The sequence below is a fragment of the Cellulomonas sp. KRMCY2 genome (assembly GCF_000526515.1).
Classification (GTDB): Bacteria; Actinomycetota; Actinomycetes; order Actinomycetales; family Cellulomonadaceae; genus Actinotalea.
In genome coordinates this window covers 1-54310 of record NZ_JAGF01000001.1, presented here as the reverse complement: position 1 = coordinate 54310, position 54310 = coordinate 1, and the positions used below count along the sequence as shown (strand labels likewise).

Below are 54310 nucleotides of genomic sequence, written 5' to 3'. Positions count from 1 at the left end.
GCCAGAGGTACTCGGCGGCTCCCATGCCACCGATCTGCCGGTCCATCGTCTTCTCGAACAGGATCGCGCCGAGGATCCGCTCGCCGGTGAAGACCGGGCTGGTGATGATGCGGGTGCGCATCTCGTGGACGAGGTCGAACATCCCTGCCTCGTCGGCCCACGCGGACTCGTCGATGCCGTACAGCCGAAGGGCCTTCGGCGTGCTGCCGCCGCTCTGGTCGAGGGCGGCGATGAACCCCTGCGCCGTCGCCATCTTCTGGAGCTGTTCGCCGTTCATCGAGCCCCTCCGTCCTTCTCGAGGCGCTCGACCCATCGACGGTGCTGGCCGACCTCGCGGGTGCGGGGTTGTGGGACGACGCCCTGGTTCCAGTGTCCTCCGATCGCGGTGCGTCGTGGGTCGGTCTGCGACCCGACGGTGGGCGCTCCGGAGTCGTGACTGCGGGGCGTCGCCCCGCGGCGCCGAACGGGCCGGGCGATCTGCGTGGCTCGGGTCGTCGGTCGGGTGGATCATGGGTGAGACGCTGCTGACCAGGAGGCTGAGATGGGATCGCATCACGAGCGCGACACGGAACGGCACGGGTTCCGGGACCTGATTCGTCTCGTGGCGATCGGGCTGTTCGTCGCCGCCGTCGTCAAGGAGCTGCGCACCCCGCCGGCGGAGCGGGACTGGAACGGCGTTGTCGCCGGGTTCGTGCCCTACGACCTGCGGGTCCCGACGATCGCGCGGTTCAGGGAGCGGGTGTGGGCTCCGCAGAGCGAGAAGCTGATCAACCCTCGGGTGTTCGGCGTCGGCTGGACCGTCAACGTCGGCAGGGTGGTCGCCCTCGTCCAGCAGAAGGTCGCCGCGCGCTGAGGGCGCGGCGCGAAGAGCTTCGGCGGGGAGGAGCTTCTAGGCGCGACTGACGACCGCACCCTCGCTCGGCAGGCCGGACTCCCTGACCTGGCCATCCCTCGCGCCACGGGGCCACTCGCGGAAGTGCCGAAATGCCATCGGGACGCCTCGGGCGACGGACAGGTCCGCGCTGTCCATGACCTGCACATGCACGTGCGGCTGGGTCGAGTTGCCGGAGTTGCCGCAGTCCGCGACCCGCTGCCCCGTCCTCACGCCCTCGCCGACGGCGACGGCGAGGGAGCCGGCTCGCAGATGTACCAGGGCGACGAACGCGCCGGAGTCGCGCAGCGCGATGATCAGATAGTTGCCGGCGATCGCCCCCACTCCTTGCCGGAGCCGCGCCGCCTGACCGAACGCATAGGGCACCAGGCTCAGCTGTGACCGCCTCGCCGCGTGATCGATCTCGCCGTCGTGCACGTCGACGACGATGCCGTCGGCCGGTGCCAGGATCGGCCGGCCGAAGGCGAAGAACCGCTCTGCCGGCTCGGTGGCGAGGACGGTCCGCCAGTCACGGCGGTCCGCGGTCCGGCGACGATGGTCCACACCGACGAAGTCGATGGCATACCGCTCGCCCAGCAGATCGGTCCCGTGACTCGGGACCCGGCGGGCCGGGCTGTTCCTCGCCAACCACAGGCCCGCGAACGGCAGGGAGAGCACGATCGCCTGGACTGGCGAGCTCCGCGCCGGCAGCATCTCGGTCATCCAGGCAGCATAGGTCGGGAGCGATCGCGGCGGCCGAGGTCAGCTCAGACGTCGACGGTCAGACGGATGGTCACGGTGTCGCCGACCGCGATCCGCTCGGCGGTGCGAACCGCGTCCTTCAGCGGCACGACGTACCGGCCGTCCTTGGGGAACAGCGCGGTCGTCCACGTGGTCGACCCGATCCGGACCTCGACCGGGATCATGCCCCACCCGTACGTCACGCTGTCGGACGTCGCCTTGAGCTCGGCGCTCTCGTCCTCCGGGACGGTGACGAAGTGGAACGGCGACGGTCCCCGCCACGTCCACACCTCGCCGGCGAACTCCAGCTGCACCCGGCCAGCATAGGGAGCGAGGTCCCGCGGCCGCACGAGTCGTACCTGCGGGCGGCGCGCGCGCGCAGCAGCGCGGAGTCCTACGCCAAGCAGGCGCGGTCCTACTTCGGTCTGGCGACCGAACCGTCGGCGGCGGAGCTCGCCGACGTCGCCGAGTACTACCCGGTGTTCCGGATCGAGTACCGGGCGTAGGGCGGGCACCCCGCGCCGCCCGCCGGGGAACCTGGTTCGATGGCAGCGTGATCACCCGCTCGGGGGCTCACATCGGCTGCGGCCCGCGCCGAAGAACAAGGTGGCGCGACCGTGCGGTCATGGCCCAGGCGACGGCGCCGGGTCTCACCGCGTCAGATGGTCGGCCAGGCGGAGGAGGCGTATCGGGTGCAGGGGCGTACGGACCCACCTCAGCCGCGCTCTGGCCTGGTCGCGCCCTCGGAGTACGGCCCGTTCGACCCCTTGTCCGACGTGGCGCACGGCTACTACATCGACGGGTTCGCCGAGCGCGCCGTCGAAGCGTGCCGTCGGTGGGTCCGCCTGACCCAGGCGGCCGCCGATGTGGTCACGACGCGGTACTTCTTCTACATCGAGGCGATCGCCCTGCAGGAGCTGGGACGTGACCGCGAGGCGATCGAGGTGGCCGAGACGCTCCTGCGGGACATCGACGACGCGCTCGAGCCGGTCTGGCGAGCGAAGGCCCTGGCCGTGATCGCTGAGGCGAGTGCCCGGATGGGGCAGCACGGCCGGGCGATGGCGGCGATGGCGGAGGCGGACTGGCTCATCCGCGCCATCCCGGCGGGCAGCTACGGGCACCTGTCGGCGAGCATGGCGGTGGCGTTGGCGCTGCGCTCGGTGAACCTGCTCGAGGAGGCCGACTCGGCGCTCTCAGGCATTCGGGTCGTCGAGAGCCCGTCGGTGGAGGTCCTGGTCGCCCAGGAGCTGGCACTCCTCAGCGCCTTCTGGGCGGCGAGCCTGGTCCTGATCGGCCGGCAGGCGGAGGCGGCCGTGCGGTTCGCGCTCAGTGCGGCCCGAGCCCGCCGCATGGTGCGCCTGGCTCGCGAGCTCGGCAACGAGCAGATGGTGGCACGCGGGGAGGTGATCGAGGCCTACGCGATGATGCACCTGTCCGATGCGGGCCTGGCCGCGGCGCGTGCCCTGGACGCCAGGCACCGGTTCGACCCTCGACCGGAGCTCGTCGAGACGCATCTGCTCCACCTGATCTTGGCCAGAGCCGCGGCCGACGCCTCCCAGTTCGCCGTCGCACAGGAGCATCTGCACGAGCTGATCGCCGGCGCGGAGGCGGCCGGCCGGGAGATGTGGGCAGCGACGGGTCGGTGGGCCCTCGCCGACCTTCACGAGGCCCAGGTGGGACCTCATCCTGCGGTCGGTCTCATGCGGTCGGTGGCCAGCGCGGCGCTGGCGCGGGTGTGGTCCGAGCGCGAGGGGCGCTTCGCTGCGCTGCAGGACCGGCACCAGCTGCGCGAGCTCACCGCCGAGACCCACCGGATGGGACGTGCCGTCCTGCAGGACCCGCTGACGGGTCTCGGGAACCGGCGCCTCCTCGCCCAGACCCTCGACCTGGGGCTGCACCACCCCTGGGCGGTCTTCGTCGACGTGGACGACTTCAAGACCATCAACGACACGTTCTCGCACGCCGTGGGTGATGAGGTGCTCCGCATGCTGGCGGACATCCTGCGGTCGCAGTCCCGTGACCATGACGTGCTGATCCGCTACGGCGGTGACGAGTTCCTCATCCTGCCTGCCGGCGACGAAGGGGTTGCCCAGGCCGTCGCCGAGCGGGTGCGCTCCGCCGTCGCGGGCTGGCCCTGGGGCAGCCTGCGCGATGGTCTGTCCGTCACCGTGTCGATCGGTGTCGGCCCCGCCCTCCACGAGAGCGATGACCCTTGGCAGGCCGCGGACGCTGCGCTGAGCGCCGCCAAGCGCGCCGGGCGCAACCGCGTCACCACGAACGGCTAGACGTGCTCGACCGGCACGCCGGTGACAGGGCGGGTGGCGGGGCGGGTTCGGGCGGGTGCTTCCCCAGCCGCGCCAGGTCGATCAGGATGGGCGGATGCGCCGGAGCGTCCGCACCCGGCGCACTCGACCCGAGCGACAGGAGTGCCGCAATGACGACCCATGCCCTCGACGTGCCAGGCGCCACGCTGACCTACGACGTCCGCGGTCCGCTGCCGACGGTAGACGACAGCCCGCCTCTCCTGCTCATCGGCCAACCGATGGACGCGAGCGGCTTCACCACGCTCGCCTCGTTCTTCCCCGACCGGACCGTGGTGACGTACGACCCCCGGGGTCTCGGACGGAGCGTCCGTAGCGACGACAGCATCGAGCACAGGCCGGAGCAGCAGGCCGAGGACCTGCACCTGCTTGTCGCCGCGCTCGGTGCCGGGCCGGTGGAGCTCTTCGGGAGCAGTGGCGGGGCCGTGACGGCGCTGGCCCTCGTGACCGCCCACCCCGAGGATGTGCGCACCGTCGTGGCGCACGAGCCGCCCGTGATCGGCGTCCTGCCCGACGCGGAGCACGCCTTCGCCGCCGAGCGTCGCGTCCAGGAGGTGTACCACCAGCGCGGGTGGGGCGCAGGGATGGCGATGTTCATCGCCCTGACGTCCTGGAAGGGCGAGTTCACCGCGGAGTTCGGCAGTGAGACCCCCGACCCCGCGATCTTCGGTCTGCCGACCCACGACGACGGGTCGCGGGACGACCCGCTGCTGTCCGGCGCGTCCGCACCCGTGACCGTCTACCGGCCGGACGTCCGGGCGCTCGCCGCTGCGTCGACCCGCGTCGTGATCGCCGCGGGCATCGAGAGCCAGGGCCTGCTCACCTGGCGCACCGCCACCGCACTCGCCGCCGGGCTGGGTCTGGAGCTGGCGGTCTTCCCGAGCCACCACGGCGGGTTCCTCGGCGAGGGGTTCGGTCAGACGGGGGAGCCGGAGGCCTTCGCCGCGCGCCTGCGCGAGGTGCTCGTCGACGCGGAGTGACGGATGCGGATCGCCAGGTGGTCGGCGAGCCGCATCCGTCACTCCGCGGTGGACTCGAGCTCCGTGCCGTCCTTGCCGGTCAGGCGAAGACCACTCCCGTCAGGGTCTGGTTGATGTGGCCGAGCCACGTCTCGCCGTAGGTGTGGAAGCCGGCGCTCGGGATGCCGCCGAGCGCATCGACGAACGGCTCGGTCTGGTCCAAGGCATCGAGCTCGAGGCGACGGAGGATGCAGTTGAAGTAGACCGCGCCGCTGGCCGTTCCCAGGCTCTCGCGGGCCGCCGAGACGGCTGCGGCCGTGTCCGCCACCAGGTCACCGCCCTGCATGAGCTCGACATCCATCCCCTCGAGGATCTGGCAGTAGAAGCGGATACCCCCGCCCTCGACGATCTGCTGCGGGCTCCGGATGAACGGAACGCCGTCGACCATGAGCCCGACCGGGTGCTCCAGGAAGGCGGACGCGTCGACTGCGGTCGTAGCAAGACCCAACGACTCGGCGTAGACGTCGAGGGCGGGCCGGCCGTCGAACTCCCAGACGGTCCGCGTCGCGACATCGGCCTTGGTGATCCGCAGCACGGTTCCCGTCGGCGTGAAGGAGCAGGTCTTGACGACCTCGAACGGCACCAGGACCTCGGCGATGACGAACGCGACACCCTGCCACGACACCTGGTCACCGACCGCTACCCAGGTGCGCTCGAAGGCGAGGTCGTCACCGGCCGAGCCACCCACGACGTTGAGCAGTGGCGCGGCATTGCCGATCTGCTCGTTGACGACCTCCTCGGCACCGTGCATGCCGTCGATCAGCACGAAGCCGACCCAGGTCTCAGGGTCGAGGTCCCGCAGCGGGGTGCCGAGCTCGGTCTCGATCGTCCTGAGCGCCTCTGACGTGCCGGCGGCCGCGTCGTTCCCGAGGTGACCGAGCGCGGCGGCGTGCCGACCGGCGATCCCGGCGGGCAGCGCGACCGCTGTCACGCCGTGCGTGCCGCTCGCGTGGTCTGTGAACTCGCCCGCGGTCGAGCAGCCGATGACGGACGCACCCTCGAACGCGGCCGTGAGCGGGCCGGCGAGATCCGTGGGTGAGTAGTCAGCGGAGGCGAAGTACAGCACGACCGATGCGGGCCGTCCGGCCAGCTCGGCGCGAAGTGTGGTGACGATCGATGCGACCGCCTCGGACGCGGGGCCGGTGCCGTGCGCCCTGCTGACGGACTGGTCGGTGCGGACGGGCACGGTCATGGGAGCTCCAACATCGGTGATCGGACGGGACGGGGAGGTGGGCGCCATCACAGCGGATAGCCCATCTCGGCGAGGGCCGTGACGACCTTGCCGATGAGCACCTGGTCGGCGTTCTGATCCGGACGGGGCGTCTTGATGCTCGCCCCGGTCCGCATCAGGACGCGGGTGCTGATCGGGCCGAGGGACGCCGTGTTGGCACCCAGCGTGATGTTCAGAGCCTCGCGCACATCATCGAGAGTGTGCAGAGTCGCTGCTGACACCCGGTCCCCTCCATCGCAGGACACATCCGGACACCTGCCCTATCGACCCCGGTCGGGCGGTCATGAGTCGTCGGTGCGGCGCTCTGCCCTGAGTTGCCGGGCATCCTCCGCGCGGGCGAGTCCGTGGCAGGGACCCGCGCGTGCATGCCCGCCGCTCGTCGGGCGCGTGCTCGACGAGCGGCGGGGCCGAGGCCCATCGACGCCGGTCAGGTCGCCCGGCGTCCCGCTCCCGCCTCCAGGGCGTCGAGGTCCCGCTCGGCGACCTGCCGGTGGTGCCACTCCTCGTTGAGGAGGATCAGCAGGCACTCGCGTACCGGAAAGCTCCTCGGCGGGGGCCAGCCGGCCCCTTCGACCGGCTCGGTGTCCCTCGCCAGGGACTCGTCGGTCAGGCTGCCGATCAGGGTGCGCACGGTCGTCAGCCGGTCCCGGCGCAACGTCAGGACCTCCTCGAGCGAGGGCCGGACCTCGCGGTCCCGCGGGAGAGGTCGACGGTGCGGAGCTCGGCACCGCTCAGGTCGACGCGCTCGAAGCGCGCGCCGTGCAGGTCGTCGCCAGTGAAGTCGGCCATGGCCGGACCCTAGCCACACCCACCGACAGGCCGCCATCGACACGGATGCGGCGCGACCTACCGGCAGCTCGATGCGGATCGACGTCGCGCGCCCGCGTACCCGGATGGTGCGGGATCATGCCGTCATGGAGCACCGTGTGGCGGGACCGGCCGGGCATGTCATCGTGCACGGGCTCGAAGGCCTGGGCCTGCGCGTCGTCGAGCATCTCGTCGCGCTCGGCCTGGACGTCGTCGCGGTGGACGACGGCGCCCGACCCGGCGCGGTCCACGCCGCGACCGCCCTGGGTGCGACAGTCGTCCAGCATCACGACGGTGCCGCCGCCGCGCTCGGCGCTGCCGGGCTGCAGGACGCGCGCGCCGTGGTCTGCCTGTCCTCGACCGACCTCGGAGCGCTGGAGACCGCGCTGCTCGCCCGTCGGTTGCGCCCCGAGGTGACGGTCGTCGCCCAGATCCGCAACCCGGCCGTCGCGCGCGCCGTGCGGGCCGACGCCGGCATCCTGGTGCTCGACGTGGCGACGATCGCGTCGCCCTCGGTCGTCGAGGCGTGCCTCGGTGACCAGGGACACGGGCTGCGGGTCGCCGACGAGGTGGTCCAGGTGCGCACGGTGGCTGCGCCACGCGACGGCCTGCTGCGGGACATGTTCGGCGAGGTGCTGGTCCCGTTGTCCGTGCAGCGACCCGACGGGACCAGCGAGCCGGTCGTCTGCCCAGGACGCGACCTGGAGGTGCGCACGGGCGACGAGGTGAGCATGCTCGGCCCCGCGACCGCGTGGGACGAGGTCCTCCGACGCCCGTCGGGCCAGCTGCCGGGCCAGCCCGGGGCCCGGCACCCGCGCGCCGGCGGAGCCGACGACGAGCGGGGCCCGACCGGGGTGCTGCGTCACTGGGGCCGGGCTGTCGCCCGGGCCACCGACAGTCGGCTGCGCCGGGCGCTCGCCACGCTCCTGGGGCTCGGCGGGCTCTCGATCGTCGTCCTGATGGTCGGCTACCGCGAACCCGACGGCACCCGCATGTCGGTGCTCGACGCCCTCTACTTCACCGCCGAGACCATCGGCACCATCGGCTACGGCGACTTCAGCTTCCGCGAGCAGCCTGCCTGGCTACGCGGCTACGCCGTGCTGCTCATGGTCGCCGGAGCAGTCCTCGCGGCCCTCGTCTACGCGTTGCTGACGAACCTGCTCGTCTCGCAGCGGCTGCAGGAGTCGCTCGGCCACGGGCAGGTCACCGACCTGCGCGGGCACGTGATCGTCGTGGGGCTGGGCTCGGTCGGGGTCCGCGTGGTCGAGTCGGTGGTCGCGGCCGGGACGCCCGTCGTCGTGGTCGAGACCGACGAGAGCAACCGGTACCTGGCCCAGGTGCGCGGGCTCGGTGCCAAGGTCGTCCTCGGTGATGCCACGCTCGCCCGCACCCTGGAGCTGGTGAACCTCGGCCGGGCCAGGGCTGTGGCCGTGCTCACCTCCGACGACCTGACGAATCTGGAGGTCGCCCTCGCGGTGCGTGACTGGCTCGGCGAGCGCACTGACGTGCCTGTCGCGCTGCGGCTGTTCGACCCACGGCTCGCAGCGACCGTGCGACAGGCGTTCGGGTTCACCCACGTGCGGTCCACCGACGAGCTGGCCGCCCCGTGGTTCGTCGGTGCCGCCCTCGGCCTGGAGGTTCTGGGCACGTTCTTCGCGGGCGACGTCCCGCTGCTGTACGCGCGCGTGCAGGTCACGGGTGGCGGAGGCCTGGACGGGGCGCGCCTCGACGCCCTGACCGGACGGAGCCGCGTGCTGTCCGTGCGGCACAGCGGCGAGCAGGCGGTGCACCGGGTCGTGCGGCGGTGGACGACGCTCGAGGCGGGCGACGAGGCGTTCGTGGTCGGCCCGCACGAGGAGCTGCTCGGCCTGCTGCGCCAGGACGCGCTGTCGTCGAGCGCGGGACGACCCGGCATCCCGTCGGGGTCCGTGGTCCCGCCGATCGCCTGAGCCGACGCGACTGGGCGAGGTCAGCGACCGGTGGCGCTGTGGGCTGGCTCGGTGTCCCGGACGAGCTGTCGGTCAGGCGCCGACGTAGGCCGCGAGGTGCTGGCCGGTGAGGGTGGAGCGCGCCGCGACGAGGTCGGCCGGTGTGCCCTCGAAGACGATCCGGCCGCCGTCGTGCCCGGCGCCGGGGCCGAGATCGATGATCCAGTCGGCGTGCGCCATGACCGCCTGGTGGTGCTCGATGACGATGACCGACTTCCCGGAGTCGACGATCCGGTCGAGCAGGCCGAGCAGCTGCTCGACGTCGGCGAGGTGCAGGCCGTTCGTCGGCTCGTCGAGGACGTAGACGCCGCCCTTCTCGCCTATCCGGGTGGCCAGCTTGAGCCGCTGCCGTTCGCCGCCGGACAACGTGGTGAGCGGCTGGCCCAGGGTCAGGTACCCGAGCCCGACGTCGGCGAGGCGCTGGAGGACTGCGTGTGCCGCGGGCGTGTGCGCCTCACCGGGACCGAAGAACTCTCTGGCCTCGATCACCGGCATCGCGAGCACCTCGCTGATGTCGCGCCCGCCGAGGTGGTACTCCAGCACCGAGGCGTCGAACCGCTTGCCCTCGCAGACCTCGCAGGTGGTCTCGAAGGTGGCCATGAAGCCGAGGTCGGTGTAGATGACCCCTGCGCCGTTGCAGACCGGGCAGGCGCCCTCGGAGTTGGCGCTGAACAGCGCGGGCTTGACGCCGTTGGCCTTCGCGAACGCCTTGCGGATCGGCTCCAGCAGGCCCGTGTAGGTCGCCGGGTTGCTCCGCCGCGAGCCGCGGATCGCCGTCTGGTCGATCGCCACCACCCCGTCGCGGCCGGCCACCGAGCCGTGGATGAGCGAGCTCTTGCCGGAGCCGGCCACCCCGGTCACCACGACCAGCACGCCGAGCGGGATGTCGACGTCGACGCCGCGCAGGTTGTGCGTGCTCGCGCCGCGGATCTCCAGCGCGCCGGCGGACCTGCGCACCGACGGCTTGAGCGAGGCGCGATCGTCCAGGTGGCGGCCGGTGAGCGTGCCGCTCCCTCGCAGCCCCTCGACGCTGCCCTCGAACACCACCCGGCCGCCCGCGGGACCGGCGCCGGGGCCGAGGTCGACCACGTGGTCGGCGATCGCGATCATCTCCGGCTTGTGCTCGACCACCAGCACGGTGTTGCCCTTGTCCCGCAGCTGACGCAGCAGCGTGTTCATCCGCTGGATGTCGTGCGGGTGCAGACCGATGGTCGGCTCGTCGAAGACGTAGGTGACGTCCGTCAGGGACGACCCGAGGTGCCGGATCATCTTCGTCCGCTGTGCCTCGCCTCCGGACAGCGTCCCCGACGGGCGGTCGAGCGAGAGGTAGCCGAGCCCGATCTCGACGAACGAGTCGAGCAGGTGTGCCAGGCCCCTGAGCAGAGGGCCGACCGTCCCCAGCGCGCCGGCCTCGCCACTGTGCGCGCGGGAGGTGTCACCAGGCTCGGCCAGGCCGCGTACCCACTCGGCCAGGTCGGTGATCTGCATCGCGCAGGCGTCGGCGATGTTGACGCCGTGGATCCTCGACGAACGGGCCGGCGCGGCGAGCCGGGTGCCCTCGCACTCCGGACACGGCTGGAACGTCACGGCCCGCTCGACGAACGCGCGGATGTGCGGCTGCATGGTGTCGACGTCCTTGGACAGCATCGACTTCTGGATCTTGGGCACGAGCCCCTCGTAGGTGAGGTTGATGCCCTCGACCTTGATCTTCCGGGCCTCGCCGTAGAGGAACTCCTGCAGCTGCTTCTTGGTGAACTGACCGATCGGCACGTCAGAGGGGACCACGGCGCCAAAGATCCGGCCGTACCACCCGTCGACGCTGTATCCCGGGACGGTGATCGCTCCCTCGGCAAGGGACTTGGTGCCGTCGTACAGCTGGCTCAGGTCGATGTCGGACACGGACCCCATGCCCTCGCACCGCGGGCACATGCCCCCGGTCACCGAGTAGGAGCGCTTCTCGGCATGCGTCGCCGCACCCTTGTCGACCTTGATCTGGCCGACCCCGGTGACGGACGGGACGTTGAACGAGTACGCCTGCGGCGAGCCGATGTGCGGCTGCCCGAGTCGGCTGAAGAGGATGCGCAGCAGGGCGTTGGCGTCGGTGGCGGTGCCGACCGTCGAGCGGACGTTGGCACCCATCCGCTCCTGGTCGACGATGATCGCCGTGGTCAGGCCCTCGAGGACCTCGACGTCGGGCCGCGCCAGGGTCGGCATGAAGCCCTGGACGAAGGCGCTGTAGGTCTCGTTGATCATCCGCTGCGACTCCGCGGCGATCGTGTCGAAGACCAACGAGCTCTTCCCCGAGCCGGAGACGCCGGTGAACACCGTCAGCCGGCGCTTCGGGATCTCGACGCTGACGTTCTTGAGGTTGTTCTCGCGCGCGCCATGCACCCGGATGAGGTCGTGGCTGTCGGCGGGCGACGTGCCGTGCCCGGCGGGCGACGTCGAGTCCGTGCTCGTGGCCATGCTCATCGTGTCTCCGTCTCTGAGGCAGCGCGGGTCATGGCCGCGAGCGAACGTTCAGTGTGGCTGCTGGATACGGACCATGTTGCCTGCCGGGTCGCGGAACGCGCAGTCGCGGACGCCGTACGGCTGGTCGGTCGGCTCCTGGGCCACCTCGGCACCGCTGGCCTCCACCGCGGCGAACGCCCCGTCGACGTCCGCGGTGGCCAGGACGACTGCTCCGTAGCTGCCCTTGGCCATCAGCTCGGCGATGGTGCGCCGCTCGTCGTCGGTGAGGCCGGGATCGGCGGCCGGCGGGTTGAGGACGATGGACGTGGTCGGCTGGCCGGGCGGGCCGACGGTGATCCAGCGCAGGTCGCCGTAGCCCACGTCGTTGCGCACCTCGAAGCCGAGGGTGTCGCGGTAGAAGGCCAGGGAGGCCTCCGGATCGGTGTGCGGGAGGAACGTGTAGTGAATGGTGAGGTTCATGTCGGTCACGGTAGGTGCCCCTGAGCAGCGAGCGCTTCTCGATTCCTGACCGGTCGGGTGACCTGCTTGACCACGCAGGACGGGAGCCCCGCCGTCGTGCGCCCCGCCTCCCGTCGGTACGTGCTGGGCGGCACACCGACCAGCTCGGTGAACCGGGTGCTGAAGGTCCCCAACGACTGACAGCCGACCGCGAAGCAGACCTCGGTGACGCTGAGGTCGCCACGACGCAGCAACGCCATCGCGCGCTCGATGCGCCGTGTCATCAGGTAGCTGTACGGCGACTCGCCGAAGGCCCGCCGGAACTCGCGGCTCAGGTGGCCGGCCGACATGTGCGCGCCGCGGGCCAGCGTCTCGATGTTCAGTGGCTGCGCATGCTCCCGATCGATCCGGTCGCGGATGCGGCGCAGCCGCGCGAGATCGCGCAGGCGCTGCGCCTCGGCCGGGCTGCTCGTCATCTGCAGGATCGTGCCATGTCGCGCCGGGGATGCCTAGCGTCGGACGACGCGATGGCCAGACCCGCTGCGTGCGCGTGGACCCCGCCGATACGGTGGAGCCTCTGCGTCACGCAGCCGGGGAGGACTCGACGATGAGCACAGCGGGTGACAGACCGCCGAAGATCCCGCCGCCGTGGGTCGTGCACACGGCCTGGCGCGTCCATCGTGCGCTCCACCGCCTCAGCGGCGGGCGCTTCTTGTGGACCACGTCGAACAAGCGGGGCTGGGGCGCGCTGCGCCTGACGACGATCGGGCGGAAGTCCGGGCAGGAGCGCAGCGTCATCCTCGGCTACCTCGAGGACGGCCCGGACCTGGTCGCGCTCGCGATGAACGGCTGGGACGAGGGGCATCCCTCGTGGTGGCTCAACCTCGAGGCTCGACCCGACGCCGTCGTCCGGCTGGCGGGACAGCACCCCCGCTCCGTGCGCGCACGTGAGGCGGTGGGGCAGGAGCGTGATCGCCTGTGGCAGAGGTGGGCTGCGGTGGACTCGGACCTCGACGGCTACGCCGCCCGCCGGTCCACCGCGACGCCCGTGGTCGTCCTCGAGCCGGCCGCGCGACCGCTATGACGGTCGTGGCGATGACACCGCCTGGGTGGGTGTCGTCGTGTCCGTGGCGGGGCCGACTCCCTTCCAGAGCAGGTGGCCGACCATCCAGAGCTCGCCGACCGTGGCGGGGACGGTGAGCGCGGAGGACGAGTCGGCGAGACCCGGCGCGAGGTAGATGACGTAGGTGCTGAGGATGTAGCCGACGCCTCCGACCATGAGCACCCAGCCGAGCGACCGCGGCAGGTAGCCGGAGCGCCAGGCCAACCACCCCATCGGGATGAGCCACAGGCCGAAGAACATGCCGCCGAGGTTCCACGAGGCGTCGGTGAGCTCGTACAGGAGCTGTGCGGTCGCGGCCTGGTCACCGGCCGGGGCGGTTCCGCCCAGCGCCACGTCGAGTGCGGTGGCCGAGAACACTGCCGCGACGAGGATGACCACGGCATTGACGAGGCCGAACGCCGCGATCGCTCCGGCCGCGAAGGCGTCGACGCGTCGGAAGAGCTTGAAGAACCACAGTGCCGCAAGCGCCTGGGTGAGCACGACCGTGAGGTCGACGGCGATGCCGAGACGGGCGAGCACCTCGTTCCCGACGAGGTTGGCGGTGGTCGCGACCGCGTCGCCGGGCACGTAGAGCTGCTGGCGGACCAGGAGGAAGCCGAGCATGCCGGAGATGGCGAGGCCGAGGTAGGCAAGGCCGGTGAGTCGTGCAGTGCTGTTCAGGGTGGTCATGACTGCTCCTTCGAGGTGTGTGCGGGCGTGCAGGGGGGAGGTCACCGCGACAGAGCGGCGGCCTGGTTCGACAGGGTGAGGTGTTGCCTCAGGGGCGCGTGCCGGGCGCCTCGTACTGGAAGACGTCACCGAGCGGGCGCCCGAAGGCCTCCGCGATCTGGAAGGCCAGCTCGAGCGAGGGGGAGTAGCGCCCGTGCTCGATGGCGATGACGGTCTGGCGGGTCACACCGATGCGCCGGGCGAGCTCTGCCTGGGTCATCTCGCCGGCGTCGGCTCGGAGGACCCGGATCCGGTTGGTGACGCTGGTGGGCTTCGGGCCCATCAGAAGCCTCGTCGGTAGAGGCGGATCTTCGTCGCGGTCTCCACGATCGCGCCGATCGTGCCGACCACGAAGAGCAGGTTGCCGATCCAGAACGTGTCGGCCTCGAGCATCGCCAGCACCAGCGCGCCGACGAAGCCCGCGCCGAGCACACCGACCAGCGCATGGTCGCCGACCAGGTCGATGTCCTTGTCGCGCGCGTCGGAGCCCGCGTCGATCTCGACCACCGGCGCGGCCGGTCGACCAGGCCGGCCGGTACGGGCCGAGGCGATCGAGCGGGCGATTGTTGCCGAGATGGTCCCGGTGATCGTGAGGACGATCGTGAGGACCACCGAGCCGAGCACCGACGCGCCGATGGTCCACAACATCGGCCCGACCCACGCGATCTCACCGGCCGGCCCGTCGGCCAGCCGCGTGAGCATGAGCGTGAGGTACACCCCGGACGTGACGACCACCGCGACGAGGTAGGCCCAGACGGAGCGCTCGCTCATCGTCATGGCGACGGGTTCGTCGTCGCCGGGAAGGACGAGATCTGTGTCGTGCATGATCGCTCCAGGGTGTTAAGGATCTTTGACACTCTGACGCTAGTGGCCCTGCGGTGGCGTGTCAAGAATCTTTGACCAGCGCGCCGTGTGGCCGGCAGCTGGCACAGCTGTCGCGGAGGCGAAGCCGTCCGCAGGTCACGGATGCGCGCCGTGGAGCCGGCACTGCCGTCAACAGCCGATGCACCGGGAGGTCGGTCAGTACACGGGCATGGTCGGGACGACGCGCTCGGCCGTGGTCGCGCCGCTGGTCGGTGTCGCGGGCGAGGGGACGGCCGTTCCCATGGGTCTGGCGATGATCATCTCGATCGCCCTGGCCGTCCTCGCGTTCGTCTCTCTCACGCGCCCACGCCCGGTTGCGCCGTCGGTCGCTGCCCGGACCTGACGACCGCTCCGGGCCCGTCGGCTTCCGCAGGGTCACGGATGTGCGCCGCGGTCGAGGCCGAGCGTGGCGATGAGGTCTTCGTGGAGCTCGAACCAGACGCGATGGCAGGAGTCGATGTCGGTGCGGTCGACCCAGCCGCCCTCCCCGGCTGCTGTCCGTCGTCGTGCCGCGGTGAACCGGGTGTCGTACCCGCGGAAGCGGGTGAGGACGCCGCCGAGCCGGTCGGCGAGGGGGGTGAGGCCGTGCTCGACGGCGGCCAGCTCGTCGAGGACGGCGTCGTCCCACACGGGATCGGAGTGGTCGTTGGTGGCGAGCCGGTCGTGGGAGGTGGGCCGGAGCTGCCAGTCGGTGCACGCCCGCTGCAGACGGGCGTTCAGCGGGAGGAAGTCGCGATGGACGTCGCGCACCTCCTCCGCTCCGCCGACGCGAGCGAGCTCGGCCGCCAGCAGGCGCTCGTTCTCGGCTCGGCCGGACTCGGTCAACGACCAGCCGCTGAGGTCGGCGAAGGCCGCGTGCCGCACCCAGCCACGCGCCTCGGCGTCGCGCAGCATCTCGTCGGTCTCGGCCGCGTCGAGCTCGAAGCGGCCGGCGATCACGGGTGTGCCGGCGAACCCGATGATGCGCACGGCATGCAGCACCAGCAGGTCGGGCGCAGAGTCCCGCATCACGAGTCCGTCCCTCGTCGGACTGTCAGCCGGGTGTAGTGCTGCTGGCAGGCCTGCGGGGAGTTGAAGCCCATGGCCGCCGCGATCTGAGCCCAGGTCAGCCCCGCGCTGCGGGCGACGAACAGCAGGCCGTCCTCGAGTCCCTCGACCTCGGCGCGCGCGGCCGGCAGCAGGGCGAGTGCGCTGAGGAGGTCCTCGGGAGCCAGCTCGGCGGACCGCCGGAGTGCGAGCTGCACAAGGTCCACCGCCGACGCCGGGACGGGCGCGGGACGCCATGGGCGGTCACCGAGCCGGTCTGCTCCCAGGTCCAGGAGACGCTCACGCGCATCCTCCTCGTGCCGGGCCTGAGCCTGGTCGGCGTGGGCCGCCCGGGCGCCGTCGTCCTTGTCCTTCATGTCGCCGATCGTGCACAATCAACAGAACGTTGTCAACGATCCATTGAGGGGTGTCGAGGTGCTCGTTCAGCTCGTGGACGCCGTGGGCCGGACGTGTGGGGGCAAGGCGGGTGCGCTCGGCGCGCTGCTGCGGGCGGGGTTGCCGGTGCCTGAGGGCTTCGTCATCCCGTTCACCGCCTACCGCGCTGTCGTCCACGACCTGGACCTGGGGCGGCTCACCGGTGAGCCGGGCGGTGTCGACGCCGCTCGGCGGGCGATCGCGGCCCGCTCGTTCCCCGGCGACCTGCACGATGCCGTCGCACGCGCGCTCGAGGTGCTCGGCGATGTGGCGGTGGCCGTGCGGTCGTGGGCAGGGAACGAGGACACCGTGCGCACGTCGGCGGCCGGTCAGCACGAGAGCGTGCTCGCGGTGCAGGGCGTCGACCAGGTCGCCCACGCGGTCCGCACCTGCTGGGCGTCGCTGTACTCGCCGGGCGCGGTCGCCTACCGGGAGACCTCGGCCGACAGCCGGCCCGCTGAGGAGCCGGTGATGGGGGTCCTCGTCCAGCGCCAGGTGGACGCCGAGGTGTCCGGTGTCATGTTCACATCAGGTGGTCCGGACGACGTCACGGAGATCGAGGCGTCCTGGGGCCTCGGCCCCAGCGTCGTCGGGGGAACGGTCACGCCGGACGCCTACCGCGTCGCCGCGGACGGGGCGGTCACCCGCACCGTCGCGGACAAGGGGACCCGCCTGGATCGGCACGGGACGCGGCTCGTGACCAGTGACGTGCTGGCGTCCGACCGGGGCAGGCCGACTCTCGACGACGCCACTGCTGCGCGGCTCGCCAGGCTCGGGCAGTGCGTCGCTGTCGTGCTCGGCGGCGCGCAGGACATCGAGTGGGCGTTCGTCGACGGCCGCACCTGGCTCCTCCAGGCCCGGCCGATCACCGCGGCACTCCCACCGCCACGGTCGCCGTCCGCCCCAGGCGGCTCGCCCGCCACGCTCACGGGGACACCGGGCAGCCGCGGCACCGCGACCGGCACCGCGCGGGTCGTGCGCGGCCCCGATGACTTCGCCCGCGTGGTTCCGGGCGACATCCTCGTCTGCCCGTGGACCGACCCGGGGTGGACGCCCCTGCTGCGCATCGCCGCCGGCGTCGTCACCGAGACCGGAGGGGTGCTCTCGCACGCCGCGATCGTCGCCCGTGAGCACCGGATCCCCGCCGTCCTCGGCATCCCGGACGCGACGACGACGCTGCACGACGCCGCCACCATCACGATCGACGGCACAGCCGGGACGGTCACGACGCACGCGTGAGGACTGCCCATGGGAGCTCGACACCTCTACCTTGCTCGCCACGGCGCGGCCGACGCCTTCGGGGACCTCACCGACATCGGTCGCCGGCAGTCAGCCCTGCTGGGCGCGCGCCTTGCGCACATCCCCGTCGACGCCGTGTGGCACTCACCCCTGCCGCGCGCCGGCGCCAGCGCGCACGAGCTCGCGCGGCATCTGCCCGACGTGCCCGTGGCAGAGGCCGCCGAGCTGGTCGACCACGTGCCCTACGTCCCCGTTCCGGCCGAGACACCCCGGTCCTGGCTCGGCTTCTTCGACGGCTACGACGACGCCGAGGCCGGCTCCGGCCGCAGGACTGCGGACGCCCTGGTCGCCCGGTTCGCGAGGGGGGTGGACCCCGTCACGCAGGGCAGCGACACGCACGAGGTCCTGGTCACGCATGCCTACCCGATCGCCTGGCTGGTGCGGCATGCGCTGGACGCACCGCCGTCCCGCTGGCTCGGCTTGAACAGCGCGAACGCTGCCCTGACGGTGATCCAGTACCGCCCTGGCCTGCCGCCCACGCTCGTGATGTTCAACGACATGAGCCACCTGCCGGCCGAGCTGCGCTGGACCGGGTTCCCCACGGCGATCAGACCCTGAGTCGATGTGCGGGTGCGGGTGCGGGTGCGGCTTCTGCCTCCGCAGGGCCACCCTCCGTGCGACCATGACCGCATGAGCGGTTCCAAGGTCGCCATCGCAGCCGTCTTCGTCGTGATCGGAGTTGCGTCCATCCTCCTTGACCTCTGGTGGACGGCCATCGCGATGGCCATCGGCCTCGGCGGTGTGGTCGTCGAGGAGTGGAAGCGCCGCCGCTCGCCGGTCAGCGCAGCATCGACCCTGGATCGGGGAGGCAGATGAGCACCGCTGAACCCACCCCCACGGCAACGTTCCGCACAACCCTGTGGGCGAGCGGCGGGAACAACGTCGGCATCGTCGTGCCCGAGGACGTGGTGCTGGGCTTCGGCCGTGGCAAGCGCGTCCCGGTGATCGTGACGATCGACGGCGGCTACACCTACCGCAGCACGATCGCGTCGATGGGCGGGCAGCTCCTTCTGTCCTTCAACGCCGAGACCCGGGCGGCGACAGGCCGAGGCGCGGGCGACGAGATCGAGGTGACGCTGGCCGTCGACGACACCCCGCGCGTGGTCGAGGTCCCTGCTGCCCTCGCCGAGGCGTTGCACCGTGACCCTGCCGCCGCCGAGGCGTGGGCCCGGCTCTCGTACAGCAAGCAGCGGGCGCACGGGCTGTCGGTCGAAGGCGCCAAGTCCGCCGAGACGCGCGACCGCAGGGTGCAGAAGGTGCTGGCCGAGCTCTCAGCCGGTTGAGCACCGCCCGGGGCCGCGGCGGAGCCGACCATGTGGTGCGTGAACCCCGGGAACACCGCGTGTGCGGGGGCAGTCGTCATCCGTCTCTCGGCGACGGGCGGGCACGAGAAGGCTCTTCGCGTGCGAGGCGCAGCGCTGCCCACGCCAACGCCGCGCCGATGAGGGCGCCGATCGTGTTGGACAACCAGTCGTTGGTGGAGCAGGAGCGCCCGAGCCCGGTTGCGAGGGCTTGGATCACCTCGATCGCGGCCGACAGCCCGGTGCCGGCGACCAGAGCCAGGAGCGGACGCCGTAGCAGCACCCCTGCCAGCAGCACCGGGGCCACGAAGAGCACCACGTTGGCCGCCAGCTCGACCCGTCCCGGTGTCGGCAGCATCCACGCCAGCTCGCACCGTTCGTCTACCTCCCGGCTGGTGGGTGCCAGGGTGAGGGCGACCACGGGCAGCAGTGCGACAGCGAGCAGAGCCAGGGCCAGGGGTCGTCGAGCGGTCAACCACCGGCCCACGAAGGGCCCGACCACGACGAGCAGGGCCAGCGCACTCGGCGACAGCCACGGGTGGACGACCAGGGTCGTGCTGATCATGGCTTCCCTTCATGCGACCGCGTCGGCGTCGGTCACAGGAGTGGAGGTGGGGGAGTCGAACCAGCCGGAAGCCTAGTGGAGCGATCGGCCGAGCCGGCCCAGGGAGCGGCTGAGCTCCTGGCGGGAAGGTCACCCGAGGCAGCTGACGTCCGGGCGCTGCGGGCGCGGATCCCCTGCTCACCCATCGCACGCGCGTTGTTGCGCGTCTTCGAGCAGGACGAGAAGACCCTCCACCATGCCTACCGCAAGTGGCGGGGCCCGCACTGGACGTTGACCTGCCTCGCCTTGATCGACTACCCGCCCGGCGACGAGGCGTTGCGGTCGCTGGTGCGCCGCGTTCACGACTGGTTCTTCTCCGAGCACTTCCTGGAGCCGCCCCTGACGGTGACCTACCCGGGCCAGGACGACCGGGTCCGCCACTGTGCCTCGATGGACGGCAACGCGATCCGGACCGGATCCACTACCCCATCCAGTTCTACGACGTGCTGTTCGCCCTGCAGGTGATGGCTGAGCTGGGACGGATCGGCGACCCGCGATGTGCCGATGCGCTGGCCCCGCTGGAGTCCAAGCTGCTCCCCGACGGCGGCTTCCCGCCGGAGGTACCGAACGCTCCCGTCGCCGATCGCGTGGTCAGCCGCCACAGCTATGCCGAATGGGGCCCGTCCGGCCGGTTCCGCAGCAACCCACTGGTCAGCCTCGCGGCGCTGGGCGTGCTCAAGGCGGCCCCCCTGCGGAGCGGGTGACAACGGGCGGCGAGCGCTGATCGGGGCCGAGGGCAGCGAGGGGCCCCACGGCGACCGGGCCCCAGACCGCGATGAAGCGATCACGTCGGCAAGGCGCTGCACACGCAGGTTGTGCGCCCAGACCGACAGGTTGTGCCACGCCCGACCACCGGTGTTCCTGCTGCTGCTTGAGTCAGGACCGGCGCCCCGACAACGACCGTCCAGCCAGCCGCTGAAGTGCCCGAGCACCCAGGTGCACTGGCCGGACGCGCTGTCGGGAGCTCCGAACCAGCAGCAAGCAGGCACCCCGGACAAGGGCGCGCACCACGGCGTAGCCGAGGCGAGCGGCCTCCCCGATCAGGGTCGTGACGGCATGACCGGACGCACGAGCGGACAGGTGACACCACCTCGTCCGTTCGTCGTCCGGAGGCAGTCATCGGTCCCCGACACTCAATGAGGAGAGAGCGATGAAGCTTGACCAGATGACGTCACCGGGAGCGGGCCGATGAGGCGCCTGCCCACCGCTGGAGCAGCGGCCCTCGCCGGTCTCACAGCCATCGCCCTGACAGGCTGCACGGCGAGCTCGCCGGCGCCCGAACCCACGACGGCGGACAGCTACGTCGAGCGCGAGGTCACCGACGGCACCACCACGTTCATGGTCGTCGACAACCCCGGTGACGGTGCGACCCTGTCGTACGGCGTCGACAGCGGCATCACGCTGCTGGAGGAGGACATCGACGGCGCGACCTACGCGTTCAAGGACATGAACGCCAATGCCGAGCTCGACGTCTGGGAGGACTGGCGGGAGTCGGACGAGGCGCGCGCCGCCGACCTCGCGTCCCAGCTGACCGTCGAGCAGATCTCCGGGCTGATGCTGTTCAGCTCGCACGAGCGGTCGCCGGCCGACGGCCTCACCGACGCGCAGGAGACCTACCTGTCCGCGGACAAGCTGCGCAACGTGCTCAACGCGGGCGGCTCCGACGTGACGGAGAACGTCACCTGGGTCAACGCGATGCAGGCGTACGTCGAGTCGATCGCCACGGCGGACGAGCCGTACATCCCGGCGAACTTCAGCTCGGACCCGCGCTCCGAGGCACAGTCGGGCTCCGCCTACATCGAGACCGGCGCGGGGGTCTCGCTCTGGCCGTCGGTGCTGGGCCTCGCCGCGACCTTCTCCCCGGAGACGGTCGAGGAGTTCGGACGCGTCGTCTCTGACGAGTACCGCGCGCTGGGCATCTCGAACGCCCTGAGCCCGCAGATCGACCTCGCGACCGAGCCGCGCTGGCTTCGCGTGGCCGGCACGCTCGGGGAGAACCCCGAGCTGGCCGCCGAGCTGGCTGCCGCATACGTCACGGGCTTCCAGGGCACCTACGACGAGGACGGCACCAACCTGGGCTTCGGCGAGGACAGCGTGCCCACCACCATCAAGCACGCACCGGGCGACGGTGCGGGCGAGGGTGGCCGCGAGTCGCACACCAACGTAGGCAAGTACGCGATCCCGGGTGAGGGTCTCGACGACCACGCGTCCGTGTTCGCCGCCGCGACGGACTCGCTCGCGATGATGACCGCGTACTCGATCATGCTGGACGAGGACGGCAACCCCGTCGCCGGGGACCAGGTCGTGGGCACCGCGTACAACACCGAGCTCATGCGCATGATCCGTGAGGACATCGGCTTCGAGGGCGCGATCGTCACCGACTGGGCCGTCATGACGGGCATGACCGACGAGGGCGCCTTCCTCGGCACCGCGTGGGGCGCCGAGAGCATGACCCCCGTGGAGCGCTACTTCACGGTCCTGAAGAACGGCATCGACATGTTCGGCGGCGTCAACACCTCCGAGTTCATCCTCGAGGCCTACGACATGTGGCAGGCGGAGTTCGAGGCCGGCAACGTCGACGTCGACGCCGACACCCGGTGGGCCGAGTCCGGCACCCGCATCCTCACGATGTACTTCGCGCCCGGCCTGTTCGACACGCCGTACGTCGACCTCGAGGAGTCCCTGGCGACGGTCGGCTCGGCCGACAAGATCGAGGCTGGTTTCAACGCCCAGCTCGAGTCCGTCGTGATGGTGAAGAACGACGGCACGATCGCCGAGGCGGCGGAGGGTGACTGGTCGGACAAGACCGTCTACATCCCGCACACCTACGACGTGGGCGCGGCCAGCCTGTTCGGCCCCGCGACCTACACCGAGGGGCCGTCGCTGAGCGTCGAGGCGGCCGAGCAGATCTTCGGCACCGTCATCACCGACACCGTCGAGCTCGACGCGGAGGGCAAGGTCGTCTCGGCGACAGCCCCCGACCTGTCCGACGTCGACCTGGTGCTCGTCGGCCTGCGCTCGCCGAACAACGGCAACCCGTTCACCGCGTCCGGCCAGGACGCCGCGACCGGTCAGTGGTACCCGCTGTCGCTGCAGTGGGCGCCGTACACCGCTGACGGCGCGAACGTGCGCACGACCTCGATCGGTGGCGACATCCTCGCGGACGGCACGAAGGAGAACCGGTCCTACTTCGGCAACACCTCGCGGATCTCGAACGAGGCGGACATCCACGCGTTCGAGCGTGCGGTCGCTGCGATCGAGGCCTCCGGGAAGGACATCCCGATGATCACCGTCGTCAAGGCGAACAACCCGGTCGTCCCGGCCGAGTTCGAGGCTGCTTCGGACGCGGTTCTGGTCGGATTCGGCGTGAGCGACCTCGCGACGCTCACGGTCGCGGCGGGTCTGCACGAGCCCCAGGGGCGACTGCCGATCGGCTTCCCGCTCGACATGGACGCCGTCGAGGCACAGTCGGAGGGCGTCGGGCAGGACATGACGACCTATGTCGACGCCGCCGGCAACGACTGGACGTTCGGCTTCGGCCTGAACTACGCGGGGTCCATCGCGGAGTAGCCGACGCGAGCACCAGGTGGTGGCCGGCGGCACACACCGCCGGCCACCACCCCGGGCACCGGACCGGCGGATCTCACCGCCACCCGTGCGCACCACCGGCCGCGGGGTTGGCCCGCAGCCAGATCACAGAAGGAGCAGATGTGAAGACGAACACGATGCTGACCACCGGCCTCGGGCTGCTGGTCGCCGTCACCGGTGCCTTCGGGCTCACCGCGTGCTCCAGCGACGACGGCGGCTCGGGGAGCTCCTCCGAGAGCACCCAGGTGGACGTCGACGTCGCGGAGGACCTCGAGAACGCCCGGCAGGCGGTCGCCGACGCGCTGGCCGAGGACGACAGCTGGGCCCAGATCATGCTGGCGAGCGACGTCGAGGCGCCGACGGTCAAGTACGGGCTGCTGGTCGTGCCCTACTCCTCCTCGGATGCCGCCGCCCGCGTGCAGGGGACCATCACGATCACCGACGGCGAGTACACGATCGACGCCGAGTCGGCTGCCACGGGTCAGACGTGGAAGATCGACCAGGACGGCACGATCACCGAGGTCTCCGAGTAGTCGTCCCGGGGAAGCTTCGCGCCGGCGACGGTCCGTGCCACAGAACCGACTGATCAGGCAGCAGCGGCGAACGATCCCGATCCCGCCTGATCCCTGATCGCCGGCCCGCACTCAAGGAGAGATGTAGTGAACGCCAGACCGAAGAAGAGCGCCGAGCGCGTGAAGACGCCGATGTCGAACAAGAAGTACCTGTCGATCTGGATCCCCGTGCTCGCCACGGTGACCGTGCTGGTCGTCGTCGCGAACGTGGCGCTCGTCGTCGCCGGCGGATGGGTCGCGTCCCAGTTCGGATCCGGCACCTACACCTTCACGAACACGGACGAGTCCGCGGACTGGGCCACCGAGTACTACTCCTCGGACTTTGCGAGCATCGACGAGGTCGACGAGGCGGCCAAGGGTCTCGTCGAGGAGATCGCCGGTGCCGGCATCGTCCTGGCGAAGAACGAGGCGGGCGCGCTGCCCCTCGCTCCGAGCTCGCGGGTCACGATGCTCGGCCGTGCGGCGGCTGACCCGGTCTTCGGCGGCTCCGGCTCCGGCTCGGTCGACACCAACTCCGCGGTGACCGCCCGCGGTGGGCTCGAGAACGCCGGCTTCGAGGTCAACGACCAGGTCTTCGCCGCTATCGAGGCCTTCGCGGACGAGAACCGGCGCGGCTACATCGAGATGGACAACCCCGAGGCGTCGACCTACACCATCGGCGAGCTTCCCATCGGCGAGTACGAGGCGCAGTCGGCCTCGTTCGCGCAGTACCCCGACGCCGCCGTCGTCTACATCGGTCGCCCGGGTGGTGAGGGTGGCGACCTCACGCAGGACATGACGGACTGGGACGAGAACGCCGAGGACGGGCAGCACCAGCTCGAGCTGAACAAGGACGAGCGGGACCTCATCGCCCTGGCGAAGGCCTCCTTCGAGACCGTCGTCGTCGTGGTCAACTCCTCGACGACCATCGAGATGGGCCTGCTCCAGGACGACCCCGAGATCGACGCGATCCTGCTGGCCGGCTCTCCGGGCGCGACGGGCTTCAACGCGCTCGGGAGCATCCTGACCGGTGACGTGAACCCGTCGGGTCGCACCGCCGACCTGTGGGCCGCGGACTTCACGGCCGACCCCACCTTCGTCAACGTCGGCGGGTTCGTCTACGACAACATCGAGGCGTCCTACCCGGTCTCGGCCGTCGAGAGCGCGACCTCCAACGCGACGGTGACGTCCGACGCGCCGTTCGTGAACTATGCCGAGGGCATCTACTTCGGCTACCGGTACTACGAGACCGCGGCGGCCGAGGGCTTCATCGACTACGACGAGGCCGTCGTCTACCCGTTCGGGTACGGGCTCGGCTACACGGACTTCTCCTGGGAGGTCCTCGGCACCGAGGCCGGTGACGTGGACGGCGCCATCTCCGTGACGGTCGAGGTCACCAACACCGGCGACGTCGCCGGCAAGGACGTCGTCGAGCTGTACTACGCCGCGCCGTACACCGCCGGCGGTATCGAGAAGGCCGAGGTGGTGCTCGGCGGCTTCGACAAGACCGGCCTGCTCGAGCCCGGCGCGAGCGAGACAGTGACGATCGACCTCGCCGTCGAGGACATGGCGTCCTACGACCACCTGGTCAACCAGGCGTACGTCCTCGAGGCGGGCGACTACACCATCAGCCTGCGCACCGACTCGCACACCGTCGCCCCGGGCACGGAGCCGATCGACTACACGGTCGACTCCGACGTGGTCTACGCCGGCGACGACCACCGATCGACGGATCTGGCCGAGGTCACCAACCAGTTCGACGACGTCTCGGCCCAGTTCAGCTCCGAGCCGACGGAGGGCAAGGTCCTGTCGATGTCGCGAGCGGACTTCGCCGGCACCTTCCCGATGGCGCCCACGCAGGATCTCTACGTCGCGAGCGAGGCCGTCGTGGACGGGTTCGCCGCCTGGGACACCGACGCGGCGGCCGAGGCGTTCGAGGGCGAGATGCCCACGACCGGCGCGCGGTCGGAGCTGGCTCTCGTCGACCTGCGCGGCCTGCCGAAGGACGACCCGCAGTGGGACGAGCTGCTCGACTCGCTCTCGGTCGGTGACATGACCGGCATGCTGCTCAACGGCGCGTACCAGACGGCCGCGATCGGCTCGATCGCCAAGCCGCAGACGGTGGAGCCGGACGGGCCGGCGGGCTTCTCCTCCTTCATCAACTCCTCGATCAACGGCGTGGCCTACCCGTCGCAGTTCCTCATCGCGCAGACCTGGGACACCGACCTGGGCGCCGCGATGGGCGCGATGCTCGGGAACGAGGCGCTGCACAAGGGGATCAACGGCTGGTACGCACCGGCGGCCAACCTGCACCGGTCCCCGTTCGGCGGCCGCAACTTCGAGTACTACTCGGAGGACCCGTTCCTCTCGGGCTCGATGCTGACCTCGGTCGCCAACGGGGCGGCGGAGAAGGGCGTCTACACGATGCTCAAGCACTTCGCGCTCAACGAGCAGGAGACGAACCGCGTCAACAACGGCATCGCCACCTGGGCGACCGAGCAGACCATCCGTGAGGTGTACCTCAAGCCGTTCGAGATGGCCGTCAAGGGCATCTCCATGGACGTCTCGTACGTGTCGGACGAGAACGGCACGATCTCGCAGACGACGATCGGGGCGGGCGGCGTCATGAGCTCGTTCAACCGGATCGGCGCCACGTGGACCGGTGGTTCGACGCCGCTCATGACGAACGTGCTCCGCGAGGAGTGGGGCTTCGAGGGCTTCGCGATCTCCGACTTCAACCTGTACCCCTACATGAACCCGAACCAGGGCATCAGCGCGGGGACGGACCTCACCCTGACGTTCCAGCCGTCGAAGTCCTTCGGGGACACCACGTCGGCCAAGGCGGTCAGCGACATCCGGAACGCGACCCACAACATCCTGTTCACGGTCACCAACTCCAACGCCATGAACGGGCTCGCCCCGGGCGCGACGGTCACCTACACGCCACCGGTCTGGGTGTACGTCCAGATCGTGACCTCGGTGGTCCTCGGGCTCCTGGTGGCCTTCGGCGGCTTCATGGTGTGGCGCCGGGTGCGCCGCAACCGAGCCGGCATCCCGGTCGTCGGCACCACACCGCGCTTCGCCCCGGCGGACCAGCCCACGGCGAACGACTAGTCACCGTGACCGGCTAGCCGGGATGTCAGGCCCGCACGTGCGGGCGCGACATCCCGGTGTCCACCGACCCGCTCCACCGTCCGCACAGGAAGAGGCACCCCATGTCCGACGAGCTGACCTTGCTCGAGAAGGCAGCGCTGCTCAGCGGCGCGAGCGTGTGGGAGTCCCGTGCGGTGCCGCGCCTGGGCATCCGCTCGCTCACCCTCTCCGACGGCCCGCACGGGATCCGCAAGCAGGTCGGGTCCTCCGACCACCTGGGGATCAACGACTCGGTGCCGGCCACCTGCTTCCCGACGGCCGCGACGGTCGCCAACTCCTGGGACGTCGAGCTCGCGGCCCAGGTCGGCGAGGCGCTCGGCGCCGAGGCCGTGAGCATGGGCGTCGACGTCGTCCTGGGGCCCGGCCTGAACATCAAGCGCAGCCCGCTGTGCGGACGCAACTTCGAGTACTTCTCCGAGGACCCCTACCTCTCGGGCATGATGGCCGCCGGCTACGTGCGCGGGATCCAGTCGCAGGGCGTGTCAGCTTGTCCCAAGCACTTCGCGGCGAACAGCCAGGAGCTGCGCCGGATGGCCAGCGACTCCGTGCTCGACGAGCGCACGCTGCGTGAGATCTACCTCACCGCGTTCGAGATCGTCGTTCGTGAGGCCCAGCCCAAGGCCCTGATGTCCGCCTACAACAAGGTGAACGGGACCTACGCGCACGAGAACGCCCACCTGCTGCAGGACATCCTGCGCGACGAGTGGGGCTTCGACGGTGCGGTCGTCTCCGACTGGGGCGGGTCCAACGACGCCGTCGCGGCCGCCCGCGCCGGCGGGACGCTGGAGATGCCCTCGCCCGGTCTGGACTCCGCCCGGCAGCTGCTCGCCGCGGTCGAGCAGGGCCGACTCACCGAGGCCGTGCTGGACGCCCGCGTCGCTGAGGTGCGCGGCCTGGTCGAGCGGATCGATCCGTCGCTGACCCGCGCCGTCGACGCCGAGGCCCATCACGCGCTCGCCCGCCGGGTCGCCGAGGCGAGCCAGGTCCTGCTCAAGAACGCCGACGCGACCCTGCCCCTCGCCGCCGGTACGCGGGTCGCAGTGATCGGGGACTTCGCCGAGACGCCGCGCTACCAGGGTGCGGGCTCCTCGCAGGTCAACCCGACGCGCCTGACGACCGCGCTCGAGGCGATCGGCGCCTCGCCGCTGGAGATGGTGCGCTACGCGCAGGGCTTCCGGCGCACGGGGGGTGTCGATGACGCGCTGGTCGCGGAGGCCCTCGATGCGGCGGCGTCGGCCGAGGTCAGCCTGGTCTACCTGGGCCTCGACGAGACGAGGGAGTCCGAGGGCAACGACCGCACCCACCTGCGACTGGCCGACAACCAGGTCGCGCTGCTCGCAGCGCTGCGCAAGGTCGCCGGCCGGGTCGTCGTCGTGCTGGCGGCAGGCTCGGTGGTCGAGATGCCGTGGCTGGAGCACGTCGACGCGCTGGTCCACGGCTACCTCGGCGGGCAGGCGGGCGCCGAGGCGACCGTCAACGTGCTCACCGGTGCCGTCAACCCGTCGGGTCGGCTCGCCGAGACGTATCCCATCCGCCTCGAGGACACTTCCAGCCACAGCTACTTCCCGGGCGAGCACGAGACGGCCGAGTACCGCGAGGGCCTCTACGTCGGCTACCGCTACACCGAGTCCACCGGCACAGCGACCCTCTTCCCCTTCGGCTTCGGCCTCGGCTACACGACGTTCGCCTACGCCGACCTCACGCTCGACGGCACGGGCGCCACGTTCACGGTCCAGAACACGGGTGAGCGCGCGGGAGCCGAGGTGGCCCAGCTGTACGTGGGCCGACGGCTCCCGATCGGGGTGCACCGCCCGGCCCGGGAGCTCAAGGGCTTCCGCAAGGTCCAGCTCGAGCCGGGGGAGAAGGCGGTCGTCACCATCCCGTTCGACCGCTACACCTTCCGTCACTTCGACGCCGACCAGAGCCGGTGGCAGGTCGAGTCCCGTGCGGTCGAGATCGCGGTGGGGCCTCATGTCGCCGACCTGCCGCTGACCGCCGTGCACCAGCTCGCGGGGGCGCCGAGGGTGGACCGCCGGGATCTGCCGTCGTACCAGGGCGGGACGGTGACGCAGGTGTCGGATGCCGAGTTCACCGCCCTGCTGGGTCGCGGGCTGCCGGCGCCCGCGTCGACCGGCCCCTTGGGCGTCAACTCGCCGCTGCTCGCGATGCACGGCGCGCGCAGCCCGTTCGCCCGCCTCGCCGCGCGAGTGCTCCGGGGACTCATCTCGCGCTCGATGCGCAAGGGCAGGCCTGATCTCAACCTGCTCTTCCTCTACAACATGCCGTTCCGCGCCATGGCCAAGATGACCAACGGCGTCGTGAGCACAGAGATGGTCGCGTCCATGGTCACGATCGTCAACGGCCGGTTCCTCAGGGGTACCGGAGCGCTGATCGCGGGCTACGTCCGAGGCAGGCGCACGACGCGGCGGCTCGCCGCCGAGCTCGCCCGTATCCCGAACTCCGCCCGCTAGCCCCCCACACGAGAGCGACGACCACGATGTTCAAGCCCATCACGCAGGCCTGGCGCCGGCTCGAGGAGAAGCGCCCCGGCACCGCGCAGTTCCTCATGTTCTTCCTGCTCAGCAACGGGGTCACCGTGCTGCAGCTGGCGCTGATGCCGATCTTCAAGGGTCTCTTCAACCAGACCGGGCTGGTCGACACCGACTTCCAGGTGCTGGCGGTGGGCACGCAGGTCGACGGCTCGCAGTACTTCGTCTTCGACTACCCGGCAGGGGAGCTCCCTCTCGGCGGAGGGGGCCTGGCCTACTTCCTCGCCGTCCAGGTCACCATCGGCATCGCGCAGATCATCAACTTCTTCGCCCAGCGCAGCATCACGTTCAAGGCGAACAACTCGTTGGGCAAGGCGGCGATGTGGTACGTCGTCGCCTACATCCTCATCACCTTCGGCGCGGCGGCGGCCCAGGGCTTCTACAAGGCACCGATCTACGACCTGCTCATGGACACCTGGGGGCTGGGTGGCACGGGTGAGACGATCGCGGACATCGTCACGATGATCATCAACAGCGCGATCGCGTTCTGGATCTTCTTCCCGATCTTCAAGGTGATCTTCAAGCAGGTGCCCGAGGGGCAGGACGACGACCAGCGCGACCGCCAGGCCGGGGTCGAGGTCACCCCGGATGCGCTGCCCCGATGAGTACCCTTCGGCCGGTGGTCACCTTGTCCGTCGTCGTGCCGTGCTACAACTCGGCCGACTACATGCGTCGCTGCGTCGACTCGCTGCTCCTGGGGGGCGGTCCCGAGGTCGAGGTCCTCATCGTGGATGACGGCTCGCACGACGCCACGGCCGAGGTCGCCGACGAGTACGAGGCCCGGTTCCCCGGCAGGGTGCGCGCGGTGCACAAGCCCAACGGCGGGCACGGATCGACGATCAACGTGGGCCTGGAGCTCGCCAGGGGGCGCTACTTCAAGGTCGTCGACTCGGACGACTGGGTCGACGTGGAGGCCTTCGCCGAGCTGGTGTCCACCCTTCGTCGGCTCGGGGCGGCCGACGAGCGCGTCGACATGGTGCTCAGCAACTTCGTGTACGAGAAGGAGGGGCGCGGCACGAAGCGGGCCGTCCGGTTCCGCCGGGCGCTGCCTCGTGGACGGGTCTTCGGCTGGGACGAGGTGCGCCGGCTCCGCAAGACCCAGTACTTCCTCATGCACTCGATCGTCTACCGGACAGGTCTGCTGCGTGAGGTCGAGCTCCGCCTGCCCGAGCACACCTTCTACGTGGACAACATCTTCGCGTACATGCCGCTCGCGTCGGTGCAACGGATGTACTACCTCGACGTCGACCTCTACCGGTACTCCATCGGGCGGGCCGGTCAGTCGGTCGCCGAGCAGGTGATGATCGGCCGGCTCGACCAGCAGCTGCGGGTCAACCGGATGATGATGGAGCACGTCGCGCGCACGGTCCCGCCGGGGCACCCGGCGTACCGCTACATGACGCACTACCTGGAGATCGTCTGCGCGGTGTCCTCGACGCTGCTGCTGCGCTCGGGTACGGACGCGGCTCTGGCGGCCAAGGAAGCCTTGTGGCGGGGAATCCGTGTGGAGGACGCGCCGCTGCACCGTCGCCTGCGGCGCAGCGCCCTCGGGCAGATCACCAACCTCCCGGGTCGGCACGGACGCAGGGTGACGCTCGCGGCCTACCGTGCGGCCCAGTGGCGCGTCGGCTTCAACTGAGCGCGCCGGGCACCGGGATCAGCACCCGGACAGTGAACCAGCCGTCCTCGGCGTGGACCGTCAGCGTCCCGCCGTACTGCTCGGACACGTGCCGGATGTTCCGCAGCCCGTAGCCGTGGTGCAGGCTGCCGGCGTCCTTCGTGCTCCGTGGAAGGCCGTCCTCGAAGGTCAGGGTGCCCTCGTAGTAGTTCTCGAAGCGCAGCATGACCAGCGAGTCCTGGCGGTGGACCGCCACCCGGAGCAGGCGGCGCTCGGGGTCGGGCAGGGAGACGGCCGCCTCGATGGCGTTGTCCAGCGCGTTGCCGACCAGCGCCGCGACATCCATCGGCGACATGAAGTCCAGCGCCGCACCGTCGGCCACGCACGTCAGGGTGATCCCCAGGTCGGCGCAGGCGGCGCTCTTGGTGGTCAGGATCGTGTCGAGCACGATGTTGCCGGTCTCGACCCGGGTGTCGTAGGGCCGGATCGAGTCCTCGAGCTGGTCGAGGTAGGTCGCGCGCGCGTCGGCGCTGCTCTCGGCCCGGATCGCGTTGATGTAGTGCTTGAGGTCGTGGTACTTGCGGTTGACCACGTCGATGTTGTTCCTGGCCTGCAGGTACTGCTCGTGCTGGGAGTGCAGCAGGCGATCCATCGCCTCGACCTCGGCGGCACGTCGCAGCTCGAGCCGCTGACCCTGCTGGGCGTAGAGCGCGACGTACCCGGCGAGGTCGACCAGCGTCCGGATGTAGAAGATCTCCGGCCCGAGGCGCCCACTGAACGGCGTGCTCGTGCTCAGGAAGCTGATGTTGCTGATCAGGAAGGTGATCACGGCGATCGCCGCGGCGCTGAGCACGCCGCGAGCGTCGACGTCGAACGGTTGGTCGACGGGGAAGTGGCGCCGCTCGATGCCGTACGCGGCAGCGAACGCAGCGCCGTACACGATCATGAGCAGGGCCACGTGCTGGAGCGAGGGATCAGCGGGCGCGGCGAAGAAGTACGAGTGGAGCTGCCACTGGAGGGACGCCACGAGCTCGGCGAGCACGAAGGCGCGCGCGACGAAGTACCCGGCGTTGAGGGCGGAGACGTCGGCGCACACGGCGATGAGCAGGTACATCGCGGCCACCGCGAGAGCCATCCCGACCACCCACAAGGCGATCGGCAGCGTCCCAGCGAGCAGCTGCACCGCGACGAGGGCGCCGAGCCCGAGGCCGGCAGCGAGGGCCAGCCGTGCGGGGGACAGTCGCTTGCGGATCAGCAGCACGTAGACCATGCACGCCGACCACTCGGCAAGGGCCGTGTACAGCCGGGGGATGTCGGGCAGCACGTCCTCGATCACGGTGTGCGTCCGCCCACGTGGTCGGTGAGCGCCTGGAGAAAGGCGCGGCGGCGCGGTCGGCTGACCTGGAGCTCCGCACCGCCGAGCATGACCGAGCTCGTCGCGTTCACCCCGGTCACGTGCCGCAGGTTGACCAGGTAGCAGTTGTTGCTGCGAAAGAAGCCCTTGTCCGCGAGCTGGGAGTCGAAGGCCTTCAACGTCCCGGTCAGGGCGTAGGTGCGATCGACGCCGTGGACGACGATCCGGTGCCGGATGCTCTCGATGTAGACGATGTCGGCGAGGTCCACCCGGGCCATGCCGGTGCCGACGGCGAGCATGATCCAGTCGCCCTGGGAACGACGCGTCCGCTCGATCGAGCGGCGGAGCTCCTGGGAGAACGCGAAGTACGGCACCGGCTTGAGCAGGAAGCTCAGGGCGTCGACCTGGTAGCCCTTGATCGCGTACTGCGCCATGTTGGTGATGAAGACGAGCACCACGTCGGCGTCCAGCGTGCGGATGTGCCGGGCGGCCTCGAGCCCGTCGAGATGGGGCATCTCCACGTCGAGGAAGATGATGTCGAATGCGGCCTGGTAGCCCTCGACGACGTCGCGCCCGTCCGGAAACGTCCGGACGGCGAACGTCACGTCGTGCTCGGTCTCGAACCTGCGCAGGTGTGCGAGGATCTGGGCTGTCGCGGCCGGGTCGTCCTCGACGACACCGATGCGGATCACCTGGGGCACAGCTCACTCCTCGGGCCTCGGCACCGGGCTGAGCAGTACGGTGCTGGGCAGTACGGTACGGCGTCGAGGGCGCCGTCGAACCCACGGCCTGTGCGCGTCGCTCGACCGGCGCGCGACCACTCGTGCACCGGGCGCGGCCCCAGGAGGTGGATGTGAGCGACATCGTCGTCGTCGGTGCCGGGCTGTTCGGGCTGACGGTCGCCGAGCGCATGGCGGACCGTGGCCTGGACGTCGTGATCGTGGACCGCCGGACCGAGATCGGGGGCAATGCCTACAGCTCGTTCGACCCGGCCACGGGCATCGAGGTGCACCGGTACGGCTCGCACCTGTTCCACACGTCGAACGAGCGGGTGTGGGCGTACGTCAATCGCTTCACGGAGTTCACCTCCTACCAGCACAGGGTGTGGACGACGCACCGCGGCGAGGTGTACCCGCTGCCGATCAACCTCGGGACCATCAACCAGTTCTTTCGCGCCGCCATGGGGCCGGACGCCGCGCGCGCTCTCATCGCCGAGCAGGCGGCCGAGCTCGGCGGGCACGAGCCGACCAACCTCGACGAGCGCGGCATCTCGCTGGTGGGGCGGCCGCTGTACGAGGCGTTCATCCGGGGGTACACCGCCAAGCAGTGGCAGACCGATCCGACGCTGCTCCCGGCGTCGGTCATCGCACGCCTGCCCGTCCGGTTCACCTACGACAACCGCTACTTCGACGACACCTACCAGGGCCTGCCGGTCGACGGGTATTGCGCGTGGTTCGAGCGGATGGTCGACCACCCGAGGATCGACGTGCGCCTCGGCACCGACTTCTTCGACACCTCCCAGCCGATCCACCGCGGGGCTGTCGTCGGCCAGGTCCCGGTGGTGTTCACCGGCCCGGTGGACGGGTACTTCGACCACGCCGCGGGCAGGCTCGGCTGGCGCACGCTCGACCTGGAGGAGGAGACCCTGGCCACCGGCGACCACCAGGGAACCGCCGTCATGAACTTCGCCGACGAGGACGTCCCGTACACGAGGGTCCACGAGTTCCGGCACCTGCACCCGGAGCGCGAGCACGCTACCGATGCGACGGTGATCATGCGCGAGCGCTCACGCTTCGCGGATCCGGGGGACGAGCCGTACTACCCCATCGGCACCCCGGTCGACCGGGAGCGGCTCGCGACCTACCGCGAGATGGCGGACGGCGAGACGGGGGTGCACTTCGGCGGGAGGCTCGGCACGTACAAGTACCTGGACATGCACATGGCGATCGCCGCCGCGCTCACGCTGGTCGACAACCAGCTGGCTGGACGTCCCTGACCCCGAGTGGCCACGTACTGCCGCTAGGGTCACGGGTTGTCGGCCCGGTACCCGAGACGCACGGCCGTCGTCATCGCCGCGGACAGCAGCCCGTGCAGGTTGGCGATCGTCTTGGGGGAGAGGCCCCTCTTCATCGCGCGCACCCACCCGGCCACCTGCCGGTGGGTCACCGCCGAGACTGTCGGCCCGGGCCGACGCCAAAGTCGGCGATCCGCGAGGCCTCGTCGGCCCGCCCGGCGGCGGCCTCGATGAGCTCGCGTGCCGCGCGGGCATCCCGCTCGTCGTCGTGGGTCAGCGAGGTCTGGCGCCCGGTGTCCGGGTCGCGTCAGAGCACCGCGAACGAGCGCGTCCCATCGGCCCGTCGCCGCTCCCGGATGCTCGCCACAACACAAGAAGTTGGCCCCCGCGTCAACGGACGGCCCTGCGTGTCCGCGGGTCAGACCACGCGTCCGCTGCCGATGGCGAACTCGAGGGCTCGGCCCCGACCCGCGAACGCGGCCCGTCGGTCAACGGTCGGTTCCAGCACCTCGTCGGCGAACATCCCGGTGCCCGGCGTGTCGTATGTCCGAGCAGCGTGCACGTCCCAGATGTCTTCCTGTCGCATGTCAGCCACATTGGCACGAGGGCGTTGGCCGATCGAGCGGATGTGCGAGCCCAGGCGCTGAAGAACGGCCGCCACCCTCCCCAGCGCGAGGGAGGACGGCCTTCGCCCCCCCGCGCCGATACGGTGGGGTGTCTGGGTGACGCCACCTTTGGAAGGAATCGGCGATGAGCACAGCGGGTACCGGATCGCCGAAGATCCCGCCGCCGTGGTTCGTGCACACGGCCTGGCGCGCTCATCGAGCGCTCTACCGACTCAGTGGCGGCCGCTTCCTGTGGACAACGTCGAACAAGCGAGGCTGGGGTGCCCTGCGTCTGACGACGATCGGGCGGAAGTCCGGGCAAGAGCGCAGCGTCATCCTGGGCTACCTCGAGGACGGCCCGGACCTCGTCATTCTCGCGATGAACGGCTGGGACGAGGGGCATCCCTCTTGGTGGCTCAACCTCGAGGCCCACCCCGATGCCGTCGCTCAGTTGTCCGGCCAGCGTCCGCGCCTGGTGCGCGCGCACGCGGCGGACGGTGAGCAGCATGACCGGCTGTGGCAGAGCTGGGTCGCGGTCGATCCGCAGCTCGAGGCCTTCGCCGCCCGGCGGGCGACAGAGACGCCCGTGGTCGTCCTCGAACCGCGCGAGGGGGCCGCTTAGGGCCGGCGGGGGATGATCCAGCTACTCGCCGGCCAGCGTGCGCTCTGGGAGCTCCGACGTGGTCGAAACAGCCACCGGACGGAAGCCACGCGCGATCATCCAGACCGCCAGCACCATCTCCTGCACGGCAAGGGGCATGAACATCGCGACCTGCTCGGTGGAGTCGGCGCCGATGACCGAGTACATCGCGAGCAGGTCGGCGGCCACGTAGAACACGATCGCCACGAGACCCCACGACGCGATCCAGCGGGGGACGATGCGCGACCGATAGAGCAGCGAGTAGAACACGACGGCACCGGCGCAGAACACGAGCGTGAGCACGGCGCCGGTCGCGCTGGAGTCGAGCACGAGGCTGCCCAGCCGCACGCCTGCCGGTGACGCCGTGCCCGGTCCCGCCGACATGACCTCGCCCAGTGGCACGAGCAGCAGCAAGCCGATGGCGCTCAGGACGTAGCCGGCCGTCTCGACCGCTCCTCGAACGATCAAGTAGCCGACCGCCGCCACTTCGTTCACCCGGCGCAGCAAAGGGAAGAGCACCACGGGGACGAACGCGAGCGACAGCCCCATGACGAGCACGAGCAGTGCGGTCGTCACGACCGCACCGGAGTGCTCCGCCGCGGCGGCCAACGGGTCGACTGTCTTCCGTACCGGAGCGCTGACGACCATGCTGAGGACACCGGCCACCGTCCCGGTGATGTACAGGATCCCGGCCGTCGTGGCAGCCGCCTTGTGCTCTCGAACACGGTGTCCGTTCCGTTGGCCGCTCATCCACGGGCTACGGGCGCTCAGGCGCCCCAGGTGATCCAGTCTCTGCGAGCTCATCAGTTGTCCTCCATCTGGTGAATGCATCAGCGCGACCGCCGACGCCGATTCAGTGTTGCGAGGCGCTCTCGGACCCACATCGGCCGCAGAGGCCGGCGATGGCTCGGCCGATGGACCGGCGAGCAGCTCGGTCTTTCGGCCGATGCGCGATGGCTCGCCTTCCCTAGGCTTGGGGCGTGGCGGGAAACGCGGTCCGGTCGCTGTGGGCCGAACCTCGAGCTCCGCAGCCGCCCGTCCGCGTCTGGCGGGACTGGGCACTTGTCGTGGTGTTCGTCTCCCTGGCCATCTTCGAGAGCTTTCTGCGCCGGGACCTCCTCTGGCTCCCCGTGGGCGTCGTGGAGGCCGTCGCGCTGGCGTTCACGCTGCTGTGGCGGCGTACTCATCCCCTCGCGATGGTCGCTCTCGCCTTTGGTGTCTCCATCGTGGTGGCCATCGCCTCCTTCGCCGGCCACGCGGGTGGACGGGTCGGCCTCTACTCGATGGTGTACCTGTTGCTGCTCACCTATGCGGTGTTCCGTTGGGGGTCCGGTCGTGAGGCGGTTGCCGGGTCCGCGATCGTCCTGGCCACCTATGGCGTGAGCACTGCCTTGGACCAGGCCCAGGCCGGCGACGAGGTCTTCGGTCTGGTGATCCTCGTGCTCCCGGCGGTATTCGGGGCTTCGGCGCGACTTCGGGTGACATCGCGGCTGCGCGCGATGGACCAGGTCAGACTGCGGGAACGCGAGCAGCTGGCGCGCGAGCTGCATGACACGGTGGCGCACCACATCTCGGGGATGGTGATCCGCGCGCAGGCGGGACGCGTGGTCGCCGAGTCGCGACCCGGTGCCGCGGTCGAGGCTCTCGAGATCATCGAGGCGGAAGGCTCCCGTACTCTCGCCGAGATGCGGACCATGGTGGGTGCTCTGCGCCAACGCGACGATGCCGACCTCGCCCCCCAGCGCGGCGTCGCCGACATCGAGCGGCTCGCCCGCTCTCAGGGCGACGAACCCCTGGTCGAGGTGCACCTGTCCGGCGACCTTGGGGACCTCAGCCCATCGGTCGGAGCCGCGACCTACCGCATCGCCCAGGAGTCCATCACCAACGCGATGCGGCACGCGCGGCACGCCAGCCGGATCGTCGTCCTGGTCGCCGGCGAGCGGGACACCATCCGGCTGACCGTCCGCGACGACGGAGACGCGGTCTCCACCATTCGGCCTCGGGACGGCTACGGCATCGTGGGCATGACGGAACGGGCGGCGCTCCTCGGTGGCACGATCCAGGTCGGTCCTGGCCCCGACCGCGGTTGGGCGGTCGACGCGGTGCTTCCACGGAGGGGACCGGCCCGATGACCATCCGGGTGCTCATCGCCGACGACCATGAGATCGTCCGGTCCGGACTCCGGATGATCCTCGATGCCCAGCCCGGGATCGAGGTGATCGCAGAGGCGCGAGATGGTCGCGAGGCGGTCACGCTCGCTCGTGCGCTGCGACCGGACGTGTGCCTGTTCGACATCCGCATGCCTGACATGAACGGGCTCGAGGCCACCCGGGCGCTCGCCGGCCCGGACGTCGAGGACCCGATGGCGGTCGTGGTCATCACTACCTTTGACCTCGACGAGTACGTCCACGGCGCCCTCAAGGCGGGGGCCCGCGGCTTCCTCCTCAAGGACGCCGGACCCGAGCTCCTCACTCAGGCGATCCATGCGGCCGCCAACGGTGAGGCGCTCATCGCCCCGAACATCACGATCCGCCTGCTGGCGGCCTTCGCGAACCTGCGGACGGGGCAGCCAACGGCTCAGCCTGTCGAACCGCTCACTGCGCGGGAGGAGGAGGTGCTGCGCACGGTGGCCCGGGGCCTGACCAACGCCGAGATCGCCGACGAGCTCTACATCAGCCTCAGCACGGTCAAGACGCACCTGGCCAGCCTGATGGGCAAGCTCGGCGCCAGGAACCGGGTCGAGATCGCCATGTGGGCCTACGAGACGAAGCGCATCACGACCTGAGTCTCGCGCGGGCCGGTCGGCCGGGTGCGGGGCCGGGCGGGAGTCAGGCCTGCGGGTAGCTGCGGATCGCGTCGGCGGCCCTCTGGAGGAAGGCATCCTCGCCGAGGGGGTGCTGACCTTCAAGAACATCCCCGTGCTGCCGCCGGAGGTGATCGCGGAGACCTTCATGTGGCCACCGACCGCCAGGATGCTGATCGACCGGCTCACCCGGTTGCCACCGACCGCGCTGCACCGCTCGTAGACCCGTACCGCCATGCGCGCGTCGCCGATCCGGCTGTCGGCGCCGCCTTCGAGCTTCGCCGTCACGCTGCCCTGGGCGACCGCGTCCCATCGGCGCGCCGACGCTCCCGAACAGGCGCCGGACGGGCGCCGGAACACACGAAGGCCGCCACCCGTGGCGAGCGGTATGGCGGCCTTGATGTCGCCTGACCCGCGCGAACTCGGGCACCGGGTAGTGGAGGTGGCGGGAATCGAACCTGTCGGGAGGCGTTGGGACCGATGGCTACGGGGCGCTGACCTGCGGGAACGCTTCGAATAACTCACGTCAGGCGGGCACGGATCGGCCGCATCCGTTGACGGCGTCAACGGATGCGCTCTGGCGTTGTCAGGGGTAGACGTCGCGGGGGTGGTCGACGGTCATGATGGTGACCGTCGTTGTCTCGTCGTCGATGGCGTAGATGACCCGGTACTGGCCGCGGCGGGCTGACCAGTACCCGGCGAGCTCTCGCGCGAGGCGCTTGCCGACGCGCTGCGGGTTCTCGGCGAGTGCGCCGTGTGCGAACGCCCAGACCGCTGTGGCCACGGACTCCGGCAGGGTGTTCTCGATCGCTCGCCGCGCCGGTGACGCCCAGCGGATGCGGTAGGTCACGCGCGACGCAGCGCAGGCAGCTCGACGGTCTCGCCGGCGTCGATCTCAGCCCTGGCGTGTGCGACCTGGGCCATCAGAGCCTTGTCCGACAGGATGTCCAGGGTCTCTTCCAGTGAGGCGAGGTCGTCGGGGGAGACCAGGACTGCGGCCGGTTCGCCGTTGCGCGTGATGACGACCCGCTCGTGGGTGTCGTGCACGGATCCGACGATCGCGGACAGGTGGGCCTTGACGTTGGCCAGCGACGTGGTGGTCGTCATGACCCGAATTCTAGTCACCATGCCCGGCGCTGTACAGGGCGATCGGAGCCGAAGCCCCTGCGAGGTCGCGGACGTGCCACATCGTGCCCGACCCCGTAGTGCTCGTCGGCGTCCAGGGCAGGTGGCAGGACATGCAGGCGGCTGAGCGGGTCGGCCATCTGAAGCGTGGTGAGGCGGAGGTCGACGTACCGGGAGCTGCCCCGGCGCGGGACCTCAGGGTCGAGCTCGACTGGCGTCGCTCGACCTGCCGAGCCTCCGGGCCGACCCCCGGACTTGCCGCGGACCAGCGCAGTCGTGTCCACTTCGAGCATCAGGGCGGCGGTGCAGCGCTCGTCGGTCGCCTCGGGGTAGAGGACGTGTGGAGGAAGCGGTGAGCGAACAACCGAACCGATGGAGCGAGGCGACGGTCTTCCCCGACATGTGGGTGGACCCCGATCAAGACCCGCGCAACACCGATGGCGTCAGTCCCGACGGCGAGCTGGCGACGCTCCAGGACTACCTCAAGGACTACCGGCTGACGCTGATCATGAAGGGCGAAGGTCTCGACCCCGAGCAGCTCGCCCGACGCTCGGTACCCCCGTCGACCATGTCGCTGCTCGGCTTGCTCCGGCACCTTGCCGAGGTCGAACGGGACTGGCGCGGCTGGGTGCTGCCCGACAGCCCGCCGCCGAGCCTGTACGGCTCGGGCGGCGGTGACTTCGACGGGGCGATCGCCGACCAGGCCGTGGTCGACGCCGCCTACACCGACCTGGTGGCGGAGCAGATGGCCACCGACGCGCTGCTCTCGGAGCACTCGGACCTGAGCGAGCGCGTCGGGAAGGACGGCATCGCCATCCGAGAGCTGTGGGTGCATCGCATCGAGGAGTACGCCAGGCACTGTGGGCACGCCGACCTGCTGCGAGAGTGCATCGACGGGCGCGTGGGCCAGTAGCCGGCGCGTGGAGAGGTGCGCACCGCTCCCGGATGACACTGGCGCCAGAGCCCCGCCCGGAGACGAGTCGCGGGTCCGATCGAGCAGGTGGCACGGTCCGCGCTCAACCTGGCTGTCCCGGCTCACCCCTCCGTAGCGAGCGGCAGCGACCGGACGCTGCGGAACCGCCGGGGCTGCCCGTCGACCGGGTCGGTGAAGGCGACCTCGGCAGCGAGGAGCTGGAGGGGTCGCCGGAAGTCGTCGACCGCGACGTCTCGCACCACGGGGTACAACGGGTCGTCAACGATGGGGATGCCGAGTCCGAGCAGGTGCAGGCGCAGCTGGTGGGTGCGACCCGTGCGGGGTGTCAGTCGGTAGACCGCGCCGTCGTCCACCTCGCTCTCGAGCTCGACGCGCGTCTCGGCGTTGACGGGCGCCCCGGGCACCACCTCGGCGCACCAGGTGCCGCGCACCTTGCGGATGTGGTTGCGGACGACGGCCGGCAGCTCCAGGTCGGCGCGCAGCGGCGCGAGCGCCCGGTACGTCTTGTCGACTGCGCGCCGCTCGAACGCCGTCTGGTATGCGCCCCGCCACCGGCGCTCGGTCGCGAGCATGAGCAGGCCGGACGTGACTCGGTCGAGGCGGTGCAGCGGCGACAGCTCCGGCAGGTCGAGCTGCGCGCGCAGCCGGACGACGACGCTCTGCATCACGTGCCCGCCGCGCGGGATCGTGGCGAGGAACGGCGGCTTGTCGACGACGACGAGGCGCTCGTCCCGGTGCACCACGTGGATCTGGCCCGGCACCTCCGGCTCGTCGCGCAGGTCGCGATGGAACCACACGAACCGCTGCGGCGCATAGGGGTCCGCCTCGCGCACCGCGCGGCCGCCCTCGTCGACGAAGCGCTCCTGCGCCAGCATCCCCGGCACGTCGACGTGCTCCGGCAGACGGTGCCGCAGCCATGCACCCATCGTCGGCCACGGGTCCGGGCTCTCGCGATCGCGGTCGGGAGTGCGGAGCCGGGCGGCGGCGAGGCCGTGGCGCGCCGGGAGCGGTGAGCGGGGAGGCACCGGTCGATGGTACGAGGCAGGTCCGGGGTGCTCGACACAACACAAAGAAGGCAGCCAACCGCACAGAGCGGATGGCTGCCTTCGAGCACGCACGACCCGCGTCAGTGGGTCAGAGGGGTGGACGTGGCGGGAATCGAACCGGATGGAAGGTGAAGGGATGTCTTGCTGCGAGTCGCTGACGTGCAGGAACGCTCGGGAGAGTGGCCGTGCTCCGGGGCTCGAGTGCCCGATCCTGTTGACGGCGTCAACGGCTCGGCTGGACTTGGAATCGTGACCCGCTCCCGCCACCGGGTCGCAACTCACAGATGGGGGTCGACCGGTCCCGACGGAATGGGGGAGCGCTGCCCTCCGGCCCCACAGCCGAGCGAGATGGGACTGAGATCGGCGCCTCCACCCCTCCGGCCGGTGATCGACTCCTCGCAACTGCGCTTCACCCACCCATCGCTGGATTCTTCGCTAGAACGAGTCTGGGATGTCGCCCTCGGTCACGTCGATGTCTCCCAAGCCGAGCTCGGCGGCTTTGCGCTTGAGGAAGGATGCACACACGGCCGGTCCGTACATCTGCTTCACCTTGCGGGCTTGGCGGGCGAGGTCGTCGTCAGCGAGCAGTGCCGGGATCGCATCGAGGGCGGCGAACCGGTCGCGTTGCTCGGCGTCACGCTGCTCGCGCTCGGCCTGCGCACGGTGCGTGGCTTCGCCGGCCTCGAGGATCTGCACGTCAGTCTCAATCGTCACCGTCGAGTGCCCCGGGTCAGGCGCGCCATCCGACGTCGCGGAGATGAGCTTCCTTGCCTCGGACGGAGCCGACGCGTGCGCAACAACCCCCATGAGGAGCTGGTAGCCACCGAAGAGCATCGCGCCCCAGAACACGACTCTGACGTTCCCCCCCAGGACGTAGGGAGAGAGGCGCGTGAGGGCGAGGCCGCCCAGTGCCAACAGGCTGCCGATGATGAACTGCCTGTTGGCCGCGTCCTGCAGCCCCGCGACGCTGGCCTTGTAAGGCTGGGAGTCACGGGCGGGTGCGGTGGCGCTCGGTGAGCCCGAGGCGATGGCGGAGGAGGAGGGCGCCGGGGCCGATGTGTCCGGCAGCGCGGGATCGGGCTCGGGGGTTTCGATCCAGAGGTTCCAGCCCTCGGGCGCGGGCGGCCAGCCGGGGTTGGGCTGCCAGCCGGGCGGCGGCGTCCATCCGGCAGAGGGGACAGCCCAGCCGGGGGGGTGCGTTGAACGTCTTCACGCGCAGGAAGCTACCAACGCCCCGACGCGCGCGGTGGATCCGCTGCGCCGTCACCACGTCCCGTGCTGGATCGGATGATCAGGTCACCCGGTCGGCCCAGCGCACGGCCCCGCCCGCTGTCGCCCCCCCCGGGGGGTCACCCGGTTGCTGAGGTTCAGCGCATCCAGGAAGAACGTCTCATCGCGGCGGCATCCGCCAGGCTCGCCGAGAATGCGACTGCACGGGTCGCGGCGGAGGATCCCACCCGAATTGCCGCCGAGGAGGCCGTTTGGGCTGACCCTGAGCAGGGCCCCGCCCAGGCTGCCTAACAGGAAGCGGAGGGCCAGGCTGCAGCGGACCACAGTGCCTGCGACCCGGCCGCCAGGCCGGCGACGCATCGGCGTCCAGTGCGGGCTCGTCCAGGTTCCTCGGGCGGTGCCGGGTACACGGCCGCGCGTGGCGGATAGAGCTGGACGCCCGTCGTGGGCCCTGAGGCCCGGAGGGAGCCGGCTAGGGGTCCAGGACGAAGTCGCCGAGGCCGTAGCGCTGCCCCGCATCAACATGAACTCGCGTTTCCGCAGGTCATCAGACGGGTGGAGGTGGCGGGAATCGAACGTGTCGGGAGGTGCTGGAACCGGATGGGTCTAAGTTGCGTCCAGCAGAGTGGTGTACCGGTAGCCCGGTGGTTGTGTCGTCGTCGAGATCGTGGACGTAGGCGCGGTCACCGCGTGATCCTTCGAGAGACCGTCCAAAGCCAACTCGAAGAGGAACAACACGATGACCGCTCCGTCGAGTATTGACCCTGCTGACTTTCTGCACGAGCACCTGGCCCAGTCCTCCCCGGACCTGATGCGTCAGATGCTCACCACGTTCATCAACGCCCTGCTGTCCGCTGACGCCGACGCCGTGTGTGGCGCGGCCTGGGGGCAGGTCAGCGACACCCGAACTACGCAGCGCAACGGGTACCGCCACCGCGACCTGGACACCCGCACCGGGACCCTGGACGTCGCGATCCCCAAGCTGCGGGCCGGCACGTACTTCCCCGAGTGGCTCCTCGAGCGGCGCCGCCGCGCCGAGGCCGCCCTGACCTCGGTCGTGGCGACCTGCTACCTGCTCGGGGTCTCGACCCGCCGGATGGACAAGCTCGTCCAGTCCCTCGGGATCACCGGGCTGTCCCGTTCGCAGGTCTCGGTGATGGCTCGGGACCTGGACGCGCAGGTCGAGGACTTCCGCACCCGACCCCTGGACGCCGGGCCCTACACGTTCCTGGCCGCGGACGCCCTGACGATGAAGGTCCGCGAGGGCGGGCGGGTCGTGAAGGTCGCCGCCATGGTCGCCACCGGCGTCAACGGGGACGGTTTCCGGGAGATCTTGGGCGTCCAGGTCGCCTCGGCAGAGTCCGGAGCGGGGTGGTTGACGTTCTTCCGGGATCTGGTCGCCCGGGGCCTGACCGGCGTCCAGCTCGTCACCTCCGACGCCCACGCCGGCCTGGTCGAGGCGATCGGCGCGACCCTGCCCGGGGCGACCTGGCAGCGGTGCCGCACCCACTACGCGGCGAACCTGATGAGCATCTGCCCGAAGTCCGCCTGGCCCGCGGTCAAGGCCATGCTCCACTCCACCTACGACCAGGTCGACGAGCCTGCGGTCAACGCCCAGTTCGACAAGCTCCTCGACGCCGTCGAGACCCAGCTGCCCGACGTCTACGCCCACCTGGACGGCGCCCGGGCAGACGTCCTGGCGTTCGCCACGTTCCCCAAAGCGCTGTGGCGGCAGGTCTGGTCGAACAACCCCAACGAGCGGTTGAACCGGGAGATCCGCCGGCGCACCGACGTCGTGGGGATCTTCCCCGACCGCACCAGCATCATCCGACTCGTCGGCGCCGTGCTGGCCGAGCAGCACGACGAATGGGCCGAAGGACGCCGCTACTTCGGCCTCGAGGTCCTGAGCCGAGCCCGCCTGACCCTCATCGACAACCCCCACCACAACCAGGAGGACACCCCCACCCTCAACACCCTGAGCGCATAGCTTCACCGCGAAGAATCACGCCGAACCGCTACACCACTCCCCAGGACTTGACCATGGGTCTAGGCGCTGACCTGGGCGAACGCGGAGGAATGGTGAGGTCGTCGCGGTTCGTGACGCCCGTACTCGTTGACGGCGTCAACGGCACACGACGATCTGGGGCGTTGTTCCAGCCCCAACCGTGCACTATGGCGTTGCGCTCGGGGTCGCCGATCGGACGGTGGCCTCGCCGCCGCGGATCATGATCGTATCCGGGGGGCAGATCGGGCCGTCTAGCACGGTCATTTCGCCCGACCCGAACCTGACGGTGACGTCGCCTGGGGAGCAGCCATAGTCGAGGAGGCTGACAGCGCTCGACGCTGGAACGTCGAGCGTCTCTTCTCCGATCTCGACCGTCACGGCGTCGTCACCATCGTTCTGCACGGTTAGGTCATCCCCGCCGCTGCACGATGTCAGGATCGCGACCGTCGCAACGGCAACGACCGCACGGGCTATCGACCTCGCCCGCTCGTTCATCGCTCCCCCTGTGACCTGGACCAAGTGCGTGCCCTCTCGACAGTAGCGCCAGCGGCCATCCGGAGTTGTGACGTCACGCTATCGCCACCGAACCCGCCCAATCGGTGACCCACCAAGCCGCATCTCGACGCGGCTGCGCACCGGAGCGGGGTCTGCCTGGGCGTGTTCTCGCCGCCCCGCTCCGGTGCGCCTGGGGCGTAGCTCAGCCCTGGGGCGGCACCGAGTACTTCAGGGCCCAGAACTGCGTCTGCGGGGCGTTCGGGTCCAGCGAGTCGCTGAACGAAGCGGTGACCTCGGGTCCCGGGGTCCACCGGCCGTCGTACCTGGCGTCGGCGCATGTCGTCGCCGAGCGCACGCTGCCGCGCGTCCAGTAGAAGCAGACCCGGATGATCCGTTGGCCGCCGTAGATGTTGCCGCCGGCCTTGGCATATCCGATGTAGTCGAGCTGCAGGATCTCCCGCGAGTACGCGTAGCTCGAACCCCAGACAGCCTGGGTCGACATCCCACCGCGCGGGCTGGAGTACGTCGCCCCAACCGCTTCGCCCCCCGAGGGGACCACCCAGGACTCGGTCGTCACCCTGAGCCCGTCCTCCGGGCCAAACTCCTGCCCGGCGACGACAATGGTCTCGCCGCTGCTGGTGTCGTCGCCGTAGGCTGCGATCGCACCGAGGCTGCTGGCCATCAGTGCGGCGGCACCGACCGCTATCACTCGCGTGAATCTCATTGCTGTTTCCCCCTTGATCGGTCCGAATGCGGAGCGCGGCGGGACTGTCGGTCCGCCTTGACCAGTTTCAGTTTGTCGAAGCAGAACCAGCACCAAGGCGTTTCCTGTGTGATCCCCATCACATTGCGCAGCTGGGTCGGCAGGGTGCGGACTTCAGCCGCCAACGGGCAGCGGTGGTCGCGCCCGGTCGTCGTCGTGGTGATCGACTTGTGCCCTAGGGCTGCTGCGGCACGAACGGGTCCGTCCCTGCCGCGATGATCCTCGTTGCGTGCGTTGCCGGAGGTCCTGGACGCACTGCCGCTTGGTCAGGTCGCGGCGCGTCGGGGGTCACGGGAGCAGTCGGCCCGCGGTGGGTGCACACGGCATCAGGTACCGGCGTCCACGTCGTCGTGCAGAAGCGCGGCAACGAGAGCTGAGCACCAACGGTGTTCGTGAACAGGTGGTCGGCCGCGGGCTGTCTCGGCAGAGGAGGCCGCCGTCCATGGCGAGTGGACGACGGCCTTGATGTCACCTGCTCCGCGCGAACGCGGGGCAGGACGGTGGAGGTGGCGGGAATCGAACCTGCCTGGTGGCGTGTGGACGTGTTGGGTCGAGCCGGTGACCTGCGGTGACCTGCGGTGACGTCGGAACGTGGAAGGTCCTGGGTGGTGCTCGAGGCGGGATCTGTTGACGGCGTCAACAGTGGCCCGGTCGCATGAGCCCTAGGTCGGCCTGGACCTTGTTGCACGACGATGCCACCTTCAGCCCTGATGTACTACAGTGAAGCACATGACACAGGTAGGGATTCGTGCGCTGAAGCAGAACGCCTCGGCCGTCGTCGCCCACGCCGCCGCCGGGGAGACTGTCACGATCACCGATAGGGGACGCCCGGTGGCTCAGCTGACGGCGATCCCGTCGTCGCGCCTCCAGCAGCTGCTGAACGCGGGGGCGCCCGCGCCGCGCGTCACACCATCGGGGAGCTTCCCGCCCCCGAGGCGGGGCCGAACCTGTCCGACGAGCTCGCTGCGATGAGAGATGCCGAGAGGTACTAGCCGTGGCCCACTACCTCGACACCTCGGCGCTGGTGAAGCTCGTCGTCTCCGAGGCAGAGACGGCGGCCCTGCGTGCGTGGCTGGCCGCGGCCGAACGTGAGCCGGTGTCCTGCGATCTCGCGAGGACCGAGTTGTTGCGCGCCGTGCGTCGCGCCGCCCCCGACCGCGTCGTGCAGGCACGGGCGGTACTCGACTCGATCACGCTCATGACGGTCACGACCGCGACCTTTGAGGAGGCGGCTCGTCTCGATCCGACGCTCCTGCGTAGCCTCGACGCCGTCCACCTTGCGGCTGCCCTGAGCCTCGGTGACGACCTCGAAGGGATCGTCACCTACGACGACCGACTCGCCGAGGCCGCCCAGTCCAACGGCGTCTCGGTCACATCCCCCTTCTAGGACTCCTCGCAGAACCGCCCAGAGATGCAGACCGGTCGCTTCGGAGGCCCTGTGCCGTTCGGCGACTCGTTGCTCGGTAGAACGGCCCGGCGGCATGGCGGACAGGGCGTCGTCGATCGTGCTCGCAGCGGGCCGGACGCGGAGTCCATTGACGACCTTGCCGCCGGGCCCGACGGTCCTGGCTACAAGGCCTCCGTCGACGAGCCGCCTGCAGACCTGGTTCACCGTCTGCCTCGGACTGACGGCGGCCCGTCGAGCGAGCTCGCCATCGTCGAGGGCTCGTGTTGCTTGCGAAAGGGCGCTCAGAACCCGTTCGCGGTTCGTCGTCATTGAGCATTCCGTCTCGCTCCGAGCGGTCGACGTGGTGCGGATCAGCCGCGGGCGAGCACCTCGACCAGCTGCCCGACTGTCGGGGAGCCGCTGACCCCGGCAGGGGTGCGATACAGCCGGCACGACAGGCCCACCGGCGCGCCAGGCTCGGCGAACGGGTCTTCCCCGTCCACCAGGACCGACGGCGAGCCGTGGAAGCCCCACGACTCGGCCGCGTCGGCGGTGGTAACCAGGACTCGCTCCACGTCCGTGGTGTTGCCCACGGCGGCAAGAGCCTCGCGCAGCCGCGCGTCGGCCACCTGCCAGCTGGGGCACTCGTCGAAGTACAGGAGCTGGATCCTCATCGACCCATCCTGTTCCACCGGGGCCAGGTGCGATTCCCGGGCCGTGCGGCGCGCCGAGCGGTTCGTCAAGCATCGAGGTCGATTGCCTTGGGCTGAAGTCCCAGCCCAGCCATGGCGCGGCCTGCCGCAGAGAGCGTGCCAGGGCATGGGCGCTCACGTGCGAATCGAGGGAACAGCCGGACACACGAAGGCCGCGACCCGTGGTGAGCGGTGTGGCGGCCTTGATGTCACCTGACCCGCGCGAACGCGGGGCAGGACGGTGGAGGTGGCGGGAATCGAACCTGTCGTGAGGCGCCGGGACGTCTAGCCTCGTGCGGCTGACCTGCGGGAACGCTGAGGACGTCCGCCGTCCCGTCGGCTCAGATTGGCCGGACGTACCGACGGCATCAACGCGCGGCCGGCTATCGACGGGTCGCGGCCTCGAGGAGGTCGGCCACGAGAGCGATCTCGTCGCGTCCGATCTCGAGGCCACCCGCAGCGCGGATCAGTCTGAGAGTCCGGCCGACCTGCTCGACGAACCATCGATGTGCGTGGAGCGCGGCGTCCGCGGCGATCACTGGATCGCACCCCGCCAGCTGCGCCAGGGCGACATCCCTTGCCACCGGGTCGAGCAGGATCGTGACGATGTCCAGCAGGTCGGTGCCTTCCTTCGCCGTCGACCGCAGCAATACCGCCTGGAGCTTCATCGCCACGAGGGGTCCCGGCTCGGCGACGCGCGCTACGGCGCTGACGGTCGACTGCCGATCGGAGCCGAGGACGTCGATGCGCAGCTCGGTCGCAGTCCGGAACGCCCAGGCGTGAGCCATCTCGTACAGGCGGTCGGTCGGGTCCTCGATGTCGGGGGAGTCCGGCGCGTCGATCACGTCGATGACGTCCACCCGCACCGGGCCGCTCGGCGTGATCACATTCGCTGCGGCGGGCTCGACCGCCTCCGCGCCGGGTGAGGCGCGGAGCAGCTCCAGGAGGGACGGTGTGCGTGCCGCGGACCGGTCCAGGGTGTCGAGGTCGCCCGTTGATCGATGGTCCCGGTAACTGAGCGTGTCCAGGTCCGACGTCGCGCGATAGGCCCTGTGCACCCGGCACAGGACGGCGATGCCGCCACGACGGTTGGTGTCTCCCCGGAGATGTCGGCCACAACGCTGATGGCCTCGACGAGGCGACGCGTCTCGTCGCCGACCAGCAGGACATGCGGCGTCTCGGCGCTACCAGACACGAGCCCACCCTTCCGGCGGATCCCAGGTGTTGAGGATCTCTCGACCGCGGCCGACGTCCTGAGCGAGGTCGAGTGCGACGAACAGCGGCGCGGCGAGCGGTCGTTCCTCAAGGGACCGTCTCGCGGCGTCGACTCGGCGCTCGCAGACCTCGGGAACCGGCGCCACTCGCACGGTGGCACGGGCCTCACCCGGGGTTGAGGCGATGCCCAGGAGCGTGCGGGCGCGCCTGAGGATCGCGTCCGTGGGGACGAAGTAGTCGGCGGGCTGGTCGGCGCGGGCGGCGACGGGCGCGCCATACACCGCCGCCGCCAGCGTGTCCGTCAGCGCCCAGCCGACAGTGCCCTCGACGTCGTCGAAGCCCAGCTGGAGCGCCTCGTTGACAGGCCCCCTCCCCGGCTCGGGTGCGCCGGCCAGGCTCACGCGCTTGCCGGGCCACACGTCCGCAACGCTCCAGAACAGTTCCGACGTCGGCCGGTTGGTCGCTCCCTCGACGAGGGAGTCGTCCTTGAGCGCCTTGAGAACCTCCGACACGGTGCTCGGCGAGCGGCCAAGTCGACGAGCCAGGCCACGGACGGTGTGCTCGTCGGTGGGGCTGGACAGCATGGCGCACGCCACCGCGAGGCCGGCGGGCGCTGCGAGCGGATCGCGGGGCCCCGGACGCTCCCACGCGGACGGCACCTGCGCATGCACCAGGATCCCGGGACCCTGGACGTGCAGGGTCCCTCGAAGGTCCAGCCAGCCCCAACCCGCTTCCTGGAGAGCTTGGCGTGCCTCCTTGCCGATCCTGTCCGCGACGACAACGCGCACCACGGACGGGTCCTCTTGCTGACGGAACGCCGGGTTGGCCCGGACCGCGTGCTCGGGGAACACCGCCCAGCGCTTGACCTGCACCGCGACGCGGGTCGTCCCCAGGACAAGGACCAGATCAGCCGAACGGTCACCCGGCTCGGGGCGCGCGGTCAGCGCCCCTGCCGCCTCGAGGGCCTCCTCCAGGAGCGAGATCGCCTCGTCTGCTCGGCTGTCCACGGGTCAAGCATACGAGAAGTGTTCGGTGTTCGGGAAGCCCCGAACACCGAACGCACCTCGGCGGTGTGGGCAGTGCGTGCCGACTGAACCCGGTTCGCGGCAACGCGTGGTCTTCGTCCTTGGCATGCTGGACGGTCCCGCCCGCTCCGCCCCGCGCTCCGTTGGCATGTTGTTGACGCCGTCAACGGTGGGCTCTCCGGCGCTGTCAGTGGTAGACGTCGCGGCGGCTCACAGCCTCACACCGCACCGCTACACCACTCCCCAGGACTTGACCCTCACCGAGCTACCGGTACACCACTCTGGCGGACTCCACTGCGAGGGCGGGGTGACGGGGAAAGGGGGCTGGAGTGGCTTCGGCGTTGAACGCGTCAACGGGCGTGGGCGACCTCGGAGTCGGGACTCCGTCCCGACTCGGCCGTTCTAGTCGGTCCGGTCGTTGCAGCATCGACGCGGTCAACAGCGCGCTGAAGCGGCAGGGGTCGTGGGTGATGCGAGGCGGTCGAGATGTGCCTGCCCGGCGCAGGACCGCAGGTTCCCGGCATACCGGGCCGTTGTGCCCGCCCGTCGAGCGAGTTGGTCATCGTCGAGCGGGAGTGACCAGCCTTGCGGCCGATCACAACGTGGGGTCTTCCCCCGGAGTCGTCAAGGTGCTGGTCAGCGATCTATTCGAGTAGTCCTGCAGGACCCCGTCACAGGCCGGCGCCGAAATTCTCGCAGGGCCTCACGCGGGCATGCGCCGACGAGGACCTCGAGTCGCGCGACCGGTCAGTGCTGAGCACGTGGGTGAACCCTGCGCTGCCGCGGGTCAGCGCTGGCCCGTTCGGGCCAGTGACCCGTCGGGCAGAGATGGCCGGTTCTGCCGACGCGGGGACCTGCCCCTGGAACCGAGAGTTGCTCCAGGAGCTCCGCAAGCGGCGGAGCCCAGGACAGAAGGAGATCGACATGCCGTTCATCCAGGTCAAGGTCATCGAGAACGTCTTCACCGACGACCAGAAGCAGCAGATCGTCCGGAGCCTCACCGACGCCATGGTGGGCATCGAAGGCGAGAACATGCGTCCGGTCACGTGGTGCGTGGTCGAGGAGGTCCGGAGCGGCAGCTGGGGGATCGCCGGCAACCCACTCACCACCGCGGACGTCAAGGCCCTGGCGGCGGGCGTGGGCGTTTGACCCGTCCACCCCTCGCCGTGCCGGATCGGGCGGGCGCCTCGGGCGCCCGCCCGCCTGGTGTGGGGACGACCATACTGAGGAATGACTTCCATGGTGTCGGCGCAGTCAGCACTCGACGCGGGTTCGTGGCACCTCGCCCGGACCGCGTTCCGGGCTGTCGCCGAGGAGACCGAGGATCCTCTCGCCTACGAGGGGTTGGCCCAGGTCGCCTGGTGGCTCGACGACGGTGACGCGTGCGTGGGAGCACGCGAGACGGCGTACCGACGTCATCGGGAGCTCGGCGACTCGCTCGGTGCGGCGCGGGCCGCCACCGCCCTCGCGTGGGACTCCCTGCTCTTCGGTCACGGTGAGTCCGTTGCCCTCGGCTGGTGGGGGCGGGCGGGGCGCTCCTCGAGGAGCTCGACGAGTCGGCCGAGCACGGCTGGCACGCAGTCCGGGAGGCCGAGCTCGCCATAGAGGTCGGCCACGACCCCGTCCGCGCGTTGCTGGCCGGAGAGCGAGCGTCGGCCGTCGCGAGACGGCTCGGCCTGGGAGACCTCGAGGTCGTCGGTCTGGCCCTGCAGGGTCTTGCCATGACGTGCGCCGGAGACATCCAGGGGGGCATGGCGCGCCTGGATGCCTCGGTGGCCGCGGCGACGTCGGGTGACGTGCCGGACCCGATGTGGATGGGGAAGGTCTGCTGCTGGCTCATCGTGGCCTGCAACCAGAACAAGGACGTGACGCGAGCGGCGGACTGGTGCCGCCGGGTGGAGGCCATCTGCACCGAACGTGACCTCGCACCCCTCTTCAACGTGTGCCGCATCCAGTATGCGTCGGTACAGGTGGCGCGAGGGTCGTGGCGTGAGGCCGAACAGGAGCTGACCGGGGTTCTCGACCGGCTCTCGGCGTCGCGCCGCGCTTCCCGGCTCGAAGCGGTGGTGCAACTGGGCGAGCTGCGGCGCCGCCAGGGTCGGCTCGACGAGGCAGAGGCCCTCTTCGCGCAGGCCGAGTTCCACCCGGCCGCGATCGCGGGGCGCGCGCGGATGCAGATGTCCGGCGGCGACCCGGCGGCCGCCTGGACGACGATCCGGGGCCTCCTGGAGTGGCTGCCGAAGGACAGTCGCCTGGCCCGCGCAGACGTGCTCCTGCCCGCCGTTCTCGTCGCGCAGGCCGCCGGCCACGAAGATGCCGCGCGGCTCCTCGCGGCCGAGTTGCGCCAGACGGCGGAGCTGACCGGCACCCCCTCGCTGATGGCCACCGCCTCGGCGGCTGATGCCGCCGTGGCACCACCGGATGCCGCTGTTTCCCTGCTGACCGAGGCGGTGCGGAGGTTCAGCGCCGCGGACCTGCGCTTCGACGAGGCCCACACCCGGCTCGCTCTCGCGGAGGCGCTTCTCGCGACGGGCGATCGGTCCGCGGCCCGGCGTCATCTCGCGCTCGCGACGGAGGTCCTGGACGAGCTGTCCGCCGGCGACGACCTGGCGCGTGCCCGTCGGCTAGCTGATGCCGCCGGCATGCCGGCGGGTGGTCCGCTCTCGGCCCGGGAGCGCGAGGTGCTGCGGCTGGTGTCGCAGGGGATGAGCAACCACGAGATCGCGGCGTCGCTCGTCCTCAGCGAGCACACGGTGCACCGTCACGTCGCCAACATCCTCACCAAGCTCGGCCAGACCTCACGCACCGGTGCCGCCTCGTATGCCATCCAGGCAGGTCTGTTCTGACGCGCCGGTCGCGCTGTGCGGGACGCTCCGGGGCCGCCCGTGCAGCGGTGATTGGTCTGGCCGACTACGCCGCGCACCCGCTCCACCAGCAGACCGGACCGACCACCAGCTCGGATTCACCATGCTCACCTTCACTTCGCGATCATGCGTGGGTGTGTGGCGCGCCCGAAGACCAGACAACGTCTCCTGGGCCGGTGGTGCAGAGACACGAAGGCCGCCGTCCATGGCGAGTGGACGACGGCCTTGATGTCACCTGACCCGCGCGAACGCAGGCACAGGACGGTGGAGGTGACGGGAGTCGAACCTGCCGGAGGGGGTCGTGACGTCACAGGTCACGGCGGTGACCTGCGGTGATGCCGGGACGGCTCGGGTTCTGGCGGGTCTGGTTGGCTGGGCTCGTTGACGCCGTCAACGGTGCGTTCTCCGGCGTTGTCAGTGGTAGACGTCGCGGCGGTGGTCGACGGTCATGATGGTGACGGTGGTTGTCTCGTCGTCGATGGCGTAGATGACTCTGTACTGGCCGCGGCGAGCTGACCAGTACCCGGCAAGCTCTCGCGCCAGGCGCTTGCCGACCCGTTGCGGGTTCTCGGAGAGTGCTCCGTTGGCGAGCTCCCAGACGGCTGTGGCGACGGACTCCGGCAGGGTGTTCTCGATCGCGCGCCGCGCCGGTGACGCCCAGCGGATGCGGTAGGTCACGCGCGATGCAGCGCAGGCAGCTCGACGGTCTCGCCGGCGTCGATCTCAGCCCTGGCCCGTGCGACCTGTGCCATCAGCGCCTTGTCGGACAGGATGTCCAGGGTCTCCTCCAACGAGGCGAGGTCGTCGGGGGAGACCAGGACTGCGGCCGGCTCACCGTTGCGCGTGATGACAACCCGCTCGTGGGTGTCGTGCACGGATCCGACGATCGCGGACAGGTGGGCCTTGACGTTGGCCAGCGACGTAGTGGTCGTCATGACCCGAATTCTAGTCACCATTCCCGGCGCTGTACGGGGCAATCGGAGCCGACGCCCCTGCGAGGTCGCGGACGTACCAGTTGAGCTCGCCCTCGCCGCCGCGTCGAGCCAAACGGAAGCCAGTCCTGAGAGCGACCGCGACGGACGCCGCATTGGCTGGCTCGGTGCGGATGATCGCCTCGCGAACACCGTGCCGGGTGGCCAAGAAGGTGCACATCAGCGCAACCGCGCGGGATGCCAGGCCACGGCCTCTGGCCTCGGGATAGAGCCCGTAGGCGATGTTCGCTTGACCGGGCTCCAGCCCAGCGAGCTCGAGGTGCGCGTCCACCGTCCCCACGAGGCGCTCGGGGACCCCGGCGCAGATGCCGAACGTGATCGTCGGCCCGCCTGCCTGCCACGCGGCCATGCAAGCCCGGACATGCGCCTCGACCGTCTCGTGGGTGCCGGGTCCGCCGTTGAGCCAGCGAACGA

The 54310-nt window shown here is 70.3% G+C and carries 62 protein-coding genes and 2 pseudogenes (1 of these 64 cut by a window edge); 29 read left to right on the top strand and 35 right to left on the bottom strand.

Features of this window, described 5'->3' with window-relative positions; genetic code table 11:
• Positions 1 to 277: the start of a fructose bisphosphate aldolase gene (locus K415_RS0100310; RefSeq protein ID WP_024285133.1), read on the bottom strand. The gene continues 611 nt to the left of window position 1, outside the view; only the first 277 of its 888 coding nucleotides appear in the window; its start codon is at positions 275 to 277; the stop codon falls past the left edge of the window.
• 264 nt (positions 278 to 541) lie between these two features.
• Here K415_RS0100310 and K415_RS0100305 point away from each other — a divergent pair, with 264 nt between their 5' ends.
• On the top strand, positions 542 to 853 hold the full coding sequence (locus K415_RS0100305) for a DUF5808 domain-containing protein (RefSeq protein WP_024285132.1): 312 nt from the start codon (positions 542 to 544) through the stop codon (positions 851 to 853).
• 36 nt (positions 854 to 889) lie between these two features.
• On the opposite strand, the gene K415_RS0100300 is transcribed toward K415_RS0100305, so the two are convergent.
• Both K415_RS0100300 and K415_RS0100295 read right to left on the bottom strand, forming a co-directional pair.
• On the bottom strand, positions 890 to 1594 hold the full coding sequence (locus tag K415_RS0100300) for a M23 family metallopeptidase (protein ID WP_024285131.1): 705 nt from the start codon (positions 1592 to 1594) through the stop codon (positions 890 to 892).
• Between the two features lie 44 nt (positions 1595 to 1638).
• Complete coding sequence (locus K415_RS0100295; protein ID WP_024285130.1) at positions 1639 to 1926, bottom strand: DUF1905 domain-containing protein; 288 nt, start codon at positions 1924 to 1926, stop codon at positions 1639 to 1641.
• Between the two features lie 378 nt (positions 1927 to 2304).
• Here K415_RS0100295 and K415_RS24965 point away from each other — a divergent pair, with 378 nt between their 5' ends.
• Both K415_RS24965 and K415_RS0100285 read left to right on the top strand, forming a co-directional pair.
• Positions 2305 to 3897 (top strand): GGDEF domain-containing protein, encoded by a 1593-nt coding sequence (locus K415_RS24965; protein WP_197024609.1) that lies wholly within the window; start codon positions 2305 to 2307, stop codon positions 3895 to 3897.
• Positions 3898 to 4046: 149 nt separating this feature from the next.
• Entirely contained in the window at positions 4047 to 4913 is an 867-nt protein-coding gene (locus K415_RS0100285; protein WP_024285128.1) for an alpha/beta fold hydrolase, read from the top strand.
• Between the two features lie 79 nt (positions 4914 to 4992).
• Here the strand turns inward: K415_RS0100285 and K415_RS0100280 are convergent, their stop codons facing one another.
• From K415_RS0100280 to K415_RS24400, 4 genes and pseudogenes are all read right to left on the bottom strand, one after another.
• Positions 4993 to 6144, bottom strand: a complete 1152-nt coding sequence (locus tag K415_RS0100280) for an FIST signal transduction protein (protein ID WP_024285127.1) — start codon at positions 6142 to 6144, stop codon at positions 4993 to 4995.
• A 47-nt stretch (positions 6145 to 6191) separates the two neighbouring features.
• The gene (locus K415_RS0100275) at positions 6192 to 6404 is read right to left on the bottom strand and encodes a hypothetical protein (protein ID WP_155859297.1); all 213 of its coding nucleotides are present in this window, start codon (positions 6402 to 6404) and stop codon (positions 6192 to 6194) included.
• A 206-nt stretch (positions 6405 to 6610) separates the two neighbouring features.
• A pseudogene (locus K415_RS24405) lies at positions 6611 to 6886 on the bottom strand (DinB family protein); the annotation flags it as partial.
• Entirely contained in the window at positions 6841 to 6972 is a 132-nt protein-coding gene (locus K415_RS24400; protein ID WP_231494789.1) for a pentapeptide repeat-containing protein, read from the bottom strand. The gene K415_RS24400 and the pseudogene K415_RS24405, both read right to left, overlap by 46 nt.
• A gap of 125 nt (positions 6973 to 7097) precedes the next feature.
• Here K415_RS24400 and K415_RS0100260 point away from each other — a divergent pair, with 125 nt between their 5' ends.
• On the top strand, positions 7098 to 8939 hold the full coding sequence (locus K415_RS0100260) for an NAD-binding protein (protein ID WP_197024607.1): 1842 nt from the start codon (positions 7098 to 7100) through the stop codon (positions 8937 to 8939).
• Positions 8940 to 9011: 72 nt separating this feature from the next.
• Here K415_RS0100260 and K415_RS0100255 read toward each other — a convergent pair whose 3' ends face one another.
• From K415_RS0100255 to K415_RS0100245, 3 genes are read right to left on the bottom strand one after another with little or no spacing between them, the layout of a single operon-like run.
• Positions 9012 to 11450 carry an excinuclease ABC subunit UvrA gene (locus tag K415_RS0100255; RefSeq protein ID WP_024285123.1) on the bottom strand — a complete coding sequence of 813 codons (2439 nt, stop codon included), beginning with the start codon at positions 11448 to 11450 and terminating at the stop codon, positions 9012 to 9014.
• A 48-nt stretch (positions 11451 to 11498) separates the two neighbouring features.
• Positions 11499 to 11909 carry a VOC family protein gene (locus K415_RS0100250; RefSeq protein ID WP_024285122.1) on the bottom strand — a complete coding sequence of 137 codons (411 nt, stop codon included), beginning with the start codon at positions 11907 to 11909 and terminating at the stop codon, positions 11499 to 11501.
• 5 nt (positions 11910 to 11914) lie between these two features.
• Positions 11915 to 12364: a helix-turn-helix transcriptional regulator gene (locus tag K415_RS0100245; RefSeq protein ID WP_024285121.1), complete on the bottom strand. Its 450-nt coding sequence runs from the start codon at positions 12362 to 12364 to the stop codon at positions 11915 to 11917.
• 131 nt (positions 12365 to 12495) lie between these two features.
• Between K415_RS0100245 and K415_RS0100240 the strand changes: the two genes are divergently transcribed.
• Positions 12496 to 12972 carry a nitroreductase/quinone reductase family protein gene (locus tag K415_RS0100240; RefSeq protein ID WP_024285120.1) on the top strand — a complete coding sequence of 159 codons (477 nt, stop codon included), beginning with the start codon at positions 12496 to 12498 and terminating at the stop codon, positions 12970 to 12972.
• On the opposite strand, the gene K415_RS0100235 is transcribed toward K415_RS0100240, so the two are convergent.
• The 3 genes from K415_RS0100235 to K415_RS0100225 all read right to left on the bottom strand — a co-directional run bounded on the left by K415_RS0100235 (position 12967) and on the right by K415_RS0100225 (position 14544).
• The gene (locus K415_RS0100235) at positions 12967 to 13680 is read right to left on the bottom strand and encodes a DUF4386 domain-containing protein (protein WP_024285119.1); all 714 of its coding nucleotides are present in this window, start codon (positions 13678 to 13680) and stop codon (positions 12967 to 12969) included. The genes K415_RS0100240 and K415_RS0100235 overlap by 6 nt on opposite strands.
• A gap of 88 nt (positions 13681 to 13768) precedes the next feature.
• Positions 13769 to 14002, bottom strand: coding sequence for a helix-turn-helix transcriptional regulator (locus K415_RS0100230; RefSeq protein WP_024285118.1), 234 nt, complete (start codon positions 14000 to 14002; stop codon positions 13769 to 13771).
• A complete protein-coding gene (locus K415_RS0100225; RefSeq protein WP_024285117.1) occupies positions 14002 to 14544 on the bottom strand; it encodes a hypothetical protein in 543 nt (180 codons plus the stop codon). Before K415_RS0100225 ends, K415_RS0100230 begins: the two co-directional genes overlap by 1 nt.
• Positions 14545 to 14722: 178 nt before the next feature.
• Between K415_RS0100225 and K415_RS0100220 the strand changes: the two genes are divergently transcribed.
• Positions 14723 to 14926 carry a hypothetical protein gene (locus tag K415_RS0100220; protein ID WP_024285116.1) on the top strand — a complete coding sequence of 68 codons (204 nt, stop codon included), beginning with the start codon at positions 14723 to 14725 and terminating at the stop codon, positions 14924 to 14926.
• Positions 14927 to 14958: 32 nt separating this feature from the next.
• On the opposite strand, the gene K415_RS0100215 is transcribed toward K415_RS0100220, so the two are convergent.
• Both K415_RS0100215 and K415_RS0100210 read right to left on the bottom strand, forming a co-directional pair.
• On the bottom strand, positions 14959 to 15591 hold the full coding sequence (locus tag K415_RS0100215; protein ID WP_155859296.1) for a transcriptional regulator: 633 nt from the start codon (positions 15589 to 15591) through the stop codon (positions 14959 to 14961).
• The gene (locus K415_RS0100210) at positions 15591 to 15986 is read right to left on the bottom strand and encodes a hypothetical protein (protein WP_024285114.1); all 396 of its coding nucleotides are present in this window, start codon (positions 15984 to 15986) and stop codon (positions 15591 to 15593) included. Before K415_RS0100210 ends, K415_RS0100215 begins: the two co-directional genes overlap by 1 nt.
• A 58-nt stretch (positions 15987 to 16044) precedes the next feature.
• Here K415_RS0100210 and K415_RS0100205 point away from each other — a divergent pair, with 58 nt between their 5' ends.
• From K415_RS0100205 to K415_RS0100190, 4 genes are all read left to right on the top strand, one after another.
• Entirely contained in the window at positions 16045 to 17283 is a 1239-nt protein-coding gene (locus tag K415_RS0100205) for a PEP/pyruvate-binding domain-containing protein (protein ID WP_024285113.1), read from the top strand.
• Positions 17284 to 17292: 9 nt separating this feature from the next.
• A complete protein-coding gene (locus K415_RS0100200; protein ID WP_024285112.1) occupies positions 17293 to 17901 on the top strand; it encodes a histidine phosphatase family protein in 609 nt (202 codons plus the stop codon).
• 72 nt (positions 17902 to 17973) lie between these two features.
• The gene (locus K415_RS0100195) at positions 17974 to 18159 is read left to right on the top strand and encodes a hypothetical protein (protein WP_024285111.1); all 186 of its coding nucleotides are present in this window, start codon (positions 17974 to 17976) and stop codon (positions 18157 to 18159) included.
• Positions 18156 to 18626: a YdeI/OmpD-associated family protein gene (locus K415_RS0100190; RefSeq protein ID WP_024285110.1), complete on the top strand. Its 471-nt coding sequence runs from the start codon at positions 18156 to 18158 to the stop codon at positions 18624 to 18626. The genes K415_RS0100195 and K415_RS0100190 overlap by 4 nt, the downstream gene beginning before the upstream one ends.
• Positions 18627 to 18702: 76 nt before the next feature.
• Here K415_RS0100190 and K415_RS0100185 read toward each other — a convergent pair whose 3' ends face one another.
• A complete protein-coding gene (locus K415_RS0100185) occupies positions 18703 to 19209 on the bottom strand; it encodes a VanZ family protein (protein ID WP_024285109.1) in 507 nt (168 codons plus the stop codon).
• 75 nt (positions 19210 to 19284) lie between these two features.
• On the opposite strand from K415_RS0100185, the gene K415_RS0100180 reads away from it, so the two are divergent.
• The 8 genes from K415_RS0100180 to K415_RS0100145 all read left to right on the top strand — a co-directional run bounded on the left by K415_RS0100180 (position 19285) and on the right by K415_RS0100145 (position 30728).
• Positions 19285 to 19713 (top strand): hypothetical protein, encoded by a 429-nt coding sequence (locus K415_RS0100180; RefSeq protein WP_024285108.1) that lies wholly within the window; start codon positions 19285 to 19287, stop codon positions 19711 to 19713.
• On the top strand, positions 19713 to 19952 hold the full coding sequence (locus K415_RS0100175) for a hypothetical protein (protein WP_197024603.1): 240 nt from the start codon (positions 19713 to 19715) through the stop codon (positions 19950 to 19952). Before K415_RS0100180 ends, K415_RS0100175 begins: the two co-directional genes overlap by 1 nt.
• Positions 19953 to 20436: 484 nt before the next feature.
• Positions 20437 to 22818: a glycoside hydrolase family 3 N-terminal domain-containing protein gene (locus K415_RS0100170; protein WP_024285106.1), complete on the top strand. Its 2382-nt coding sequence runs from the start codon at positions 20437 to 20439 to the stop codon at positions 22816 to 22818.
• Positions 22819 to 22958: 140 nt separating this feature from the next.
• A complete protein-coding gene (locus tag K415_RS0100165; protein WP_024285105.1) occupies positions 22959 to 23369 on the top strand; it encodes a hypothetical protein in 411 nt (136 codons plus the stop codon).
• A 126-nt stretch (positions 23370 to 23495) separates the two neighbouring features.
• The gene (locus K415_RS0100160) at positions 23496 to 26501 is read left to right on the top strand and encodes a glycoside hydrolase family 3 C-terminal domain-containing protein (protein ID WP_024285104.1); all 3006 of its coding nucleotides are present in this window, start codon (positions 23496 to 23498) and stop codon (positions 26499 to 26501) included.
• A 101-nt stretch (positions 26502 to 26602) separates the two neighbouring features.
• Positions 26603 to 29011 (top strand): glycoside hydrolase family 3 C-terminal domain-containing protein, encoded by a 2409-nt coding sequence (locus K415_RS0100155; protein WP_024285103.1) that lies wholly within the window; start codon positions 26603 to 26605, stop codon positions 29009 to 29011.
• A 26-nt stretch (positions 29012 to 29037) separates the two neighbouring features.
• A complete protein-coding gene (locus K415_RS0100150) occupies positions 29038 to 29694 on the top strand; it encodes a hypothetical protein (protein ID WP_024285102.1) in 657 nt (218 codons plus the stop codon).
• Between the two features lie 14 nt (positions 29695 to 29708).
• Positions 29709 to 30728 carry a glycosyltransferase family 2 protein gene (locus tag K415_RS0100145; protein WP_024285101.1) on the top strand — a complete coding sequence of 340 codons (1020 nt, stop codon included), beginning with the start codon at positions 29709 to 29711 and terminating at the stop codon, positions 30726 to 30728.
• Here the strand turns inward: K415_RS0100145 and K415_RS0100140 are convergent.
• Both K415_RS0100140 and K415_RS0100135 read right to left on the bottom strand, forming a co-directional pair.
• The gene (locus K415_RS0100140; protein ID WP_024285100.1) at positions 30721 to 32043 is read right to left on the bottom strand and encodes an ATP-binding protein; all 1323 of its coding nucleotides are present in this window, start codon (positions 32041 to 32043) and stop codon (positions 30721 to 30723) included. The genes K415_RS0100145 and K415_RS0100140 overlap by 8 nt on opposite strands.
• The gene (locus K415_RS0100135) at positions 32040 to 32762 is read right to left on the bottom strand and encodes a LytTR family DNA-binding domain-containing protein (protein ID WP_231494788.1); all 723 of its coding nucleotides are present in this window, start codon (positions 32760 to 32762) and stop codon (positions 32040 to 32042) included. The genes K415_RS0100140 and K415_RS0100135 overlap by 4 nt, the downstream gene beginning before the upstream one ends.
• Before the next feature lie 152 nt (positions 32763 to 32914).
• Here K415_RS0100135 and glf point away from each other — a divergent pair, with 152 nt between their 5' ends.
• Positions 32915 to 34057, top strand: a complete 1143-nt coding sequence (glf, locus tag K415_RS0100130; RefSeq protein WP_034660926.1) for a UDP-galactopyranose mutase — start codon at positions 32915 to 32917, stop codon at positions 34055 to 34057.
• 29 nt (positions 34058 to 34086) lie between these two features.
• Here glf and K415_RS23705 read toward each other — a convergent pair whose 3' ends face one another.
• A complete protein-coding gene (locus K415_RS23705; RefSeq protein ID WP_155859295.1) occupies positions 34087 to 34227 on the bottom strand; it encodes a hypothetical protein in 141 nt (46 codons plus the stop codon).
• A gap of 266 nt (positions 34228 to 34493) precedes the next feature.
• A complete protein-coding gene (locus tag K415_RS23175) occupies positions 34494 to 34661 on the bottom strand; it encodes a hypothetical protein (RefSeq protein WP_197024601.1) in 168 nt (55 codons plus the stop codon).
• 164 nt (positions 34662 to 34825) lie between these two features.
• On the opposite strand from K415_RS23175, the gene K415_RS0100115 reads away from it, so the two are divergent.
• Positions 34826 to 35302: a nitroreductase/quinone reductase family protein gene (locus K415_RS0100115; RefSeq protein ID WP_024285097.1), complete on the top strand. Its 477-nt coding sequence runs from the start codon at positions 34826 to 34828 to the stop codon at positions 35300 to 35302.
• Between the two features lie 21 nt (positions 35303 to 35323).
• On the opposite strand, the gene K415_RS0100110 is transcribed toward K415_RS0100115, so the two are convergent.
• Positions 35324 to 36124 (bottom strand): DUF4386 domain-containing protein, encoded by an 801-nt coding sequence (locus K415_RS0100110; RefSeq protein ID WP_197024599.1) that lies wholly within the window; start codon positions 36122 to 36124, stop codon positions 35324 to 35326.
• A gap of 176 nt (positions 36125 to 36300) precedes the next feature.
• Here K415_RS0100110 and K415_RS0100105 point away from each other — a divergent pair, with 176 nt between their 5' ends.
• On the top strand, positions 36301 to 37452 hold the full coding sequence (locus tag K415_RS0100105) for a sensor histidine kinase (RefSeq protein WP_024285095.1): 1152 nt from the start codon (positions 36301 to 36303) through the stop codon (positions 37450 to 37452).
• A complete protein-coding gene (locus tag K415_RS0100100; protein ID WP_024285094.1) occupies positions 37449 to 38105 on the top strand; it encodes a response regulator transcription factor in 657 nt (218 codons plus the stop codon). The genes K415_RS0100105 and K415_RS0100100 overlap by 4 nt, the downstream gene beginning before the upstream one ends.
• A gap of 168 nt (positions 38106 to 38273) precedes the next feature.
• On the opposite strand, the pseudogene K415_RS25055 reads toward K415_RS0100100, so the two are convergent.
• From K415_RS25055 to K415_RS23700, 4 genes and pseudogenes are all read right to left on the bottom strand, one after another.
• A pseudogene (locus tag K415_RS25055) lies at positions 38274 to 38411 on the bottom strand (DUF6054 family protein); the annotation flags it as partial.
• A 298-nt stretch (positions 38412 to 38709) separates the two neighbouring features.
• The gene (locus tag K415_RS0100090) at positions 38710 to 38973 is read right to left on the bottom strand and encodes a type II toxin-antitoxin system RelE/ParE family toxin (protein WP_024285093.1); all 264 of its coding nucleotides are present in this window, start codon (positions 38971 to 38973) and stop codon (positions 38710 to 38712) included.
• Positions 38970 to 39230: a type II toxin-antitoxin system Phd/YefM family antitoxin gene (locus K415_RS0100085; protein ID WP_024285092.1), complete on the bottom strand. Its 261-nt coding sequence runs from the start codon at positions 39228 to 39230 to the stop codon at positions 38970 to 38972. Before K415_RS0100085 ends, K415_RS0100090 begins: the two co-directional genes overlap by 4 nt.
• 14 nt (positions 39231 to 39244) lie before the next feature.
• Positions 39245 to 39544 carry a hypothetical protein gene (locus tag K415_RS23700; protein ID WP_231494952.1) on the bottom strand — a complete coding sequence of 100 codons (300 nt, stop codon included), beginning with the start codon at positions 39542 to 39544 and terminating at the stop codon, positions 39245 to 39247.
• 56 nt (positions 39545 to 39600) lie between these two features.
• Here K415_RS23700 and K415_RS0100075 point away from each other — a divergent pair, with 56 nt between their 5' ends.
• Positions 39601 to 40161, top strand: coding sequence for a DinB family protein (locus K415_RS0100075; RefSeq protein WP_024285090.1), 561 nt, complete (start codon positions 39601 to 39603; stop codon positions 40159 to 40161).
• A 122-nt stretch (positions 40162 to 40283) separates the two neighbouring features.
• Here the strand turns inward: K415_RS0100075 and K415_RS0100070 are convergent, their stop codons facing one another.
• Together K415_RS0100070 and K415_RS24395 are read right to left on the bottom strand one after the other, a co-directional pair.
• Positions 40284 to 41207: a pseudouridine synthase gene (locus tag K415_RS0100070; protein WP_024285089.1), complete on the bottom strand. Its 924-nt coding sequence runs from the start codon at positions 41205 to 41207 to the stop codon at positions 40284 to 40286.
• Positions 41208 to 41663: 456 nt separating this feature from the next.
• Positions 41664 to 41924, bottom strand: coding sequence for a hypothetical protein (locus tag K415_RS24395; RefSeq protein ID WP_231494787.1), 261 nt, complete (start codon positions 41922 to 41924; stop codon positions 41664 to 41666).
• Positions 41925 to 43197: 1273 nt separating this feature from the next.
• On the opposite strand from K415_RS24395, the gene K415_RS0100060 reads away from it, so the two are divergent.
• The gene (locus tag K415_RS0100060; RefSeq protein WP_024285087.1) at positions 43198 to 44445 is read left to right on the top strand and encodes an IS256 family transposase; all 1248 of its coding nucleotides are present in this window, start codon (positions 43198 to 43200) and stop codon (positions 44443 to 44445) included.
• A gap of 183 nt (positions 44446 to 44628) precedes the next feature.
• Here K415_RS0100060 and K415_RS0100055 read toward each other — a convergent pair whose 3' ends face one another.
• Positions 44629 to 44958, bottom strand: coding sequence for a hypothetical protein (locus K415_RS0100055; protein ID WP_024285086.1), 330 nt, complete (start codon positions 44956 to 44958; stop codon positions 44629 to 44631).
• Positions 44959 to 45160: 202 nt separating this feature from the next.
• Positions 45161 to 45682 carry a hypothetical protein gene (locus K415_RS0100050; protein ID WP_155859294.1) on the bottom strand — a complete coding sequence of 174 codons (522 nt, stop codon included), beginning with the start codon at positions 45680 to 45682 and terminating at the stop codon, positions 45161 to 45163.
• A gap of 768 nt (positions 45683 to 46450) precedes the next feature.
• Here K415_RS0100050 and K415_RS23165 point away from each other — a divergent pair.
• Both K415_RS23165 and K415_RS0100045 read left to right on the top strand, forming a co-directional pair.
• Positions 46451 to 46693, top strand: a complete 243-nt coding sequence (locus K415_RS23165) for a type II toxin-antitoxin system Phd/YefM family antitoxin (RefSeq protein ID WP_231494786.1) — start codon at positions 46451 to 46453, stop codon at positions 46691 to 46693.
• A gap of 22 nt (positions 46694 to 46715) precedes the next feature.
• Complete coding sequence (locus K415_RS0100045) at positions 46716 to 47108, top strand: type II toxin-antitoxin system VapC family toxin (protein WP_024285084.1); 393 nt, start codon at positions 46716 to 46718, stop codon at positions 47106 to 47108.
• Positions 47109 to 47479: 371 nt separating this feature from the next.
• On the opposite strand, the gene K415_RS0100040 is transcribed toward K415_RS0100045, so the two are convergent.
• From K415_RS0100040 to K415_RS0100030, 3 genes are all read right to left on the bottom strand, one after another.
• On the bottom strand, positions 47480 to 47782 hold the full coding sequence (locus K415_RS0100040; protein WP_024285083.1) for an alkylmercury lyase: 303 nt from the start codon (positions 47780 to 47782) through the stop codon (positions 47480 to 47482).
• Between the two features lie 401 nt (positions 47783 to 48183).
• Entirely contained in the window at positions 48184 to 48858 is a 675-nt protein-coding gene (locus K415_RS21205) for a hypothetical protein (RefSeq protein WP_051480352.1), read from the bottom strand.
• A gap of 126 nt (positions 48859 to 48984) precedes the next feature.
• Positions 48985 to 50022, bottom strand: a complete 1038-nt coding sequence (locus tag K415_RS0100030; RefSeq protein WP_024285082.1) for a helix-turn-helix domain-containing protein — start codon at positions 50020 to 50022, stop codon at positions 48985 to 48987.
• 942 nt (positions 50023 to 50964) lie between these two features.
• Between K415_RS0100030 and K415_RS0100025 the strand changes: the two genes are divergently transcribed.
• The 3 genes from K415_RS0100025 (at position 50965) to K415_RS21200 (ending at position 52886) form a co-directional block, all read left to right on the top strand.
• Positions 50965 to 51189, top strand: coding sequence for a tautomerase family protein (locus tag K415_RS0100025; RefSeq protein WP_024285081.1), 225 nt, complete (start codon positions 50965 to 50967; stop codon positions 51187 to 51189).
• A gap of 81 nt (positions 51190 to 51270) precedes the next feature.
• Positions 51271 to 51645 (top strand): hypothetical protein, encoded by a 375-nt coding sequence (locus tag K415_RS24140; protein ID WP_197024597.1) that lies wholly within the window; start codon positions 51271 to 51273, stop codon positions 51643 to 51645.
• On the top strand, positions 51558 to 52886 hold the full coding sequence (locus K415_RS21200; protein ID WP_197024595.1) for a LuxR family transcriptional regulator: 1329 nt from the start codon (positions 51558 to 51560) through the stop codon (positions 52884 to 52886). Before K415_RS24140 ends, K415_RS21200 begins: the two co-directional genes overlap by 88 nt.
• Before the next feature lie 432 nt (positions 52887 to 53318).
• Here the strand turns inward: K415_RS21200 and K415_RS0100015 are convergent, their stop codons facing one another.
• The 3 genes from K415_RS0100015 to K415_RS0100005 form a co-directional block, all read right to left on the bottom strand.
• On the bottom strand, positions 53319 to 53582 hold the full coding sequence (locus K415_RS0100015; protein ID WP_024285080.1) for a type II toxin-antitoxin system RelE/ParE family toxin: 264 nt from the start codon (positions 53580 to 53582) through the stop codon (positions 53319 to 53321).
• The gene (locus tag K415_RS0100010; protein WP_024285079.1) at positions 53579 to 53839 is read right to left on the bottom strand and encodes a type II toxin-antitoxin system Phd/YefM family antitoxin; all 261 of its coding nucleotides are present in this window, start codon (positions 53837 to 53839) and stop codon (positions 53579 to 53581) included. The genes K415_RS0100015 and K415_RS0100010 overlap by 4 nt, the downstream gene beginning before the upstream one ends.
• A gap of 10 nt (positions 53840 to 53849) precedes the next feature.
• Positions 53850 to 54310: GNAT family N-acetyltransferase (locus K415_RS0100005; protein ID WP_024285078.1), on the bottom strand; the 461-nt coding region annotated here is incomplete at its 5' end.

Coding starts and splice junctions, on each gene's coding strand:
- K415_RS0100150 (WP_024285102.1), top strand. CDS start 29,038: ATGTTCAAGCCCATCACGCAGGCCTGGCGCCGGCTCGAGGAGAAGCGC.
- K415_RS0100215 (WP_155859296.1), bottom strand. CDS start 15,591: ATGCGGGACTCTGCGCCCGACCTGCTGGTGCTGCATGCCGTGCGCATC.
- K415_RS0100195 (WP_024285111.1), top strand. CDS start 17,974: ATGAGCGGTTCCAAGGTCGCCATCGCAGCCGTCTTCGTCGTGATCGGA.
- K415_RS0100280 (WP_024285127.1), bottom strand. CDS start 6,144: ATGACCGTGCCCGTCCGCACCGACCAGTCCGTCAGCAGGGCGCACGGC.
- K415_RS0100235 (WP_024285119.1), bottom strand. CDS start 13,680: ATGACCACCCTGAACAGCACTGCACGACTCACCGGCCTTGCCTACCTC.
- K415_RS0100025 (WP_024285081.1), top strand. CDS start 50,965: ATGCCGTTCATCCAGGTCAAGGTCATCGAGAACGTCTTCACCGACGAC.
- K415_RS0100190 (WP_024285110.1), top strand. CDS start 18,156: ATGAGCACCGCTGAACCCACCCCCACGGCAACGTTCCGCACAACCCTG.
- K415_RS0100245 (WP_024285121.1), bottom strand. CDS start 12,364: ATGACGAGCAGCCCGGCCGAGGCGCAGCGCCTGCGCGATCTCGCGCGG.
- K415_RS0100040 (WP_024285083.1), bottom strand. CDS start 47,782: ATGAGGATCCAGCTCCTGTACTTCGACGAGTGCCCCAGCTGGCAGGTG.
- K415_RS0100100 (WP_024285094.1), top strand. CDS start 37,449: ATGACCATCCGGGTGCTCATCGCCGACGACCATGAGATCGTCCGGTCC.
- K415_RS0100255 (WP_024285123.1), bottom strand. CDS start 11,450: ATGAGCATGGCCACGAGCACGGACTCGACGTCGCCCGCCGGGCACGGC.
- K415_RS24140 (WP_197024597.1), top strand. CDS start 51,271: ATGACTTCCATGGTGTCGGCGCAGTCAGCACTCGACGCGGGTTCGTGG.
- K415_RS23165 (WP_231494786.1), top strand. CDS start 46,451: ATGACACAGGTAGGGATTCGTGCGCTGAAGCAGAACGCCTCGGCCGTC.
- K415_RS0100305 (WP_024285132.1), top strand. CDS start 542: ATGGGATCGCATCACGAGCGCGACACGGAACGGCACGGGTTCCGGGAC.
- K415_RS0100155 (WP_024285103.1), top strand. CDS start 26,603: ATGTCCGACGAGCTGACCTTGCTCGAGAAGGCAGCGCTGCTCAGCGGC.
- K415_RS0100050 (WP_155859294.1), bottom strand. CDS start 45,682: ATGAGATTCACGCGAGTGATAGCGGTCGGTGCCGCCGCACTGATGGCC.
- K415_RS0100210 (WP_024285114.1), bottom strand. CDS start 15,986: ATGAAGGACAAGGACGACGGCGCCCGGGCGGCCCACGCCGACCAGGCT.
- K415_RS0100185 (WP_024285109.1), bottom strand. CDS start 19,209: ATGATCAGCACGACCCTGGTCGTCCACCCGTGGCTGTCGCCGAGTGCG.
- K415_RS0100175 (WP_197024603.1), top strand. CDS start 19,713: ATGGCTGAGCTGGGACGGATCGGCGACCCGCGATGTGCCGATGCGCTG.
- K415_RS0100110 (WP_197024599.1), bottom strand. CDS start 36,124: ATGAGCTCGCAGAGACTGGATCACCTGGGGCGCCTGAGCGCCCGTAGC.
- K415_RS0100240 (WP_024285120.1), top strand. CDS start 12,496: ATGAGCACAGCGGGTGACAGACCGCCGAAGATCCCGCCGCCGTGGGTC.
- K415_RS0100220 (WP_024285116.1), top strand. CDS start 14,723: ATGCACCGGGAGGTCGGTCAGTACACGGGCATGGTCGGGACGACGCGC.
- K415_RS0100225 (WP_024285117.1), bottom strand. CDS start 14,544: ATGCACGACACAGATCTCGTCCTTCCCGGCGACGACGAACCCGTCGCC.
- K415_RS0100010 (WP_024285079.1), bottom strand. CDS start 53,839: ATGACGACCACTACGTCGCTGGCCAACGTCAAGGCCCACCTGTCCGCG.
- K415_RS23175 (WP_197024601.1), bottom strand. CDS start 34,661: ATGCGACAGGAAGACATCTGGGACGTGCACGCTGCTCGGACATACGAC.
- K415_RS0100260 (WP_197024607.1), top strand. CDS start 7,098: ATGGAGCACCGTGTGGCGGGACCGGCCGGGCATGTCATCGTGCACGGG.
- K415_RS0100170 (WP_024285106.1), top strand. CDS start 20,437: ATGAGGCGCCTGCCCACCGCTGGAGCAGCGGCCCTCGCCGGTCTCACA.
- K415_RS0100250 (WP_024285122.1), bottom strand. CDS start 11,909: ATGAACCTCACCATTCACTACACGTTCCTCCCGCACACCGATCCGGAG.
- K415_RS0100085 (WP_024285092.1), bottom strand. CDS start 39,230: ATGACGACCACCACGTCGCTGGCCAACGTCAAGGCCCACCTGTCCGCG.
- K415_RS0100230 (WP_024285118.1), bottom strand. CDS start 14,002: ATGGGCCCGAAGCCCACCAGCGTCACCAACCGGATCCGGGTCCTCCGA.
- K415_RS24400 (WP_231494789.1), bottom strand. CDS start 6,972: ATGGCCGACTTCACTGGCGACGACCTGCACGGCGCGCGCTTCGAGCGC.
- K415_RS0100285 (WP_024285128.1), top strand. CDS start 4,047: ATGACGACCCATGCCCTCGACGTGCCAGGCGCCACGCTGACCTACGAC.
- K415_RS0100300 (WP_024285131.1), bottom strand. CDS start 1,594: ATGACCGAGATGCTGCCGGCGCGGAGCTCGCCAGTCCAGGCGATCGTG.
- K415_RS0100055 (WP_024285086.1), bottom strand. CDS start 44,958: ATGAACGAGCGGGCGAGGTCGATAGCCCGTGCGGTCGTTGCCGTTGCG.
- K415_RS0100200 (WP_024285112.1), top strand. CDS start 17,293: ATGGGAGCTCGACACCTCTACCTTGCTCGCCACGGCGCGGCCGACGCC.
- K415_RS0100115 (WP_024285097.1), top strand. CDS start 34,826: ATGAGCACAGCGGGTACCGGATCGCCGAAGATCCCGCCGCCGTGGTTC.
- K415_RS0100060 (WP_024285087.1), top strand. CDS start 43,198: ATGACCGCTCCGTCGAGTATTGACCCTGCTGACTTTCTGCACGAGCAC.